Source organism: Thermobacillus xylanilyticus (assembly GCF_907165215.1).
Taxonomy (GTDB): domain Bacteria; phylum Bacillota; class Bacilli; order Paenibacillales; family Paenibacillaceae; genus Thermobacillus; species Thermobacillus xylanilyticus.
In genome coordinates this window covers 3,040-59,236 of the sequence record NZ_CAJRAY010000017.1, presented here as the reverse complement: position 1 = coordinate 59,236, position 56,197 = coordinate 3,040, and the positions used below count along the sequence as shown (strand labels likewise).

The window sequence follows — 56,197 nt, the reverse complement described above, 5'->3', positions numbered from 1 at the left end:
ATATAGGCCGCTTCCAGAAACGCAAGCGCCGGATAGACCACGATCTGTCCGTTCGTATACGGGTTGTCGAGCAGCACCTGCCATTCGCCTTCCCGATTGTCCGGAGGGATGCGGCGAAAGACGTCGCGTTTGTATGCGGCGATGGATGCGAACTCTTCCCAGATGCGGGCCCACGAAGGGCTGATCCGTCCCGGCTCGGGCAGCACGTCGCGCCCGCGCCTGATCAGCCGCTCGGCTTCTTCCTGCTGCGGCTCGTCGTATTGCCGCAAGAATGTGCGGAAATCTTCCAGAAAAACGCGCACCGCGGCAAATCCGCCTTTCCGCAGTTCATCGCCGAACACCGCTTCCTGATCCGGCGCCAGTTCCCTGAACCGGGCGAACGATCCGGCCGCCTTCGTCATCGGCATCCCACAAATCCTCCTTGTGTCACGTCCTGAATTTCAGCTTGGCCGGAAGCCGGACAATTTCAAACAAACGGCGCAGCCCCCCTGACGGAAGGTGCGCCGTAGCCTATTGTTGCTTCAGGCCTCCGGATTACAGGTACGGATTCTCGTGCTTCGCTTTCAGACGCTGCCAGCGCCGCTCGACTTCGTCCTCGAACGACTTCAGCGCTTCGGCGTATTCCGGACGCGCCAGGTGGCGCGTCTTGCCCATCCGTTTCAGCCAGTCGGACACCGGAATCCGCTTGCCCTTCTCCTCGGGGTTGTACGTGATGTTCGTCACCCCGTGCTCGACCTCGTAAAGCGGGAAGAAGCAGCTGTTGACCGCGTCGTCGATGAGCTCCTGGCCGATCTTCTCTTCCGAGAGCCAGTTCAGCGGACAGGTGATCAGAATCTTCCCGTAGACGAGGCCTTCGTTCTGCGCGTAATATTGCGCCTTCGCCGCTTTGCGGACCAGGTCCAGCGGCTGGCTTTCCGCTCCCGTAAATACATACGGAATGTTCGTGGCCGCCATGATCTGCGGCGTGTCCTTGTGGTGGAACAGCTTGCCGCCCTGATGCTTGCCGACGTTCGAGGTCGACGTCCGGTGGCCGAGCGGCGTCGAGTACGACAGCTGCGCGCCCGTATTCATGTAGCCTTCGTTGTCGTATTCAAGGATGATCATCTTATGATTGCGGAGCGCCGCGCCGATCGCCGGACCCATGCCGATGTCCATGCCGCCGTCGCCCGTGATCATGACGAACGTGAAGTCGTCCTTCAGGCCGAGATGGTCAAGCTCGCCGCGCCGCTTGCGCTCCCAGAACATCTCGACGACGCCGGACAGCGTCGCGGCACCGTTCTGGAACAGGTTGTGGATATACGTCGCCTTGTGGGACGAGTACGGATAACCGGTCGTAACGACCATCGCGCAGCCGGTCTGGAAGAGCGCGACGATGTCGCCCTCGATGCCCTTGAAGAACAGCTCGAGGCCGGAGAAGATGCCGCAGCCCGGGCAGGCGCCGTGTCCCGGCGCAAGCCGCTTCGGTTTCTTCGTCAGATTGCGGAGCGGCGGAACCTTCACTTTCAGTTTGCCCGTTTCCTCGTCCTTCTCCACCGTGATGAGGCCGGTCTTCAGGTCCTCGTACTTCATCGGCTCGAGAACCCGCTTCGGCGCCTTGGCCGGGTCGCCCGGCGTATGGCCGTAATAGTCGAACGGCTTCTCGACATAGCCCTTCTCCGCCGCGTCGATCGCAAGCTCGAAGAAATGATGGCCGTCTTCGGCGTAGAAGTCCTTGCCGCCTAGGCCGTAGACCCGGCTGATCACCTTCGTCGTCGAGTTGCCGTGCGAGAACAGCGCCGCCTTCACTTCGAGCGTCATGTTGCCGCCGTAGGCGCCGTACGAATCGGCGCGGTCGCCGACCGTAACCGCCTTGACGTTCTTCAGCGCTTCGGCGATTTCCTTCTGCGGGAACGGGCGGATGATGTTCGGCGTGATCGCGCCCGCCTTGACGCCCTTCGCCCGGAGCTGGTCCACGACGTCCTTGATGATCTCCGACGCCGAGTTCAGCAGGAAGACGGCGACCTCCGCGTCTTCCATCCGGTACAGATCGAGCTTCGGATAATCGCGGCCGGTGAGCACGGCGTACTCTTTGCGGATCTCTTCAAAGACGTCCGCCGCGCGGTACATCGCTTCCGATTGCTGATAACGGTTGTTGATGAAGTCCGGTTCGTTCATGTACGGGCCGACCGTGATCGGATTGTTCCGGTCGAGCACGTGCGGGAACCCTTCCGGCGGCTGCTCGCCGATGAACTTGAGCACGTCTTCGCGGTGCGCGAACGTCTGCACGCGCCGCTTCTGGTGCGACGTGAAGTAGCCGTCCGACGCGACGATGACGGGCAGCCGGACATCCGGATGCTCGGCCAGCTTGATCGCCATGATGTTCATGTCGTAGACGGCCTGCGGATCGCGCGCGAGCAGAATCGGCCATCCCGTATTGAGCGCGTAGTACAGGTCGGAATGGTCGCCGTGGATGTTGAGCGGTCCCGACACCGAACGGCAGACCAGGTTCATCACCATCGGGAAGCGCGTGCCGGATTGCACCGGCAGCTGCTCCAGCATGTACAGGAAGCCGTTCGCGCTGGTCACGTTGAACACGCGCCCGCCGGCGACGGAAGCGCCGTAGCAGATGCCGGCCGAGCCGTGCTCGCCGTCCGCCGGAATCAGCTTGATGTCATGCTGGCCGTTCGCCTTCATGAGGTCGAGGAATTGCGCAACCTCGGTGGACGGCGAAATCGGGAAATACCCCATGACATGGTAGTTGATCTGATGCGCGGCGTAAGCCGCCATCTCGTTGCCGGATTCATAGACCATCCGCTGCTCGACCGTGCCGGCCGGGCGTTCCTTGCTGATCTCGATCGCCATGCTCTTTCACCTCGCAGATGAATTGTCGGCGGAGCCTTACCCGTTCGCGAGCGCGAAGCGGTGCGGCACGCGGTGTTCCTCGCCGTAGCCGTCCGTCTCCCGCTCGGCCGTAAGCGCTTCGGTCGGGCAGGCGACGACGCATTTCAGGCAGCCCTTGCAGTACTGATAGTCAATGCCCTGCAGGAACATCTGCGGACGGCCTTTCTTGTCGGGCTTCTCTTCCCAGACGAAGCAGAAGTCGGGGCAGGCCGTGTCGCAGGCCGCGCAGTGGATGCATTTGTCCTCATGGAAATGCGGCATCATGCCCGCGCGGGAAATGCTGAGATCCTTCAGGATGCTGTTGCCCGGATTCGTGACCGTTCCGCCGATCGGCTGCGTTTCATACCCGAGGATCGGAATGTCCCAGCGGGTCGGCTTCGGCATTTCGACGCCTTCGGCCAGACTGAACGTCTGGAATTTCACTTCGTTGTAGCCGCGCTCGAACGTCCGGATCGCCGGTTCAACGGCTTGCGGATACTTTTTCTCGAGCGACTTGCGAATGACGCCTTTCATGAATTCGGGATCGAGGAAATCGCACAGTCTGAACAGTCCGCCCAGCATCGCCATGTTGACGCGGTTCTTCTCTTCGAGCGCGATGCCCGTCGCGTCGACGACCGCGATCGTGCCGCCGAGCAGCTTCAGTTTGTCTTTGAGCTGTTCGGGCGACTTGGCCGAGTTGACCAGCACGATGCTGTCTTCGTAGATGCCGCTGATGACGTTGACCGTCTTGTACAGGTTCTCATGGAAAATGCCGACGATATGCGGCCGCTCGATCGGAGTCGTGTCCCGGATATGGACATCGGGCGCGCAGAAACGGATATGCGCCTTGACCGGCGAACCTTTCTTCTCCGAGCCGTAGGATGAGAAACTGACACCGTTGAATCCGCTTCCAACGACGCCTGCTTCGGCCAGCATCTTGCCGGCGAGATTGGCGCCGAGTCCGCCGATGGATTCCAGGCGAATCTCAAAGAAACCAAGCCCGTTCGTCTTCGGCAATACAGCCATGTCCCCACTTCCTTCTCGATTCGATTGGTCTTCCGTGTGCTCCTTCTCCTGTCGATGCGGCGACTATCGCAGCGATTTGCTTCTAGTATAACAGCATATGCCGAACTCTGAAAGAGGAGGCAGAAAATTGTGTGTTTTCACATAAATCAGGGCTCGTAGATCATTTTCTTCGTCATGCCGCCGTCGACGGTCAGGTTGATGCCGGTGACGAAGTCGTTCGCCGGATCGGTCAGATAGAAGCACGCCCGGACGATGTCGTCGGGCCTGCCGACGCGCCCCGCCGGATGCTGCGCGTGGTCGATGCCGCGCAGGGCGCCGTAATCGCCCGTCTCGATCCAGCCCGGGCTGATGCAGTTGACGCGGATGCCGTCCGGACCGAGCGACGCCGCCAGCGCGTGGGTCAGCGCGACGATCCCGCCCTTCGACGCGGCATAGGCTTCCGTATGCGGCTCCGACATGAACGCGCGCGTCGAGGCGATGTTGACGATCGAGCCGCCCTTGCCGGCGCGCCGCATCCGCATGGCGGCTTCCCTGGCGCACAGGAAAGCGGCCCGGAGGTTGACGCTCAGCACGCTGTCCCATTCTTCCCAGGTCAGCTCGTACGGGCTTTTGGTGATGCCGAACCCGGCGTTGTTGATGACAATGTCCGCGTGCAGCGACTGTTCATCCATGGATTGAAACAGCTCTTCAATCTGTTTTGGTACAGCCAGATCGGCAGGGATAAAAACGACATCCGCCTCCCCCGTGACGCCGCGAATCCGGCTTGCGATCTCCTCTCCCCTGCTGGTGTTCACATCGGTCATGACGACGGGATGCCCCGCCTTCGCGTATGCTTCGGCCAGCCGGCTGCCGATTCCGCCGGCCGCGCCGGTGATCAGCACGCGGCCTTTCGCCGCCTCATTCATCTTCCATTCACTCTCCCGCTTCGAGTTTGGCAAGTCTGCCGGCCATCATGTCCCGCCAGTCCGCCGACAGCCCGTCCGCTTCGAGCACGCGCCGGATGGCGTCCCTGTCGCGCTTGCGGTAGGCCGCGGTATGCGCCGCTTCTGCAACGGTCGGGCTGTCCGTCCGTTTTTCGATCCGCGTAATCCGGTCGCCTGCCGCAACCGCCCCTTCTTCGAGGACGCGGAAATACCACCCGGTGAAGCCCGACTTCAGCACTTCGTCCGGCAGCAGAGGCCTGCCGTGGCGCATCCCCAGCTTGAAACAGGGCATGCGCGGCTGCGTCACCTGGAACAGGGCGGTGCCGATGCGGAAGATGTCGCCGATATGGACGTCGGTCTCGCGGTATCCGCTGATGGAGAAATTTTCGCCGAACGCGCCGAAGCCGCACGGCTTCCCCCACAGATTTTCCCAATAGGAGCGGTGATCGTAGGTGTATACACATGCGGCCCGGTCAGGACCGCCGTGATTCACTTTGTCGGCCTGCCCGTCGCCCGGCAGTCCATTCCGCAGCGCCCGCACGGGACCTTCCGCCGGAACTTTCAGGATGCCGCTCTCGACCGTTTTCGAACCATGCCTGAGTTCGGCCGGCATGCCGACGTTGACCGACAGCAGCGCGCCTTCGCCGGAATTCGTCTCTTTCACGCCCTCACCCTTCATTCATTCTATTTTTTGTCATTATACCGGCATTGCGGCGGCGCGGACAATGAAATTCATCACTGCGCATCCGGCGCATGGATATAAAAAATCGACAGCGGCGATGCGGATGCCGCTGTCGAAATGCGAATCTTCATGCATCTTCCTGCGCTTGCCCGGGAAATGCGTTCAATCATTGACGTTCATGACCCCGAGCGGGCTGTCCTCGCGCACGATGTCCGACAGATCGAAGACCGATATCGGGAAATACGGGAAGCCGAACACGTAAGGCGTAATCTCGTATTGCTGGAAGTACAGCACGAGCGCGCGGTCGGCAATGTAGAAGTCCGTGTCCGGGGTGACGGTCACCTGCGTGTTCTCGTACACGGGGATGTCCCGCCGCCGGACCTGCTCCCGGACCATCTCCGTCAGCCGCTCGAGATACGGGCTGCCGGGCTTGAACAGATCGCCGAGCTTGTGGACGCGCCCCGTATCGGTATCATACGTTCGCGACGTCTGCAGCGTCCGGCCGTGCGCGCCGCCGGTGTAGGCGTAATTGTACAGCGATATGCTGAACACGCCCCGCTCGTTCGTCTTCACTTCGAACCAGCCGAGCATCTCGGCGCGCGGATCGTCGAGCGGTCCCTGCTGCGCTTCCAGCGAACGCTCCGCCTCCTGCAGCGACTGGCGGATGCGGCTCTGCGCCTCCAGATTCGGAAGGCCGCTGATGAACGGCGACCAGATTTCGGTCTTCGGCCGCGTCAGACGGACGGCCTGCACGATGAGGGGCAAACGGAATGCCATGCGCCAATGCACCTGCCTTGAATGGAATGGTACATTCTATGCAGGCGCCCGCCGCGTCATATCCGACCCGTCATCCCCGTTTCCGGCATGTGCCCTGTTACAGCATCGACCGTTCGCGGCCGGTCAGCCGCCGGCCGGCGACATCGAAGACGACGCGCCCTTCGCTCAAGCCGACGATGCGGTCGGCGAATTTCTCCGCCCATTCGAGATTGGACAGCACCGCGACTATGGCAATGCCGCGTTCGCACATCGCCTTCAGATCCGTCAGAATCCGCTCCGCGGAATGCGGATCGAGGCCGGTGACCGGCTCGTCGAGCAGAAGTGCGCGCGCGCCGTGCACGAGCGCCCGGGTGATGGCGACGCGCTGGCGTTCGCCGCCGCTGAGCGCGGACGCTTTCATGTGCGCCTTGTCGAGCAGGCCGACCTGTTCGAGCACATCCATGACACCCATATAGTCATCGTTGCGGACCGAGCCGATCATTCTGCGCCAGAGCGGCGTCTGATACCGCGTGCCGACGAGCGCGTTCTTCAGCGCGGTGCGGTTCGGATTGAGATCGGGCTTTTCTTCCAGATAGGCGATCTCCCGTTTCACGCGCATTTTCGCCTTCCATCCGCCCTTGAACACGTCTTCGCCGTCCAGCAGCAGCCGGCCGCTCGTCCAATTCTCGCGCAGCGCGAGACACTTCAGCAGCATCGACTTGCCGCTGCCGCTCGCCCCGGCCACCGCGGTGAACTGCCCGCGCTCCGCCGTAAAATCGACGTCCGCAAGCACCGTTTTGCCGTCGACAAGCCGTTTGGTCAATTTTCTCGCTTCGATCATGTCGCCCCTCCAACGTCCCAGCTTGCTCAAAAAATAGTCTAAGGGAATCGAGAAATACTTTCCACGCGAACAAATGTTTGCTATAATGGGAACAAGAACAAATGTTCTCCTTATGTATTCCAGGTGATCCGGAGGTGTCGATCATGAGAAGCTGCGAGCATTACCGGTTTATCGAACGCCATCGCCCCTGGCGGGACCTGACGTTCAAGTTCTATTCGGACGGCGCCCTGACCATCATTGACAACACCTCGGATACCGTCCTCTCGCCCAAGGATCTGAAGGGAGACAGCCTGGATTTCTACGTCAGGAAGCGCATCGCCTTCATCAAGAACGACCTCGCCCGGAAGCGTGCCTTGTATGCGTAACCGGATCCTTGCCGGGACCCGCCGATTTGACTGGCGGGTTCCGATCCGTTAGATTGAGGGAGACCGCAGCTTGCAGGATAAGGCATGGAAAACTGTCAGCAGCCGGAGGCCATATGAGACAGACGATCCTGTTCGACCTTGACGATACGCTTGTTCATTGCAATCGCTATTTCTTCATGGTCATCGACCAGTTCGCGGACTGGATGGCCGACCGGTTCAGGCGGGAAGGTCTCGACCCCGCCGAAGTGCGCCGCGTGCAGGCCGAGATCGACATTGCCGGCGTCCAGATCGTCGGCTTCGACAGCGAGCATTTTCCCCGCTCGTTCGTCGAGACGTACCGGCATTTCGCCGCGCAGTTCGGCGTGAAACCGTCGCGCGACGACGAGGAGACGGTGCGGCGGCTCGGCCGGAGCGTCTACGAGCTGGAGACGGAACCGTATCCGCACATGGAGGAAACGCTGGACCGGCTGAAGGAAGAAGGCCATGAGCTTCATCTGTATACCGGCGGCGATCCGGAGATTCAGCGCCGGAAGATCGACAAGTTCAATCTGCAGCGCTATTTCGGTTCGCGCATCCATATCCGCCGGCACAAGAACGCCGACGCGCTGGAGCAGATTGCCGCATCGTGCGGTTTCGACCGCGGCCGCACCTGGATGATCGGCAATTCGCTGCGCACCGATGTCATCCCCGCGCTGAAGGCCGGCATTCACGCCATCCATGTGCAGGCGGAGACGGAGTGGCAGTACAATATCGCCCGTGTCGACGTCGAGCCGAAAGGCGCGTTCATCCGCCTGAAACAGCTCAAAGATGTACCCGAGGCCATCGCCGGTTACGTCCGCTCGCGGATGGTCCGCTGACAAGGAAGGGCTTGGCGCTGCCGTATGGCGCGTCAAGCCCTTGTTGTGGTTTATTCGGGTTCCGGTGCGATTTCGCCGGTCGCCGGGTCGACCAGTCGCAGCCGGCCTTTCGCCTTCGTGCCGTCCGGGAGCGTCAGCACAAGCGGCCTCGTCCTGCCGGATGTCGCCAGCGACGCCGCCATCGCGGCGCTGATCCGCTTGCCGGCGGACTGCTTCCAGATGACGAACCGGCAGCCCTCGCGGTAGCGGGAGCAGCCGTATCCCCGCTTGCCCTCGATGAGCGTGCCGCCGCAGCCCGGGCGCGGACAGGGGGCGATGGCAGCAGGCTGACGCGCCTTGCCGCGGGCGGCAGCGGAACCCGCGGGTTGGGCCGCCGCTTGTGTCCGCCTCGCTCTTCCCTTCTTGCCGGACCGGCCGCCGCGTTCCGGTTCGGCGAATGTGCCCGGCGGCACCGGGCGCTGCATGCGGACGAGCTCGACGATCTTCACCGCGAACCGCCGCACATTGTCCATGAACGGCTCGTCGGACGCTTCGCCGCGCGAAATCTGATGCAGCCGCTGCTCCCAGCGTCCCGTCATCTCCGGCGACGTGAGCAGCTCGACACCCGCCCCGCGGATCAGCTCGACCGCGGCGACGCCCTTCGGCGTAATCTCGATTGCCCGGCCTCTCAGCGCGGCATACCCGACCTGCTTCAGCCGTTCGATCGTCGCGGCGCGGGTCGCGGGTGTGCCGAGCCCGGTTTCCTTCATTGCCTCGCGCAGGTCTTCGTCCTCGATCATCCGGCCCGCCGACTCCATCGCCTTCAGCAGCGTGCCTTCGGTGTACGGCTTGGGCGGCTTGGTCGTTTTCTCCGCGATGTCGACGGCTTCGCACCGGACCGGCGCATCGGGATTCAGCGTGAAGCCGCCGGTGACAAGCTGCGTTCCGTCTTCGTCGTCTTCTCCTTCCCGGCTGCCGTGTCTTCCCTTCTTGCCGTTCCCGCCGTCATCCGTCTCGAGCACCGCTTTCCAGCCGGCGTCAAGCTGTTCCTTGACCGTCGTCTTGAACGTCTCGTCCGCCGCTTCCGTCACGATCTCATGCACCCGGTAAACGGCCGGCGGGTAATAATGGGACAGGAACCGGCGCACGATCATATCGTAAAGCTTGCGCTCGTCGGGCGTCAGGCTGCCCGGCTTTTTCGGCGTCGGAAGTATCGCGTGGTGATCTTCCACCTTCGCCGGATTGCAGACCGCCTTGTTGCCGCGGTGGACAAGCCGCATGTCGGCTCCGGCGGCAACCCGGGTGTACGGTTCGAGCTCCCGCAGCATGGCAAGCGCCTTGTGCATGTACGGAATGTTTTCCTCCGTGACATAGCGGGAACTGGTGCGCGGGTAAGTGATGACCTGGTGCCGTTCGTACAGCGATTGGGCGAGGTCGAGCGTTTTCTTGGCGGAAAAACCGTACTTCGCGTTCGCCTCCCGCTGCAGCAGCGTCAGGTCATAAAGCCGGTATGGATATTCCTTCTGCTCGCTTACGTCATATTCGGCGATCCGGCCGGTCCGGCCCGCGGCCTTCGCGGCGATCGCCTCCGCCGCCTCGCGGCTCGTCAGCCGCTCGCCCGTCCGGATGCCGCGATAGGCCGTATTTCCGGAGAGAAACCGCCCGTGAACGGTGTAGTAGACTTCCGGCCGGAACGCTTCGATCTCCTTGTGCCGCTCATAGAGCAGGGCGAGCACGGGCGTCTGAACGCGTCCGGCGGACAGCAGCGTGCGGTGACGGATTGTAAACGCCCGCGAGGCGTTCATCCCGATCAGCCAGTCCGCCTGGCTGCGCGCCCGCGCCGCCCGCGTCAGCGCGTCGAACTCGCGGTCGCTTCGCAGCTCGGCGAAGCCGCGGCGGATCGTCTCCGGCGTCAGGTCGGATATCCAGAGCCGGTCGACGGGATGATGCAGCTTCAAATATTCCCGGATCAAATGGAAAATGAGCTGCCCTTCCCGGCCCGCGTCGCAGGCGTTCACGATGCGGTCGCACCGTTTCGCCAGCTCCGCGATGACCTTGAGCTGATCTTTCGTCTTCGGGTTCGGTTGCAGCTTGAATGCCGCGGGCAGAATCGGCAAATCTTCGTCCCGCCACTTCTTGTATTTGGCGTCGTAGCTTTCGGGTTCGGCGAGGCTGACCAGATGGCCGATCGCCCAGGTAATGATGTAGCGTTCGCCTTCCAGATAGCCTTGCCGCCGGGCGGCGCCCGGTTCGATGACGCGGGCGATCGTCCGGCCCATGTCCGGTTTCTCCGCGATGACGAGTGTCTTCACCCGCTTGTAACCGCTCCTTCCCCGCCGCCTGATATGTATCGTTCCATGGTGCTGAACAGGGCGTTCACGCCGCGATGCCAGAGCGGATCTTCGGCGTATTCCCGGTTGATCCATTCGACCGGATCGACGCCCGCCGGCCGCTCCCGGCTGAGCCGGATGATTGTGCGGGCGGCGACTTCCGCCGAATGGGCGGTCGTCGTATTGAATTCCTGCCAGCTGTGATACACGTTGAACGGATTGTTGGCGATCAGTTCGGCTTGCGGGTGATCCTCGGGCACGAATCCCTGTTCCTGGCCGGTAATCGCGAACAGGAGCAGCGGATGGATGTCGAATTCATACGCCGTATCCATGATCGTCGAAAAATAAGGTTCATGCCGCAGCAGCGAATGGCGCGTGGCGAGGTACTCCCGCAGCTTGTCCGCATCGATCTCCTTGTAGCGAAACCGTACCGGCAGCTCGTTGCCCTCGACCCGGCTTGGGCTCGGCGTCAGCGTATAGTCGTAGGACACGGATTCGGGCATCGGCGGAGGAAATGCCGACATTCCGTTCTTTTTCGAAGCGGCCGTAATACCGTATGCCGACATGCCGACGGCGAGCAGCGCCGCGAGCGCCGCATAATGCCAGCGCATGGGTCGCGCCGGCTGGTCCGGCTGTCCGGAGGCGTGGTCCGGCTGCTTCGGGAACGGCACGACGACGGCCCCGGACGAATGTTCCGCAGCCGCCGCGGAAGCCGGAGACCAGCGGCCGGCATCGGAGGCCCGGCAGGCCGCGTCTTCCGTGTGCTCCGCTGCCGCCGTCCGCAGGGCGTCCCAGGCCTGCAAGCCGTTGTCGGCGCCGGCGAGGGCCGATTCGAGCGTCTCTGCCGTGATTGCCGGGCCGAGCCGTTCGGCCGCCCAGGCTTGCAGCGCGCGCAAATGATCCGGTTCGCGCCAATCAAGCCGCATGATCTGCTCGAGCACGTCCGCGGCCGCGACCGGCCGCCGGCCGGCAAGCACGACATGGCGGATGAGCGCGTCCGTCACCCGGCGCCGCAGCGGGCCCTCGAAAGCCGGCAACTGCCGTTCGATGGCGCGCCGCACGGCGTCCGCGACGATCTCCGCATGCCGCTCGCCGGGCAGCGAAGCATATTTCGTTCGCACATAACTCCGGATTCTGCCGACGTCCCCCGGCGTCAGGATCAGCACGTCTCCGCCCAACACAAGCTACCGCTCCCTTGCGCTGCTGTTGGTACATGTTGCGAGTGTTATTGCTGCTCCTGATTCTACCATATTTCAAGGCGGCAGCGTAAGAGATTGAGAGAATGCCGGGTGCAGGATGCCGCTGCTGCGCGGCATGGCGTCCGGAGCGCCATGGTGTCGGGTCCGCCGCAGCTCATGCCCCCAAGCAAAACGGGACCGCCCGAAAGTCATCCGCAACGGTGACTCACGGGTCGGTCCCTCCGTCATGCGCCGCGCATCACGGCAGCTGCGTCGACCCCATCAGATAGCGGTCCACTTCGCGCGCCGCCTCGCGGCCTTCGTTGATCGCCCACACGACCAGGCTCTGGCCGCGGCGCATGTCGCCGGCGGCGAACACCTTCTCGATGTTCGTGCGGTACTTGCCGTATTCCGCCTTTACGTTCGAGCGGCGGTCCGTCTCCAGCCCGAGCTGCTCGATCAGCGTCCGCTCCGGCCCTTCGAAGCCGACCGCGATCAACACGAGATCGGCCTTCCACACCCGCTCGGTGCCGGGAATTTCCTTGTAGATCTTGCGCCCCGTCTCGTCGACGATCCGCTCGATCCCGACCGTGTGCAGCTCCTTCACATGGCCGTTCTCATCGCCGACGAACTTCTTCGTCAGCACCGAGAACGCCCGCGGATCTTCGCCGAACAGCGCCTTCGCTTCCTCGTGCGCGTAATCGAGCGTATAGACGTTCGGAAATTGCGGCCACGGATTCGCAACCGGGTCCCGCGACAGCGGCGCCCGGGCATGGGTGCCGAACTGCGTAACCGAGCGGCAGCCGTGGCGCAGCGCCGTTGCGACGCAGTCCGTGCCGGTATCGCCGCCGCCGATGACGATGACGTCCTTATCCTTCGCGTCGATATAATTGCCGTCCTTCAGACCGCTGTCCAGGAAGCTTTTGATCGTCGCGTTCAGGAAATCCATCGCCATGTGGATGCCCTTCAGTTGCCGCCCTTCGATGTCGATGTCGCGCGCCTTCGTCGCGCCGCCGCACAGGACGACGGCGTCGTATTCCTCGACCAGTTTCTGCGCCGGAATATCGCGGCCGATCTCCGTGTTCGTGATGAACTCAATGCCTTCCGCTTTGAGCAGATTGACGCGGCGTTCGACGATCGACTTGTCGAGCTTCATCGTCGGAATGCCGTAGGTGAGCAGCCCGCCGATCCGGTCGGCCCGCTCGTACACCGTCACATCGTGTCCGGCCTTGTTCAGCTGCGCAGCCGCGGCGAGTCCGGCCGGACCCGACCCGACGACCGCCACGCGCTTGCCGGTCCGCTTCTGCGGCGGCTGCGGCACAATCCAGCCTTCCTCGAAGCCCCGGTCGACGATCGCCTGCTCGATCGTCTTGATCGCAACCGGCTCGCCGATCAACCCGACCGTGCAAGAGCCTTCGCACGGCGCCGGGCAGACCCGGCCCGTGAACTCGGGAAAATTGTTCGTCTTGTGCAGCCGGTCAAGCGCCTCGCGCCACAGTCCGCGGTACACGAGGTTGTTCCATTCCGGAATGAGGTTGTGCAGCGGACAGCCGGATACGCCGCCGGCCAGTTCGATGCCGGTATGGCAGTAGGGCGTGCCGCAATCCATGCAGCGCGCGCCCTGCGTGCGCAGCTGCTCCTCGTCCATGTGAAGGTGAAATTCATACCAGTCGCGGACCCGCTCGAGCGGATCGCGGTCTCTCGGAATTTCGCGTTTGTATTCCATGAATCCGGTCGGCGTGGACATCGGTATTCCCCTTTCCAGCGGCCCCGCCATCGGTCTTGTCCGACCGAACGCGGTCTGGCCGCGCTTCGCGGCAGTTCTCGATAATCCTAATCGTACCATCCCGCGGCGCCGATCATAATGGATTATCCGCACAACTATTTGCACTTCATGACGAAGGCCGGGAAAAGGGGATGGGTTATTCGCCAACCGGTTTGCGCACGTAAGTGTTGAATCGGAACGAATAGACGTGGCGCTCGTCCGCCGGGTGGTGTTCACTTTCCACAAGCACCCATTCGGCCGGATTCCATTCCGGGAACCGGGCGTCGCCCTCCACTTCCGCATCGACTTCCGTCAGCAGCATCCGGTCGGCATGGGGCAGAAACCAGCGGTACACTTCCGCCCCGCCCGCCACCATCAGTTCCCCGTCTCCGTAACGCGACAGCGCCTCTTCCACCGAATGGACGACTTCGCAGCCGTCCGGCCGGTAATCCGCCTGACGCGTCAGCACGACGTTCAGACGGTTTTTCAAAGGTCCGCCCGGCAGCGACTCGAACGTCCGTCTTCCCATCAAGACGGTGCGGCCGAGCGTCGACCGCATGAAAAATTTCAAGTCATCCGGCAGCCTCCACGGCAGCCCGTTGTCCCGTCCGATGACGCGGTTGCGCGCCATGGCGGCGATCAGCGTAATCGTCATGTCAACCTCCGGCAGCAATCTGCATAAACCAACCGTTTCTCACACGGCGACGGGCGCCTTGATCGCGGGATGCGGGTCGTAACCTTCGACGGCGATGTCGTCCATCTCGTAGTCGAAGACCGACTTCACATCCGGATTCAGACGGAGCGTCGGCAGCGGCCGCGGATCGCGGGACAGCTGCGTCCGCACCTGTTCGATATGGTTGAGATAGATGTGCGCGTCGCCGATCGTATGGACGAATTCGCCGGCCGTAAGGCCGCATTCCCGGGCGATCATGTGCGTCAGCAGCGCGTAGCTCGCGATGTTGAACGGCACGCCCAGAAACAAGTCGCCGCTCCGCTGGTAGAGCTGGCACGACAGCCGCCCGTTTGCGACCCAGAACTGGAACAGGACGTGGCACGGCGGCAGCGCCGCCCGTTCCGGCACCGCGTCTTCCGGCGACCAGGCCGTCACGATCAGCCGGCGCGAATCGGGATTGCGCTTGATCTCGTCAATGACATTGCGCAGCTGATCGATCGTCTCGCCGCGCGACGTCTCCCAGCGGCGCCACTGCTTCCCGTAGACATTGCCCAGCTCGCCGTATTTCGCGGCGAACTCGTCGTCTTCGAGGATGCGGCGCTTGAAAATCGCTTCCTGCTCCTCGTACAGCTTCGCGAACGCCGGGTCTTGCTGCGCGCGCAGCCCGAAATTCGTCATGTCGGGACCGTCGTATTCCGGGCTTTCCACCCAGCGCTTGAACGCCCACTCGTTCCAGATGTTGTTGTTGTGCTGCAGCAGATAGCGGATATTCGTGTCGCCGCGGATGAACCAGAGCAGCTCATTGGCCACCAGCCGGAATGCCACCCTCTTGGTCGTCAGCAGCGGAAATCCTTCCCCGAGATCAAAACGCATCTGGCAGCCGAACACCGACAGCGTTCCCGTCCCCGTCCGGTCTTCCTTGCGCACGCCGTTCTTCATTACGTGATCCAACAGATCAAGATATGCTCTCTCGTTCTTGCTCATTGCTCGCCCTCCGCCATGACTATTGATATCCCTATTGTACCATGTTTCGGACGGGGCCGGTTGAAATGTTGCGGAACGCCGGCTATTTTCCGCTCCTTCTCCGCCTGCGCTCCTGCCGCTGCGCATGCCGCTCTTCCGCGGACTCGTGCAGCCGGCGTTCCTCCTCCGTCTCGGGGTAGACCTCCGGGACGGGCGCCGGCCTGCCGTCTTCCCCGAGCGCCACGCCGGTGAGGAACGCCGTGACGGTCGTCTGCCGCTCGCCGGTATACGGCTGTTCGGAGTCGACCTTCACATAGATTTCCATCGACGACCGGAACGTCCGGGTGACGAACGCCTCGAGCTGGATCACTTCGCCGAGCCGGATCGGCTTCAGGAAGTCCATGCTGTCGCTCGACGCGGTGACGACCGGCTTGCGCGCATGCCGCATTCCGGCAATCGCCGCCGTCTTGTCGATGTATTCCATCAGCTTGCCGCCGAACATCGTGCCGTGATGATTCGTGTCCTGCGGGAAGACGAGCTGTGTCATGATCGTTCGGGACGCGCCGCATGGCTTGCGGTCTTGCGCACTTTCCATCGGGCTCTCTCCTTTCTCTGCCAAAAAACAAAAGGAGGAACCGCCGACTGCGGCAGTCCTCCCCCATGTTCTCGATTATGGCTCTCCGTCAACGGACGATCGCGTGGATCGGATGGCCGAGCGCCACTTCGGCCGCTTCCATGACCATCTCGCCGAGCGTCGGATGCGCGTGGATCGTCAAGGCCACATCTTCCAGCGTGGCGCCCATCTCGATCGCCAGGCCCATCTCGGCGATCAGGTTGGACGCTTCATGGCCGGCAACCTGCGCGCCGAGCAGCAGGCCCGTTTCCGCGTCCGCGACAAGCTTCACGAAGCCTTCGGCGGCGCCGAGCGACACGGCGCGGCCGTTCGCGCCGTACGAGAAGCGGCCGACCTTCGTCTTGTAGCCTTGCGCCTTCGCTTCGGCGTCGGTCAGGCCGACGCTCGCGCATTCCGGATCGGAGAAGCAGACCGCCGGAATGCAGCGGTAGTCCACTTTGCTCGGCAGGCCGGCGATCGCTTCGGCCGCGACCTTCGCCTCGTACGTCGCCTTGTGCGCAAGCGCCGGACCCGGCACGATATCGCCGATCGCGTAGATGTGCGGAATGTTGGTGCGGCATTGATCGTCGACTTCGACGAGGCCGCGGTCCGTCAGCTTGATGCCGATCAGATCGAGACCGAGCTCGCCGTCGGTGTTCGGACGGCGTCCGACCGTAACCAGCAGGTAGTCGGCCGTCACTTTCTTCTCTTCGCCGCCGACCGTGAACGTCACCGTCACATCCTTGTCGGTCTGTTCGGCCGACTGCGCCTGCGCGCCGGTGTAGACGTCGACGTTCGACGACGCCAGTTTCTTCGCCACAAGCCGCGACATTTCCGGATCGAAGCCGGGCAGGATCGTGTCCGCGCCTTCGATGACCGTTACCTTCGTACCGAACTTCGCATACATTTGGCCGAGTTCGATGCCGATGTAGCCGCCGCCGATGACGACCAGGCTTTGCGGCCGCTCCGGCAGCGACAGCGCCTCGGTCGACGACAGGATGCGGCCGCCGAACGGGAATGCCTTCAGCTCGATCGGCCGGGAGCCGGTCGCGATGATGCAATGTTTGAACCGGTAGCGCGGCGATTCCTGCTCATTGAACACGCGTGCTTCGTGCTCGTTGATGAACATGACTTCGCCGCTGAAGAACTGCACTTTGTTCCCCTTGAGCAGCGCGTTGACGCCGCCGGTCATTTTGGACACGACACTATTCTTGTGCTCCTGCACCTTCGCCCAGTTGACGGACGGTTCGCCGGCCTCAATGCCGAACTGAGCCGCGTGCTTGACCGCTTCATACTGATGCGCGGCCGAAATGAGCGCCTTCGACGGAATGCAGCCGACGTTCAGACATACGCCGCCAACATACTGCTTGTCGACGCACAGGACGGAGAACCCGAGCTGCGCGGCGCGGATGGCGGCTGCATAGCCGCCAGGGCCGGCGCCGATGACGAGCACGTCGATATCGAGGGATGCGTCGCCCACGACCATCGGTTACACCTCCATGACCAGCAGTTCCGGATCGCCGAGGAGCTGCTTGATGTAGTTCAGGAAATTTTGCGCCGTGGCGCCGTCGATCAGCCGGTGGTCGAAGCTGAGCGAGAGTGCGAGCACCGGCGCGGCGACAATCTCCCCGCCGCGGACGATCGGTTTCTCCGCGATGCGGCCCGTGCCGAGAATCGCCACTTCCGGATAGTTGATGACCGGCGTGAAGAACATGCCGCCCGCCGAGCCGATGTTCGTGATCGTCATCGTGCTGCCGCGCAGCTCATGCGGCGCGAGCTTGCCTTCGCGGCCGCGCGCCGCCAGGTCGCGGATCTCGTCCGCGATCATCCAGATGCTCTTCCGGTCGGCGTCCGCGACGACCGGCACGATCAGGCCGGCATCCGTATCCGTCGCGATGCCGATGTTGTAGTACTTCTTGTAGACGATCTCCTGCGTCTCTTCGTCGAGCGACGCATTCATGATCGGATACTCGCGCAGCGCGGCGACGAGCGCCTTCACGATGAATGGCAGATACGTCAGCTTGACGCCCTTCTTCTCCGCGAGCGGCTTCGCCTTCGCGCGCAGTTCGACGAGCTTCGTCACGTCGACTTCGTCCATCAGCGTCACGTGCGGCGCGGTATAGACCGACTTCACCATCGCGTTCGCGATCGCCTTGCGGATGCCTTTCAGCGGCACGCGCTCCTCGACGCGCGATCCCGCCGGTACTGCCGCCGCTGCTGTCGGTGCGGCCTGAGCCGCCTCCGCAGCCGGAGCTGCCGGCGCCGCACCGCCCGCCGCCGCGCGGTCTACGTCTTCGCGCGTAATGCGGCCGTTCTTGCCCGTGCCGGTTACCTGCGTCAGATCGACGCCTTTCTCGCGCGCGTATTTGCGTACGCCCGGCGTCGCGAGCACCAGGCCGCCCGCCTTGGGCGCTTCGGCCGCAGCGGGTGCCGCGGGTGCCGGTGCCGTCGGCGCGCTTGCCCCCGGCGTTGCCGCCGAAGCTTCCGGGGCCGGCGCCTGCGAACCTTGCGCTTCGCCTCCGGCGGACGGCGCTTGTTCCGGCACGTCGCCTTCGGCTTCAATGACGGCGACGACTTCGCCGACATGGCAGACCTGCCCGTCCTTGACGAGCACTTCCAGCACGGTGCCGTTCACCGGGCACGGCACTTCGACGATCGCCTTGTCGTTCTGCACTTCCATGATGATGTCGTCATCGGTGACTTTGTCGCCGGGCTTGATGTTGATTTTGATAATCTCGCCTTCGTGCAGTCCTTCGCCCAGCTCCGGGAACCGGTATTCGAATCTTGCCACTGGCCTTATCCTCCTCGATTAGAACTCCAGCACTTTGCGGACCGCTTTCGCGATGCGCGCCGGCGTCGGAAGCCAGATGTCCTCGATCTGCGCGAACGGATAGACCGTATCCGGTCCCGCCACGCGGAGCACGGGCGCTTCCAGGTGAAGAATCGCCAGCTCGTTGATCCGTGCGATAATTTCGGCAGCGGCGCCGGCCGATTTCTGCGCTTCCTGGACGACGATCGCCCGATTCGTCTTCTTGATCGATTCCACGATCGTGTCCGTATCCAGCGGAACAAGCGTCCGCAGGTCGATGACTTCGGCCGAAACGCCTTCCTTCGCCAGTTCGTCAGCCGCCTTCAGCGCCGTGTGCACCATCAGGCCGTAGGCGATGATCGTCACGTCCTTGCCCTCGCGGACGACGTTCGCCTTGCCGAGCTCGATCGTATATTCGCCTTCCGGCACTTCCTGGCGGAACGCATGGTACAGATTGAGGTGTTCCATGAAGAAGACCGGATCGTTGTCGCGGATCGCCGAGATCAGAAGGCCTTTCGCGTCATACGGGTTGGACGGCACAACGACCTTGATGCCCGGCGTCTGCAGCGCCAGACCTTCCAGCGCGTCGGTGTGCAGCTCCGCCGCCTTGACCCCGCCGCCCCACGGCGTGCGGAAGACGATCGGCGCGTTGTACCGGCCGCCGGAACGGTAGCGCATGCGCGCCGCCTGCACGAACATCTGGTCCATCGCTTCAAAAATGAATCCGATAAACTGAATCTCCGCGATCGGCCGGAAACCTTGCACGCCGAGGCCTACCGCCATGCCGGCGATGGCCGACTCGGCGAGCGGCGTGTCGAACACCCGGTCTTCTCCGAACTCGGCCTGCAGCCCTTCGGTCGCCCGGAATACGCCGCCGACCTTGCCGACGTCTTCCCCGAACACCAGCACGTTCGGATCACGTTTCAGCTCCGTGCGGATGGCGTCGCGGATCGCTTCTTTCATATTCATTTGCGCCATGGTCGCTGGTTCCTCCCCGTTTACTCGAAATCGGCTTTCTGTTCCTCAAGATGCTTCGGCGTCGTCTCGAACATCGAATCGATCAGGCCGGCGACCGTCATTTTCTCGACCGACTCCGCCTTCTTGATCTGTTCGTTCACGACCTGCTTCGCCTCTTCCTTGACGCGCGCGGTTTCCTCTTCGGACCAGAGGCCCTTCTTCTCGAGATACCGGCCGAACCGGATGAGCGGGTCTTTCTCCGCCCACTCGCCTTCTTCGTCTTTCGTGCGGTATTTCGTCGCGTCGTCGGCCATCGAGTGCGGACGGTAGCGGTACGTCAACAGCTCGAGCAGCGTCGCGCCTTCCCCGTTGCGAGCCCGTTCCGCCGCTTCGCGGACGGCGTGGATCACGGCGAACACGTCCATGCCGTCAACCTGAACGCCGCGGATGCCGGCCGCGACCGCCTTGTGCGCGATCGACAGCGCCGCCGTCTGCTTCTCGAAAGGCGTCGTGATCGCATACCGGTTGTTCTGCACGATGAACAGGGCCGGCAGGTTGAACGCGCCCGCGAAGTTCAGCGCTTCGTAGAAATCGCCTTCCGACGATCCGCCGTCGCCCGTGTACGCGACGGCGACGCGCTTCTCGCCGCGCTTCTTGAACGCCATCGCGACGCCGACGGCATGCAGCACCTGCGCGCCGATGATGATCTGCGGCATGAGCACATGCACGTCTTCCGGAATCTGACCCCCGTGCTGATGGCCGCGGGAGTACAGGAACGCCTGGTACAGCGGCAGTCCGTGCCAGACGAGCTGCGGCATGTCGCGGTAACCCGGACAGATGAAATCGTCGCGGTTCAGCGCATACTCACTGCCGACCATGGACGCTTCCTGGCCGGATACCGGCGCGTAGAATCCGAGCCTTCCCTGACGGCCCAGGTTGACCGCCCGCTCGTCCCAGGTGCGCGTGAACACCATGCGGTACATGATCTCGCGAAGCTGATCATCCGTCAGTTCCGGCACAAGATCCGGCTGGAGGATTTCACCTTCGGGCGACAGGATGGAGAGCGGCGTGACCGGCTCCGTCTGCACTTCGTACGGCAGCTTGCTCATCGTATCGTTCACCTCATCGATGAATTGAAATCCGCAAGGACTCTGTTATAGAATCATTATAATACTGTTTCTATGCGAAGGTCAAAAACAAAAACGAGCTAAACCTTTATTTATCGACATTTATTTTATTTTTCATACGGTTTTGTTTATAAAACAGCATCCAAATTTCATTAGTACAGAATAATACAATCCGATCCGGCGGCAAGGATGCCGACCGCTGCCTGCTTCTTTTGTTTGCCCACCGCCCATCCAATCCATTCAGCCGCCCGCTGAAAGCAAAGGAGCCTGATCAGCCATGAGCGAACCGCACGTGAAACGAATCGTAAAAAAGGAATCCGTGCCCAGCCGTCTGCTTCCGGCCGGATCGCGGGATGTGCGCATCAGTCTGCCGCCCGGCTTCAACGAGCTGACGGAATATCCGGTCGTCTACTGCCAGGACGGCGAAGATTTCTTCAACTTCGGACGGATCGCGACGATCGCTTCCTCCCTGATCGCCGAAGGCGAGATCGAGCCGGTTCTCGTCGTCGGCGTCGACGTCGACAAATCGGTGCGCACGCGGGAGTATGCGGCGGATGGCGATCTGCACGAAGGGTACACCGCGTTTTTCGCCGAAGAGCTCGTTCCGTTCATCGCCGCCCGATACCCTGTCAGAACCGAGCCGGATTACGTGCTGCTCGCGGGCTGTTCGCTGGGCGGCGCCGTCTCGCTTCAGCTGGCGCTTGCGTTTCCGCGGAGATTCGTGAACGTCATGTCGCTGTCCGGCGCGTTCTATCCGTCGTCGCAGGCGGCCATTGCCGCAGCCGGCGACCTGTCGCATCTCAACATTTTCATGACGGTCGGCCTGCAGGAAACGGCGTTCAAGACGGACCGGGGCGTATTCGATTTCGTCGCCATGAACCGAACAGCGAGGAAGCTGCTGGAAGAGCGCGGCGCACGCGTCGAATATGCCGAACGGGACGGCGAACATCTGTGGGGATACTGGCAGAAAGATGTGCCCGACGGTCTCAAGTGGTTCGCGGGATTGTGAGAAAACAAGCAAGCTCCGGGCGCCTCGCGGCGCTGCCGGAGCTTCTTGCCTTTCATTCCATTTCCTTGCGGATGCGGCGCAGCAGTTCTTCGCATCCTTCTTCCACAAGCGCGTACACTTCTTCGAAGTTCCCCGTGTAATAGGGATCGGGAACGTCCGGAGAGCGCGCGTCCCGTACCAGTTCCATGAACGTCAAGATGCGTGCGCTGCCTCTTCCGAACCGCTCCACGTCCCGCCTGTTGCTCGTATCCATGCAGACGATGTAATCGAACGCGTCCAGATCGCGCTTCGTGAATTGCCGCGCCCGGATGCCTTCCCAGGATATTCCCCGTCGGTCCAGCGCTTCCCGGGTTCCGGCGTGCGGCGGTTTGCCGATGTGCCAGTCGCCCGTGCCGGCCGAATCGACGGTGATGCGGCCCGACAGCCCTTCCCGCTCGATCAGATGCCGCATGACCGCTTCGGCCATCGGCGAGCGGCAAATGTTGCCGAGACAGACGAACAAGATGCGGATCATGATGGATCGGCTCCTTCCGATTCGGTTTGCTTCCGGTTCCCTTCTCCGCCCGGAACCGGCCGTACGGCGTGGACGGATTCCGCGAAAGCGTGGCGCAGCGAGCGGCGCGGCAGCCGCCATTTGTAGTGCGCGGACAGCATGCGGCACGCGACGACCGCGGTGAACAGCATCAAATACTCGCCTGTGCTGTCCGCCCATCCAAGGCCGATGACGAGGCCGGCGGCCATCGCCCATACGGCATAGATCTCTTCCCGCAGGACGAGCGGCTTGCGGCCCGCGAGCAGATCACGGATCATGCCGCCGCCGATGCCGGTCAGCATGGCCGCTACGACGACGGCCGGCAGCGCGTGGCTCTGCTGCGTTGCGTAGAGCGCGCCTTGGACGGCGAACGCTGACAGCCCGATGGCGTCGAAAAACGTTTCGCTTCGCCGCCAATGCCGGATCCAGGCGACCGGCAGCACGAAAACGACCGCGATCGCGATGATCGCCGCCGTAAGCAGCGGTTTCTGGCTCCACAGCGTCGTCACCGGCACGCCGATCAGCAGGTTGCGGACAATCCCTCCGCCGAAGGCCGTCACGAGGCCGAGCACGAACACGCCGAGCACGTCGTACTCTTCCTCCATCGCCACGACCGCGCCGCTCACCGCGAACGCGACGGTTCCGACCATGCTCAAAATATCGAAGACATGCCATTCCATCGTATATGGATTCCTCCGGCCGCGCCTCACGGCGCTGCTTTGTCGATCAACCCTCACCCTATTATAGGCGGCGTGCGGTCGAACGCAATAGTATCTTGCATGATGTTGTCCTTTTTTTAGGGTAAGATTCGGCAAAGGTTCTGGGGACGGGTATGGCCTGCGGCGCTGCGCACGGTTATACTTGGCAGGGAGACGTTGCATTTACGGAGGGATATGGCGCAATGGCTGACGCGAAGCGCATCGTCATTTTCGCCGGAGGCAATCTCGGGAAAGATTCGATTCGGCTCATCCGCCCCGGCGATCTGCTGATCGGCGCGGACAGCGGAGCGGCCAGGTTGATCGAGCTCGGATTTGTACCGGATCTGGCCATCGGCGACTTCGATTCGGTCTCGCCGGATGAGCTTGCGACGATCCGCCGGATAAGCCGCCGGACGGAAATCGTCGATCCGGTGGACAAAGACTACACCGATACCGAGCTTGCTTTCAACCGCGCGCTCGAACTTGAACCCGGGGAAATCGTCATTGCCGGCGCGCTCGGCACGCGCTTCGATCATTCGCTCGCGAACGTCCATCTGCTCGCGGCCGCTCATCGGCGCGGCGTCCGGGCCGTCGTCACGGACGATCGCAATGAAATCCGTCTTGCCGCCGGAGGCGAGCGGCTGACGTTTCGCCGCACGGATCATCCGGCCGTGTCGCTCTTGCCGCTGACGCCGGTCGTAACGGGCATCACGCTCGAAGGATTCCGCTACCCGCTGAACGGCGCGCGGCTCGAGATCGGCCAGTCGCTCGGCATCAGCAACGTGCTGGAAGCCGATGAAGGCGCCGTGACGGTCGGCGAAGGCTTGCTGCTCGTCATCTTGAGCCGGGATTGAAATAACGTGCATCGTGAGAGGTGAGCAATCGTTGCATTATCCCCTGCCCGATGAAAAAATCGACGATGCCGCCCTCCGCGTCTGGCGGACGACCGGCTGGATCTCCGCCGCGGTGTACGCGGTCATCGTCGGTATCGTGCTGTGGCTGACGCTCCGCTTCGACTGGCCGGCATGGATTGTCAGCCTGCTCGCCGTCCTCGCCGCGGCCGCCGCGGCGGTTGAAATCGCCGTCGTGCCGAAAGTCCGGATGGCACGGATCCGCTATGCGATCCGGGAAGACGAAATCGATCTGCTCCACGGTATCATCGTCCGCAAGCGGACGCTCATCCCGATGGTCAAAATTCAGCATGTCGACACGAAGCAAGGCCCGATTCTGCGCCGGTACGGCCTGTTGACCGTCACGTTCTCGACCGCCGCCGGCAAGCACGAAATTCCGGCGCTCGGCGCGGCGCGGGCCGAAGAAGTCCAGTCCAGAATCGCGAAGCTCGCGAGGATCACCGATGAAGAACTCTAGCATGCCCAGGCGGCAGCACCCGATCTCCGTCCTGTTCTTCATCATGAAGATCGTCAAGGATATGATCTATCCGCTCGCCGCATTCATCCTGTCCACGACGCTCAGGGAAGACGTGCATCCGCTGTGGCTCTGGGGCGGCATCGCGCTGTTCTCCGCCGTTGCCATCGCGCTGGGCGCGCTGTCCTGGCTCCGCTACGTCTACCGGTTGGAGCCGAACGCGATGCACGTCGAGTACGGCTTGATCATCCGGAAAAAATTGTCCATCCCGCGCGACCGCGTCCAGTCGGTGGACATGTCGGCCGGCATTGTGCAGCGGCTCTTCGGCGTGCAGAAGCTGGTGATTGAAACCGCGGGCAGCCGCAAGCCGGAAGTCGTGCTGAGCGCGGTGTCGAAAGCCGAAGCCGACCGGATCCGCACCGCCATGGTGAAAGATGCGTCGGACGCCGCAGTAACGGGCGCCGGCAGCGGCGCGCACGACGACGGGCAGGGCCCGAGCGGCGCTTCAGCCGGCTCGGCGGACGGATCTGCCGCAGCCCGGCCGCTCTATCGGGTGCCGACGGGCCGCATTCTGCTGTACAGCGCGACATCCGGACGGATCTTCCTGTCGCTGGCCATCATCGCGGCGCTGTACTCGCAGTTCGATGACTGGGTCCGGAATCTCGGCCTGTTCGATCCGGACGCATGGGAAGCCGTGATGCCGTCCGACGCCAGAGGCTGGGCGTGGTTTGCGGCGGCGGCATGCGCCGTTATCTGGCTGCTCGGTACGGCGGTCATCACGGTGAAGGAATACGGCTTCACGATCGAACGCCAGGGCGGAAAGCTGCTCATCCGCCGCGGGCTGCTCGAACGCAAACAGTTCTCCGTCGCGCTCGAGCGGATCCAGGCGGTGCAGGTGACGCAGAACACGCTGCGCCGCATGTTCGGCTGCGCCAGCGTCAACCTGGTCACCTTTGCGTCCATCAAGAACGACGGGCAGATCCATTCCCTGCTCTGCCCGCTTGTTCCGGTGCGCGATATTCCCGAACTGCTGGCCGCATTCGTTCCGGAGGCCGTCTGGCCGGAAGACTTCGAACGGCCCGGCCGGGAAGCGCTGACCGGCTACATCGCCTTCCCCCTGGCGGTTGCCGCCGCAGCCGCCGTCCCGGGACTGATCTGGATCCCGGGCGGGTACGGCTGGACGGCCCTGGCGCTGCCCGCCGCCGCCCTCCTGCACGGCGTGCTGCGCTTCCGGCATGCGGGCTGGCGTCTGAGCAATGACGGCATCGTCGTCCGGAGCGGCGGTTTCGGCGTTCAAGTGGCGTTCATCCCGCGCCGGCGCATCCAATGGCTCCGGACGAAGGTGTCGCCCTTGCAGGCGCGGCGCAAGCTTGCGACGCTGCAGGTCGTCACCGCTTCGAGCAGTTATGCCGCCGCCTGGCTGATCCGCCACATTCCGCAAGCGAAGGCGGCGGAACTGATCGAACGGCTGCGCGGACGTCAGCCGTCGCCGAGTCTGATCCTGAGCCCCGTCTCCGCGAACCGGACCGATTCCGGCAGTTCGTAACGGCGCGTCAGGTCGATGTCGTGCGACAGATGCGTGAACACCGCCGCGCGGGGCTTGAGCTCGCGCAGCAGCTCCAGCGCTTCGACCACGTCGTGGACGGACCGTCTTTCGTACGGGATCGTCTCGTGCCAGAAGCTCGTCCCCAGCACGAGCAGATCAAGCCCCGCCAGCGGGGCTTTTTCCGCCTCGCTGAGTCCGATCGCGTCCGGGCAATACGCCCAGGACCATCCGGTCTCCGCATGATCGAACCGGTAGGCGTGCGCATACCCGTTGTGGCCGTGGTTGACGCGCCAGGCGCGCACGTTCCATCCGCCGAGGCGGAAGCCGCCGTCCGCGGGACGGAACTCGATTGTCCGGCTCAACCACGGAAACCGCGCCGTCACTTCGGCGATCGTCACCTCCGGCGCATACGCGACTCCCCGCCGCTCCTGCCAACGGCACGCATCCGCCCACTCCGGCAGCCCGCCGATATGGTCGTAATGTCCGTGCGTCAGCAGCATCCGCTCCGCGAAGCGCAAGCCGGCCGTCTCCATCATCCGTCCCCAATCGGGCCCGCAGTCGATCATGATGTGCCCGGCTTCCGGATCGTCGATCAGCACCGCGGAGCGGAATCTCCGGTTCACGCCGGTCGCGCGCGCTTCCGTGCAGACGGCGCAGTCGCAGTAAACGCGCGGCACCCCCATCGCATCGCCCGTCCCGAGGAAGCGCAGCGTTGCCGTCATACGTCTCCCATCCTTTCCCGTCCGATCGATCGTCAGAGCGGCAGCAGATCAACCGCTGCGCGCTTCCAGAGGCCGTCCATCATCGCGTACCAGCTGTCGGGACGGTTCGGCAATGCGGCATAGTAGCGCTCGAGATATGCCGCGACGAGCGACGCGGGCAGGAATGTCGTCCGTTCGTCGGCCGGCATGAAGCAGAGATCGAGACCGGTGACGGCGTTCCCCTCATGGTCCCAGGACGGATGCACATAATCGAGATCGAGTTTGCGGTAACCGAGATGGGACAGCACTTCGCGCCGCACGTACGGGTGCATCGGCGTCAGTTCGGAACCCGCAGTGTCCGCTTTCCGCGGATCGTAAATTTCGGCGAACATCCCGAGCGGCGACGTGCGGGATTCGGCCGCCAGCCGCTCCAGATGCTTCCGCCGGTTCTCGGCGAGGAAGCGGCCGATGCCGAGCCCCTCCCGGCCGATTGCCGTGAAATCGGTCACGGCCACGCGCATGTCCGCATAATAGCGGTACTCCGTCGCCCCGACGACTTCACCGTCGTGGACGGCGGCGTAGACGTAAATGCCTTCGTCACGAAGCGGCTCTTCCCACAATTCGAACGCCAGCACTTCCTCCTTCGGAAAAATGCGGCCCAGAAGCTCGTGCATCGACTTGAACAGCGGGTCCCGGATCGACGTCAGTCGCACATATTCCATTTGCATTCTCTCCTTAGACGTTTCAGTATGTACAAGCTCCGCTCCCGGTTCACCGGAACGGGTTGCGCCACTCCATCAGCGCCGCGCAGTTGCACGATTCTTCGTCCTCCAGGTAGCCGGCCGCCACGCCGACCGGCACCCGGCCGCAGCGGAGCAGAAAGCCGACGACCGGATCATGCAGCTCTCCGGCCACGACTTTGGCCAAATACTCCTCGGCCGTCATCCGGTCCTTCACCTTGTGATAGCCGGGCATCCGTCCGCCCCCGAGCAGCCGTCGCTTGCCGAGATGGACGACCGTCTCGTACATCGTCGACATGAGCCACTTGCCGATGCCGGCTTTCCGGTATGCGGGGATGACGCAGATGTCGACGACGTACAGCGTCTCCCCTGACGGATCGTGATTGCGGATATAGCCGCCGTCCGTCGCCGCTTCCCACGTATGCGCGCCTTCCAGCTGCTCGTCGCGGACAAGCAGTCCCGTCATCGAACCGACGAGCCGGCCTTCCGCTTCCGCGCACAGCGCCCCTTCGGGAAACCGCGTGACATGCTCGCGCAATTGTTCCTTGTTCCACCACAGTTCCTCCGGGAACGGCGGCGGAAAGCTTTCGCGCTGAATATCGATGAGCGCGTCGAAGTCCTTCTCTCCGTATCGCCGGATCGTCACCCGGACGGGTTTTCCGTCCAAATAGACATACAATTCCTTGCGCACCCGATTTCCTCCTCTCCAATATGAGAATTTTTTAATCGATTTTTCATGATTTTGCTGCAACCTTTGCGGGAACGGCACTTCCGTTCACCGAGGAATCATTTAGGAAATGGCGGATCTGGTAATGTAATAGCTGCACAGGTTGCATTGGGCGGCCGAACGCCCGAAAACGAAAGGAGCTGCAGCATGATGAAACAACTGCGCAACACGATGAAACGGCTCTTGGGTCTGGCACTCGCCACCGCAATCGGATTTACCGCGCTCGGATTCGCCGGAGCCGGCCAGGCCGACGCGCTGTCGAAATCGACGGCGGACAAGCTGGTAAGCTATGCGGACAATTACCTCGGGACGCCGTACAAGTTCGGCGCAAGCACGAGCACGACCAAATATTTCGACTGTTCGTCCTTCACGAAACACGTATTCAAGAAATTCGGATACAATCTGCCCCGCACGGCCAAGGAACAGGCGAAGGTGGGCAAGTACGTCTCCAAATCGAATCTGAAGAAAGGCGATCTCGTCTTCTTCAAGGTGCCGAGCCGCGGCAATATCATCGGGCACGTCGGCATCTACGTCGGCAACGGCAAAATGATTCATACCTACGGTGCGGGCGGCGTCAAGTTCTCGAGCATCAACACGACTTACTGGAAGAAAAATTACGCGACCGCACGCCGACTCGGCGCATGACGCCATTCCCGCAACCCGCATTTCTGCTTCTTTGAAACGGACCGGAGCCTCTCCGGTCTGTTCGTCTTGCAAAACGGCGAGACTGCCCGCAGAGGCGGCGCCAGCCGTTTTTTATTTCTTCGGGAACTGCAGCGCGATCGTCGTGCCGACGCCGACTTTGCTGAACACGTCGATCGTTCCTTCGTGCAGGTCGACGATCCGCTTGGCGATGGACAGGCCGAGGCCGAAACCGCCCGTCTCGCGCTGGCGCGCGCCGTCCACCCGGTAGAACCGGTCGAACAGGTTCGGAATCTCTTCCTCCGGAATGCCGATGCCCTTGTCCGAGACGAGTACCCGGATCATGTTGCGCGACTGGCTCACGGTAATGTCGATGGCGTCCTTGCTGTATTTGATCGCGTTGTCAATGAGGATGACCATCAGCTGGCTGATTTTGTCCCGGTCGCCCTTCATCGGAATGCCGGACTCATCGTACGCGTGCACCCGGATGATCCGGTTGAACGTCTTGTGCAGCATGGACGCGATCTCATCGATGAGCTGCACGAGATCGAATTCGTCTTCTCTCGCCCACACTTCCTGTTCCGCTTCGGTGAGCGTAAGCATCGACTTGATGAGATTCTGCATCCGTTCCGATTCCTTCGCGATCGCCTCGATCGCCTCGTCGCGGATCGCCGAGTCTTCCCTTCCCCAGCGCTTCAGCATGCCCGCGTAGCTGCTGATGACCGTCAGCGGCGTCTTCAGTTCGTGCGAAGCGTCTGCGACGAACTGGCGCTGCCCGTCCATCCGCCGATCCAGCCGCTCGATCATCTGGTTGAACGCCCGGATGAGCTGCTGCAGCTCGGCGGACTCTTCCTTGTCCTTCAGCTCGATCGGCCGCAGCTTGCCGCTCCGCTCGATCTCGCGCATCGTCTGCACCATCGTCTGGATCGGCGCCGTCAGCCGGAGCGTGAACCAGTACGTGCCGAAAATGGCGAACAGCACCGCGCCGAGGCTGGTCACGGTGAGCGCGCCGACGAGCACCTGAAGGTAACGGTCGAGCGACGTCAGCTTGCGCAGCACTTCCACCGTCCCGATAATTTCGTATTCGCGCAGCAGCGGAACTTTCATGTACATGACGCGCATGCCGCGGATCGACGTCAAGCCTGACTGGTGAGTGGCGGAGAACGTCGTCTCCCGCTCGAGCAAATCTTCGTCGGTGCCGATCTGGTTGACGAGATTGCCGCCGCGGTCGATGATCCGGATCACTTCGTTGACGTTGTAGAAATCGGCCAGAAGCGCCGGATCCTTGAGCGGACGTTCCGGTTCGGAACGGATATGTTCGATGATCAGGTTCACCTTGTTCGCGATGAGCTGCTCTTCGCTGCCGGTCGAAATCCGGATGACGAAGAAGTAGACGAAAATGTTGAACAGAATGAGGATGAAGATGAACCAGAAGATGGTGAAAAGCGTAAATCGCTTGCGCAGCGTCATGCTTCCGGTTCCTTCAGCATGTAGCCGACCCCGCGGATCGTATGGATCAGCTTCGTCCGGAATCCGCGGTCGATCTTCTGCCGCAAATATCGGATGTAAACGTCGACAAGGTTCGTCTCGCCGACGAAATCATAGCCCCACACATCGGACAAAATTTGCTCCCGCGTCTTCTCCTGGTTCTTGTGCTCGGCCAGATAGACGAGCAGATCGAACTCGCGCGGCGTAAGCTCCACCGCAATCTCCTTGCGGTACACCTTGCGGGTGCGCAGCTCGATCGTCAGATCGGCGGCTTTCAGCACGTCGCCTTTCTCGCCTTCCGCCTGGTTCTGCTGGAAAATGCGCAGCAGATTGCGGACGCGCGCGAGCAGTTCTTCCATCGCGAACGGTTTCGTAATATAGTCGTTGGCCCCGGTCTCGAACCCGCTCACCTTGTCGGGCACGGTGTCGCGGGCCGTCAGCAGCACGACCGGAATCTGGCTGCCGCTGCTGCGGATGCGCCGCAGCACTTCGATGCCGTTCAGACCGGGCAGCATGACATCGAGGAGCACGAGATCCCATTCCCCGGAAAGCGCCATTTCAAGTCCTTTGCGTCCGTCCTCGGCGCGTCCGACGGTATATCCTTCATGTTCCAGCTCCAATTGCAAAATACGCGCGATCGATGTCTCGTCTTCAATGACCAGCAGACGTTCGTTCACACAGATCCTCCTTCCGGCTGATTCCGCATCCGTTGCTTCATGTATCGTCATATCGCGTGCCGGTTCGGCATTTCCTGCAAGATCGGTCAAGCTCGGGTCGTCAAAAAAACCCGTTTTCTATTGTATCATACGGCTTCTTGCGCTGCCTATCCGTTCAGGAGGAGATCCACGACCGGCCGCAGACTCCGCTCGGCTTCGGCCAGCTTCCCGCTGCCCGCAAGCGGCTTGCCCGACCAGACGGCGGACGGCCACTCGCCCGGGGCCAGCTGCGGCACGCACGCGGCCGGATGCTGCGGCATCAGCTTGAGCCAGGCGGAGCGCTGCGGAAAGCGGGCGTCCTGATTCGCGATCCAGACCGACGCGCGTCCCGCGGCTTCCCGCTGCCGGGCCAGTTCGCGCCAGGCGGACTGCCGCTGCGGCGTCCATCGCCAGACCGCCGGGTCGGCGACCATCAGCAGCACGTCGCAGGCGGCGGCGAGCTTGCGGGCGCCGCCCGCCGTCCATCCGGACGACAGGTCGGCGATGACGAGCGGCGGTTCGGCGGCGGACGCCGCCGGGAACGAGAACCGCTCCGGCGCGAACATCGCCGTTACTGCATCGGCCGCCCCTTCCGGGGCGCCGTACGGGTCCGGTTCAATGGCCGGAATCACAGTGTCGGGGTGCAGCGCATGCACCTGCAGCCGCGGTCCGTCCAGCCAGCAGACGTGGCGGCGGCTGACCGGCGGCGGCGCGGGCCGCCCGGACCGCCGGCCGGCCGCATCCGCGCCGGCCAGCAGCGCGAGCAGCTCCGGCTCTCCGCCCGGGGCTTCGACAAGCGCCGTCGGCCGCGAGCGCGCGAGCTGTGCGGCCAGGATGGCGGCAATCAACGTCGCCCCGGCGCCGCGGGAGAACGACGCGGCGCCGATCAGGCGCGGGCGGGGCAGCGCTCCGCCGGCCGGCGAATGCGCGCCATCGGCCCCCGCTGCCAGGCCCGGGAGCGCCGCTGCGCCGCCGGTCGCCTGCCGCAGCAGGGCTGCGGCCTGCCGGGCGGACGGACGGCAGGCCGGATCGCGGCTGAGCAGCCGCGCCATCACGTCCAGCAGCGGCTCGGGAACGCCGGCCTCAAGGCCCCGGAATTGATGCTCTCCGGGCTTCGGCGCATGCCCGCCGCTGAGCAGGAAGTAGAGGAGCGCGCCGACCGCGTATACGTCCGCCGCCGGCCCGCACGGACCGCCGGCGGCCTGTTCCGGCGCCGCGAACCCCGGCGTGCCGAGGCGCAAGGCGGCGCCCCGCCCCTTGCCGAGCAGCTTGGCGATGCCGAAGTCGATCAGCCGGACGCCGAGCGCCGGGTCGAGCATGACGTTCGACGGCTTCACGTCGAAATGGACGACCGGCGGCCGCAGTTCGTGCAGATAAGCGAGCGCCTCGCAAATGCCGATTGCGATGGCCGCCGCCTGCCGCGCTTCCATCTTCCCGCCCGCGCGCGCGAAGGCGGCAGTCAGCGGCTCGCCGTGCACAAAATCGGTCACCAGCATGAGCGGCCTTCCGCCCGCCGGCGGGATGACGTCGATCACCTGCGGCAGCCGCGGATGATCGATCCGCTGGAGCACGCGGAGTTCGCCGATGCCGCCTTCGTCCGCGTACGGCGTCCCCGGCTTCATCGCCTTCAGCGCCCGCCGCTTGCCGCCGAGTTTCAGATCGGCCGCTTCATAGACGACGCTCATGCCGCCCCGCCCGGCTTCGCGGATGATCGCATACCGTTCGGCGACGATTTCGCCGGGCGCGGGCAGCGGGCTGCGGCCTGCATCGGATGGACCACGCCAATTCATGTCCGTCTTTCTCCTCCTTCACATAAAACAAAAGCATCCCGTCCTGCCGCGGCCATGAGGCGGCTGAACGGGATGCTTTCCCGATCCGACGGAGCGTCACGCTCCCCGATAAATCAAGTATAGCGTAATTTCGTCCCGATTGTGAAACAATTGCTTCGCCCGCCGGATGTCGAACGCCTGGGCGAGCTGTTCCGTCACGTTTCGTATGGTCTGCATCGGCTTGCGGTGCAGCAGTTTCACCGTGACGACGGCCTCCGCGCCGGACTTCAGGGAAGGCGAAAGGCGGAGCACCAGCTTCGCCATCGTCGCGGGGTCCCAGCTCATGTCGCAGACGAGCAGATCGAACGTGCCGGGAGGGAAACTGACCTCGCCGGCGTTCCGCTTGAGCCACGTCACACGGGGATGGCCGACCAGCGACGGATGCAGATCGGCCGGATCGATGGCGGTAACGTCCAGCCCTCGCTCGAGCAGCAGCGACGTCCAGCCGCCGGGTGCGGCGCCGATGTCCAGCGCCCGCTCGTGCGCATCCAGGCGCAGGCCGAACGTTCGCTCCGCTTCGAGCAGCTTGAACTTCGCCCGCGAAATCTGGCCGTCTTCCCGGCGGAAACGAATGGCGCCGCCCGGCCAGTCGGACAGCATCTCGTCCGCGGTCCCCCAGCCGATCAGCAGTTCGCTGTCCGTCGCGAAGACCGACAGGATGAGATCCGGGGACTGCTGGGCGGGCTCGGCGCCGGCTTCCCTCAGCGCGGCGTCGGCTGCCGCTTTAGCCTCCGCAGCCGGATACGCAAACGGACTTCCCTCCTTGCGCCGGATATGCACCGCTGTCCGCTTCCCCGCGAACCGGTCGGGCGTCCCTCGCACGATATCGGCCAGCGCCGCCAGGTCGCCCGGTCCTCCCGCAATCGGCCTGGCGAAGTCGACGGGCTGGATGTGGCGGAGAAAGATCGGTTCTGCCTGCCGGATTTGCGCCAAAATCTCGTCCCGGCCGTTCTCCGCGGACAGTTCGAACACTTCGCCCGGCACGACCATCCGGAAAGACGCCTGCCCAAGCAGCCGCCTGAGCTCTTCCATGGCGTACGGCGCAAAGCCGTGGTTGGCCGTGCAGATGAAGCGCGTCATGTCCGGACCCCGGCCCCTTGCGTCCGGATCCACGGCCGGTCGTACACCCAGTCGACTTCGATCGGCAGTTCGTAGGCCCGGCTGAGCGTCTCGCCGGTCAGCACCTCGCGCTTCGGTCCGGCGGCGGCGATCCGTCCGTCGTGGACGATGGCCGCGTGGGTGAACAGCGGGATCGCTTCCTCGATATGGTGCGTCACGTAGAGCACCGTTTTCGCAAGGTTGCCGAGCCGGTTCAGGTCGGCCAGCAGTTTCTCCCGCTCGTACAGATCGAGCCCGGCGCAAGCTTCGTCCATGATGAGCAGCTCGGGCTCCGCCATCAGCGCCCGCGCGAGCAGCGCCTTCTTCCGCTCGCCCTGCGACAGCGTGCCGAACGGCTGGTTCGCCAGATGGGCGATGCCGAGGCGTTCGAGCATGTCATGCGCCTTGCGGACGACATCGGGATCGATCGTCTGGTAGAAGCGCAGGTACGCGTATTCGCCCGTTGCGACGACTTCCCACACGGGGTCGGAAAGGCTCATTTTCTCGACGAGCGACTGGCTGATGTATCCGATCTTCTTCCGCACTTCGCGCACGTCGACCCGGCCGTAGCGATGGCCGAGCACCTCGACCGTGCCCGAAGTCGGGAACAGGTATCCGGTGATCATTTCGAGTATGGTCGTCTTGCCGCAGCCGTTCCGGCCGAGGATGACCCAATGTTCGCCCGGGCGGACGTGCAGATCCACGCCTTTGAGAATGTCGCGGTTCTCGCGCCGCCAGGTGACTTGTTGAAGCCTGATCATATTGGGCAGTCTCCTTCCATGCTATACCCGCTTTCCGGCCGCCTCGGCCGCCACGCTGTCCGGCATCGGACAGTGCGAAAGGTGTACGCCCGGCGGCAATGCCGACCGGAGCACCTGGTACATCCGCTCCCGGCCCGAAGGGCTGGACGAATGCATGTAGATGCGGCGCGGGTAGCGGCCGTTGTCCGCGATGTACCGCACCACGTCAAGCCCGGTCGGATTTCCCCAGCCGAGGTCGTAATCGAGGGACAGAATGTCCACCTCTTCCGCTTCCAGCAGCAGGATGCACTCTTCCGCCGACTTCGCGGCGACGAATCCCGGCGGGCAGGGACGGTAATCGTCCAGAAAAACGTGAATCATTGCTTCTTCTCTCCCATCCATTCCCTGAGCAGCCGCATTTGCCGGTCCAGCGGCAGTTCGTCCGTCTCCGGCGTCTCGAGTATGACGGGCAGGCTGCTCAGCTCCGGCGCGGCCAGCAGCCGGCGGAAGCCGTCCGCTCCGATCCGGCCCGCGCCGAGCGGCGCGTGGCGGTCGATCCGCCGCCCGCTCTCGTGGAGCGAATCGTTCGCATGCACGGCGGCCAGATGATCGAAGTACCCCAGCTCCCGCGCCCGGCGGCACCATTCCGCTTCATTCCGGCCGTTCCACTGGCCGCTGGCGAACAGGTGGCAGGTGTCGAGGCAGAAACCGACGCGTTCCGGATAGGCGCACAGCCGCCGAATCTGGACAAGCTCTTCGAGCGTCGTCCCCATCGGCGCGTGGTCGCCGGCCTGGTTCTCGAGGAGCAGCTTCGCGGCGCCCTCCCACCGTCCGAGCACCGCATTCAGCGCCTCGATGATGAGCCGGTAGCCGGCAAGCGGGTCCGCGCCTTTGTAAATGCCGAAATGGACGACAACACCGATCGAGCCGTTGGCTTCGGCGATTTCCAGGTCATTCAGGAGCGATGCCGCCATGCGCGCGCGCTGCTCCGGCCGCTCCACCGCCAGATTGACCGGATACGGCGCGTGCGCGATCGAAACGATGCCGCGCTCGCGGCAATATTCGGCGCAGCGGCGGGCGTCGGCGCGGTCGAACGCCTTTAGCCCCAAGGCGCGCGGATTTTTCGGAAAATATTGGAATGCCGTGCATCCGAGCCTGGCCGCGCGGACGGCCGCTTCCGCGTAGCCGCCGCGGATGCTCACATGGCAGCCGATCCGCATGGGATCAAGGTTCCGGTTGGCAAACCGGGCAGAAGAATGTCTTCCGGCCGGACACTTCGGTCTTCACGATGGCGCCGCCGCACTTCGGGCACGGTTCCCCTTCCCGGTCGTACACCTGCAGCAGTTGGGCGGCCTTGCCTGTCTGCGTGTCCCCCGCGTACAGCGGCATCTCCATGTAGCCGCCGTGCGCCGCGGCTTCCTCCAGCACCGTCCGCATCGCGCCATGCAGCCGCTGCCAGCCGGCCGCATCGACCTGCGGCACCGGCACGTCCGGGCGGATGCCCGCCTTGTGCAGCATTTCGTCGGCGTAGCAGTTGCCGATGCCGGCGACGTTGGACTGATCGGTGAGCGCGGGTTTCAGCATGCCGCGCTTGCCCGCGAACCGCGCCGCGAAAGCCGCGGCGTCCAGCCGGCGGTCCATCGGGTCGGGGCCCAGCTCCGCGAGGCGGCCGGCTGCATCCTTCACCGAAAGCAGGTGCAGGTAGCCGAGCCGCAGCCCGATGAAATAAAGATTGCCGTTCGGAAATTGGAGCGTAATCTGCGCCGTGCGGTCCGGCCGCTCCTCTTCGCTGCCGAAGAACAGCGAGCCGCCGACCATCAGGTGCAGCAGCAGCCGTTTGCCGTTGTCGAGATGGAAGATGAGATATTTGCCCCGGCGCTCCACGTACCAGACGGCCGATCCGATCGTCTCGCGCGCGAACTCGCCGGGGTCGACATTGATCGATTGCGGACGCACGATCTCAACGCCGACAATCCGCTGTCCGCCGATCCGTTCCATGAGCAGTTTGCGATAATGTTCCATTTCCGGCCATTCCGGCATGGTCATTCCTCTTTCGTTCCGTAAGTTCTATCCATCCGCAGCTCTGCGGACGTAAGGGGTCGTCAGGCCTCGATCCGCCCCGCCTTCTTCGTCAGCCGCTCGATCCGCCTGCGGATCGCGTCCTGCTCCGCGCGCTTCTTCGCGTCGAAGCGGCCGAGGGACGCCCGCCGCGCGGCGAGCTCCAGCGCGGCCGAGGCGTAGCGGAGCGCCTGCTTATAATCTTTGGCCCGATGTTCGTAGTACATCGACAGCTCGATGTGCGCTTCGCCCGAAGCCCACCCCTGACGCTCGGCGGCAAGCGCCGCCTTCTGCCACAATAGCACAGCGCGGCGCCAATTTCCACATTTCTTGTCGCGCGCTGCCAGCGGCAGACACCAGGGGCCGGCCGTCTCCCGGCCGGCCAGCCGCTCGAACAGCGCTTCCGCTTCCTCCGCGCATCCCATCCGATCGAGCCAAAGCCCGGTGCGCAGCAGTTCCTCGTCTTCCTCCGGCAGCGGCACATGCCGGCCGAGGCCGCCGGACAGCAGGCGGCCGAAGCGGATCGCGAGACACGCAAGCGACAGCATGTCCAGCTCGTTGTGCCGGAACACGCCGCCCAGCGGCTCGGGATCTTCGTCCTGCAGAAACCGGAAATAGATCGCCGGCGCCATCGAACCCGGCACGTCGCCCGAGCGGACGATGCCGAGCCGCTCTTCCTCGACATGGCTGAGGCGGAGCGAAGCGAGCGTGTTGCGCCAGATGCTGCGCGAAGGATGGAGAAAATCGAGATGCCACGGTTCGGCCGCCGCGCTGCGGCCGAATCCGTTCATGATGAACCGGCCTTTCAGGAGCGGCCAGTCGAATGTCCGGCCGTTGTAGGTGGCCAGATAAGGACGCTCCGCCAGCTTCACGCGCAGTTCTTCCAGCATCGCGCGTTCTTCCGCCGGATGGCGGATCAGCGTCTGTTCGATGACGAACCGGTCCCCTTCGACGTATCCGATGCCGGTCATGAACGGCACGTTGCCCGCGCCGACGCCCAGCCCGGTCGTCTCCAGGTCGAGGAACAGGATGCGCTCGGCCTCCGGCGCGGGCGCGGGGCCGTTGCCGCCGCTGCACAGCGCGGCCAGCGCATGGGCGCATTCATCCAGTTCATCGAGCCGGTGAAAGCCGTGCCGGTGATCGAGCGGATAGTCGACCCGGCGGACAAGGCATTCGCCGGCTTCATTGACGAGGCGCGTCACGCCGAGCGCCGTCCACGCCGGGTCGAGTGCGGGGCTGACGCTGTCCGCGTGCCGAAGATCGCCGGCCTCCGGCGCCGGTACGGCCCCGGCTGCATCCGGCTGCCGGCATTCCGGCTGCCCCCCGCCCGTTCCGTTCGGGCTCGCTCCCCCGCCGCCCGGCTGCGCGCCGGCCGAACCGCGCAGCCGGTTCATCCGCTCGCGCAGACTGCTCACGGCGCCCCCACCGCCGTTTCCTCGAGCAGCTGCAGCGCCTGGCTCTTGCCGAGCAGGCCGACCTCCTCGATCGGCCCGACACAGGCCGGGCAGCCGCTCAGGCAGGTGCAGCCGCGGATGAGCTGCCTCGCCCGTTCAAGCAGTTCGTCGTGCAATTCGAACAGCCGCTCGGAGAGGCCGATGCCGCCGGGATAGCGGTCGTAGAAATAGATCGTCGGCCGCTTCATGTGCACCGACTTCACCTGCGGATAGACGCGGATGTCGAACGGATCGCACATCAGGTAGAGCGGCGCGATGTGGATGAGCACGTTCGCAATGCCGAGCAGCGCGCTCTGCATCGCATTCGTTCCGAGGCGCGCCGCCGCCTCCTCGCTGAACGAGAACCAATAGCCGCTCGTATGCAGTTCTTCCTCGGGCAGATGAATCGGTCCGGAACCGATGTTCTCGTGGGTGCGGAGGCGGATTTTTTTGAAAATCGTCGGCCGCGCGTTCACCATCACTTCGCCGTACTGCCGCACGATGCCGCCGCTCTCCTTTTCCCGGTCGACATGGAGCACCTTCAGTTCCACGGCCATGTTCGCATCGGTGAAATAATCGACGCTCACTTCGCGGACGTAAGCTTTTTTCTCCGGATAGTCGAGCTTCTCCACCTGGTACTGCACGCCTTCGTGGATGTAGATCGCTTCCTCGTGGATGAGCGTCGGCGCGCTGAACCGGTCGACTTCGCCGATGACGCGGCTGCCGTTCGTGATGTCGATGATGACGAAATTCTCCTGCGCCGCCGAGCGGAGCGAAATGTTGTTCGCCGGGAACGACTGCGCCATCCAGTACCAGCGGTCCTTCACCCGGTGGAGCACCTGCTCCTCGACGAGAAACTCCAGCATGTCCTCGAGCTTCTCGCCGCCGAACGTTTCGCCCTTCTCGAACGGCAGCTCGTAGGCCGCGCATTTCACGTGGTCGATCAGGATGAGCAGGTTGTCGGGATGGATGAGCGCGCGCTCCGGCGGCCGGTTGAGGAAGAATTCCGGGTTCTGGATCACATACTGGTCCAGCGGGTTGCTGCTCGCGACGAGGAACGTCACGGCTGTCCCGTGCCGGCGGCCGGCCCGGCCCGACTGCTGCCAGGTGCTCGCGATCGTGCCCGGATAGCCGTTGATGACGCACGCCTGCAGCTGGCCGATGTCGATGCCGAGCTCCAGCGCGTTCGTGCTGACGACGCCGAGGATCTCGCCATTGCGCAGGCCGCGCTCGATCTCGCGCCGCTGTTTCGGCAGATAGCCGCCGCGGTAGCCGCGGATCTGCTTGCCGCCGGGCAGCTGCTTTACCGCGTCCTGCAGGTAGGTCAGCAGAATTTCAACCCGGACGCGGCTGCGGGCGAAGACAATCGTCTGCACCCCCTGGCGGAGAAGCATCGCGGCGAGCCGCTGCGTCTCGAGCACGCTGCTGCGCCGGATGCCGAGCTGCTGGTTGACGACCGGCGGGTTGTAGAAGATGAAATGCTTCTCGCCGGACGGCGCGCCGTTGTTGTCGATGACCTGCACCTTGTCGCCGATGAGCCGCTCCGCGTGCTCGCCGGGATTGTCGATCGTCGCCGAGGCGCAGAGGAAGATCGGGTTCGAGCCGTAGAACCGGCAGATCCGTCTGAGGCGCCGGATGACGTTCGCGACGTGGCTGCCGAAGACGCCGCGGTAGGCGTGCAGCTCGTCCAGCACGATATATTTCACGTTCTCGAACAGTTTGACCCATTTCGTATGGTGCGGCAGAATCGCGGCGTGGAGCATGTCCGGGTTCGTCACGACGATGTGCCCCGCGTTCCGGATCGCCTGCCGGACCGTCGGGGGCGTGTCGCCGTCGTAGGTATGCGTCTTGATGTCCGCCTCCATCAGATCGGCCAGCTGCTGCAGCTCGGCGACCTGATCCTGCGCGAGCGCCTTCGTCGGGAACAGGTAGAGCGCCCGCACGCTGTTGTCCTCCAGCAGCGCCTGCAGGACGGGCAGGTTGTAGCAGAGCGTCTTGCCGGAAGCGGTCGGCGTGACCGTCACGATGTTACGGCCGGCAAGCACGGCCTCGAAGGCCGACGCCTGGTGGGAATAAAGCCGGTCGATCCCCTTCGCGCGGAGCGCCGCCTCCAGCTTGGGGTGCAATCCGCGCGGCAGCGGCGCGTACACCGCCTCGCGCGCCGGAATCGTCTCCCAGTGCGTGACGTTGTTCATGATCTCGGGGCGGCTGCGAAGATCGTTCAGCCATTCGTCCAGATTGTCGAATTTGCCGGTCAAGCGGTTCATGGCATCTGCTCCCATGCGATAAACACATTTACTCCATTGTACAGAATATATGTTCGCCCTGCAATGCTTCGCTTCGCCGGCATGTCCGCAGGAGGAGCCTTCTTGTTTGTGACAACGATTGGCCCGCTTTCCCGGCGATTCCGAAGCGCTTCAGGTCATAAGCGCCTCGCGTGCGATCCATCCTATTCGCGTAAAACCGCGTTCTCGGGCTTGCCCTGCCGGGAAGCGGTCAAATTCTTGACGAGGTGATGAAGCCGTGGCCAAACCGGACAATCGCGAAGACAATGTACCCCGCCTGCAGCGGGCGATCACGAACACGATCCGCAACATGCGGGAAGCGGAAGACTATCTCGACGAGCATGCGAGCGAAATCGGCGATGAAGAGCGGGGACGGATTGAAGCGAAGAACGAACGGCGGCGGGAAAGCCTCGAAAATCTTCGCGCCGAAATCCGTGACGAAGCGAACCATCAGCGTCAGTGCGATTGCTGACGCCGCTGATTGCGTCAAGTTCTCCGCTTGTGCGGCAGCTGAACGGTGAGGAAATCGCGGGCCGCGGCGGATGACGGAAAGACTTCCCTGGCTTCCGCTTCCAGCCGCGGCAGATCTTCGTCCCGGTAGCGGCCGCTGAAATGCGTGAGCAGGAGCCGCGCGGCCCGCGCATCGCGCGCGGTGCGCGCCGCTTCCGCCGTCGTGCTGTGCCCGTATTCGGCCGCCTTGTCGGCGAGCGCCGCTTCGAACGTCGCTTCGTGCACGACGAGATCGGCGCCTTCGGCCAGCCTGACCGCCGCATCGCACGGCGTCGTATCGCCGAGGATGGCGATGATCCGCCCCGGAATCGGCGGTCCGACGACGTCGGCGGCGCGGATGACGCGGCCGTCCGGCAGCGTCGCATCCTCTCCCCGCTTGAGCTGCGCATACAGGGGCCCCTGCGGCACGCCAAGTTCGGCCAGCTTCGCGGCGTCCAGCTTTCCCGGCCTCGGCCGCTCCTCGATCCGGTAGCCGTAGCAGGCGATCCGATGGTTCAGCGGCGCGGCCGTGACCGTAAATTGGTCATCTTCATGGACGACTCCGCCGTCGCCGTCGATTTCCCGGATTTCCAGTTCGTAATGCACATGGGCCCCCGTGACGGTGAACGTCGTCTCGAGCCAGTGCCGGATGCCCCGCGGGCCGTGAAGCGTGAGCGGCGTTTCGCAGCCCATCGAGGAACGGCTGCCGAGCAGCCCCGGAAGCCCGAAGACATGGTCGCCGTGCAGGTGCGTCACGAAGATGCGCTCCAGCTTGCAGAGCTTCAATCCGGCGCGGAGCAGCTGATGCTGCGTCCCTTCGCCGCAGTCGAACAGCCAGAACGTGCCGCGCTGCGGCGGCATCGCAAGCGCCGACGCCGTCACGTTCCGTCCTTCCGCGGGCCGTCCGGCCGCCGTTCCGAGCATGGTCAGTTCCATCCGACACACCTCCGTATCCAGTGTAGCCGATCGCCGTCGAGCCTACTCGGCCGCGGGTCCGGTGATCGAGAAATCCCCCGCACGCTGCCGTGCGGGGGATTGGTCCGTCATTTGTCCACGTTGAAATATTGGGCTTCCGGATGCGCGAACACCATCGCGCTGACCGACGCTTCCGGCTCCATCATATACCCTTCCGTCAGTTCCACGCCGATATCCTCCGGATGCATGAGCTTGAACAGCTTCTCCTGGTCTTCCAGGTTCGGGCAGGCCGGGTAGCCGAACGACACCCGGATGCCCTGATAGCGGGCCGCGAACCGCTGTTTCATCGTCATTTCCGGCGGGTCCGGGAATCCCCAGACGTCGCGCATCATCTGGTGGACGCGCTCCGCGAGCCCTTCCGACGTCTCGAGGGCGAGCGCCTGCAGCGCGTGCGAGCGGAAGTAGTCGCCCCGCTCTTTCGCCTCTTCCGCCAGCCCGCGCACGCCTCGTCCGGCCGTGACGACGAGGAAGCCGACAACATCCATGACGCCGCTTTCGACCGGTTTCAGGAAATCGGCCAGGCACAGGAACGGTTCGGTCCGCTGGCGCGGGAACGAGAACCGCTCAATGATTTCCCCGCTGCCCGCCGGGTCGTAGATCAGAATGTCGTTGCCGTCCGACTGCGCCGGGAAGAAGCGATACATCGCATCGAGCCTGAGAGTCTTCTTCTCAGCGGCTTCGCGGATCAGCCCGTCCACCGCTTCCTTCAGCTGCACCGCCTTCTCGTCTCCGGCAGCGAGCAGGTCGCTGACGGTGCCGCGCAGACCGAGATGGTGGCCGAGCAGCATCTGCATGTTGATGTACGGCACGATCTGGCTGATCGGAATATCGCGCAGCACGCGCCGCTCGAAATCCGGCGGCATGAATACGGGGACGTTCTGCGAAACGTTCGAGCGTACGTTCGCCGGTGCCGCCTCCTCCCGTTCCCGTTCCCGCGATTCAACCAAAGACGCCTTCAACTCCCGATGTTCTTCCTCCAATTCGCGCCGGGCATCGGGGTCCATCAGCTTGTTCGCCAGTTCGAGGCCGTTCATCGCGTCCTTCGCGTACAGCACCAGCCCGTCGTACTCCGGCGCGATGCGCGTCTTCGTGAACTTGCGCGTAAGCGCCGCGCCGCCGACGAGAATCGGCGTGTCGATGCCGGCCGCCTTCAGATCCTGCGCCGTCGTCACCATCTGCTGCGCCGACTTGACGAGCAGGCCGGACAGGCCGATGATGTCGGCGTTCTCCCGCCGCTGCGCCTCGATGATCGCTTCCGGCGGCACTTTGATGCCGAGGTTCACGATTTCGTAACCGTTGTTGGACAGAATGATCTCGACGAGGTTTTTGCCGATGTCATGCACGTCGCCCTTGACGGTCGCGAGCATGATTTTGCCCTTGACGCTCGTCTCGGTTTTCTCCATGTGCGGCTCGAGGTACGAGACGGACGCCTTCATCACTTCGGCGCTCTGCAGCACTTCGGCGACGATCAGCTCGTTGTTGTTGAACAGCCGGCCGACTTCCTCCATGCCGCGCATAAGCGGGCCGTTGATGATGTCGAGCGGCGCATATTTCTTGAGCGCCTCTTCGAGATCGGCGAACAGGCCGTCCTTCGAACCTTCGACCACGTAATTCGCGAGCCGCTCTTCCAGCGGGAGATCCGCCGTGTTCTTCGCCTTCTTCTCGACGGTCTTGTCGCGGAAAGCGGCGACGAACGCGGCGAGCGTCTCGTCGTTCGTATCGTAAATGAGCGCTTCGGCGAGCTTGCGCTCATGCTCCGGAATCGAGGCGTAGCGTTCCAGCCGCTCCGTGTTGACGATGGCGTAGTCAAGCCCCGCCTTCGTGCATTCGTAGAGGAACACGGAGTTGAGCACTTCGCGTCCTGCCGGCGGCAGGCCGAACGAGACGTTGCTGATGCCGAGGATCGTCTGGCAGCGCGGCATCTCCTGCTTGATGAGCCGAATGCCTTCAATCGTCTCCTTCGCCGAGCCGATGTACTGCTCATCGCCGGTGCCGACCGGGAAGACGAGCGGGTCGAAAATGATGTCCTCCGGCTGCAGCCCGTATTTGTTGACGAGCAGGTCATACGACCGCCGCGCCACCTCCAGCTTCGCATCGCGCGCGATCGCCTGGCCCCGTTCGTCGATGGTGCCGACGACGACCGCCGCGCCGTATTTTTGGACGAGCGGCACGACCCGCTGGAACTTCTCTTCACCGTCTTCAAGGTTGATCGAGTTGATGATCGCCTTGCCCTGCGAGAACTTGAGCGACGCTTCGATGACCCGCGGATCGGTCGTGTCGATGACGAGCGGCACCTTCACTTTCTTTACGACTTGCTCGAGGAAACGGGTCATGTCGGCCAGCTCGTCGCGGTCCGGGTCCTGCAGGCAGACGTCGATGACGTGCGCCCCGTTCTTCACCTGGGCGCGGGCGATCTCGGCCGCTTCCTCGTACTTGCCTTCCGCAATCAGCCTTTTGAACATGCGCGAGCCGAGCACGTTGGTCCGCTCCCCGACGAGGTACGGCCGGTTTTCCGGCTCGATGTACACGGTCTCGATGCCGGAGACGGCCGGCGGATGGCTGCCGGTTTCGGTCCGCGGCTTGTAAGGCGCCAGCGCTTCGGCGAGCGCCCGGATGTGCGCCGGCGTCGTCCCGCAGCAGCCGCCCGCGATGTTGAGCCACCCTTCGCGCGCGAATTGCTCCATCTTCCGCGCGAGCGATTCGGGCGATTCGTGATAATGGCCGTTCTCGTCGGGCAGCCCGGCGTTCGGATAGCAGCTGACGGCCGTCTTGGCGATGGACGCGAGGCTGCGGATGTGATCGCGCATGAATTCCGGACCGGTCGCGCAATTGAGGCCGATCGAGATCGGTTCCAGATGTTCCAGCGAAATATAGAATGATTCAATGTTCTGTCCCGCCAGCGTCGTGCCCATCGGTTCAATCGTGCCGGAGATCATGACGGGCAGCTTCCGTCCGGCTTCCTCGAACGCGCGATGTACGCCGATGCCCGCCGCCTTGACGTTTAACGCATCCTGGCACGTCTCGATGAGCAGCGCGTCGACGCCGCCCTCGATCAAGGCCAGCGCCTGGACATAATAGCTTTCGGCGAGCTCGTCGAACGTGACGCCGCCCGTCACGGACAGCGTCTTCGTCGTCGGCCCCATCGAGCCGGCCACGTAGCGCGGCTTCTCCGGCGTCGAGAACTTCTCCGCCGCTTCGGCCGCAAGCCGGGCCGCGGCGATGTTGATCTCGCGCGCCTTGTCCGCGATGCCGTACTCGGCCAGCACGACGCTCGTCGCGCCGAACGTGTTCGTTTCAATGATATCCGCGCCGGCGTCCAGATACGCCTCGTGGATGCCGCGGATCACATCCGGTCGCGTCAGGACGAGCATCTCGTTGCAGCCTTCCAGCTCTTCGCCGCCGAAATCGGCGGCGGTCAGGTTCGCCTGCTGGATCATCGTCCCCATTGCGCCGTCCAATATGAGAATGCGATGTTTCATCGCTTCCTGCAGGGTCGGTTTCGACATGGGCACACCTTCCGCCAAAAAAGTTAAGCCTTATTCTAGCAGAATGAAAAACGCCTGAAAAGCCCGGACCCATCGACAAACGCGCTGAAATCGTGTATAATTTAGGTTAATGATTGATAAATCCTATTGGAAATGAGGGATTAAGATGGCCGAGATTCGCATCCGCAACACCAACGAGAGAATCACCGGCGAGGAGAATGTGCGCGAATTTCTGAATGGACAAGGTGTCCTCTACGAGCACTGGGATACGTCCAAACTGCCGGAGCATCTGCGGGAAAAATTCGTGCTGAGCGATGAGGAGAAGAACGAAATCCTCCAAGCGTATGACGCGGAGATCCGCGATCTCGCCGGTCGGCGCGGCTATCAGACGTGGGACGTCATTTCCCTGTCCGACGCGACGCCGAACCTGGATGAGCTGCTGAAGAAATTCGAACAGGTGCATACGCACACCGAGGACGAAGTCCGCGCCATCGTGGCAGGCAAAGGTATCTTCATCATCAAGGGCAAGCCGGAAGTCGGCTACTTCGACGTCGAGCTGGAAGCAGGCGATGTCATCTCCGTTCCGGAAGGCAATCCGCACTACTTCACGCTGATGGAAAACCGTCAGATCGTCGCCGTGCGTCTGTTCATCGAGCCGGCGGGCTGGGTCGCCCATCCGTACGAAGATCCGGAATTCCAAAAAGCATAAATTCGGCCTTACATGTTCGGAAGCCATCCGCCCAAGCCCCTTTCGGCAAGGAGCGGATGGCTTCTTCGCTGCTTACAGCCGCTCAAGCAGCGCCGGCAGTTCGCGCAGCGAACGGATTTCGCAGGCCGGTTCAATCTCGCCGGACCGCTTGAGACCGTGCCGGTTGATCCATACCGAATCCATGCCGACGGTGTTCGCGCCGAGAATGTCGGTCGTCAGCTTGTCGCCGACCATGACGCCGGCATCCGGCCCGATGCCGAGCAGTGACAGCGCATGACGGAAGATTGATGCCGCGGGCTTGCCTTCCCCGAATTCGCCCGAGATGACGATATGGTCGAAGTACGGCGCGAGCTCCGGTACGCCGGCCAGCTTCTCGCGCTGCAGATCGGGCGATCCGTTCGTCAAGAGCAGCAGCTTGTAGCGGCCGCGCAGCCGATCCAGCACTTCGAACGTCTCGTCGTAAACGAGCGGCCGCGCCCGGCGCTCCGCCGGGAACCGTTCGGCCAATTCTTCGCCGAGCCGCTCATCCTCGATGCCGATGCCGCGCAGGCCGCGGATCCACGATTCACGGCGATAGGCCGGCGCAAGCGCCTCGAGCTTGCGGAACTCCTCCTGCTCTCCCTCGCGAAAACGCGCCCACAGCCCTTCGAACGGATTGATGCCGATCCGTTGGGTGAACGGATAGGTTTCGTAGGATTCGTACAGCGCTCGCGCTTCCCGGCGAACCGACGCTTCCAGCTTCTCCGGATCCGCGCCGGTCCGCTCTTGCGCATACCGGCAGACCGCCTCGAACGCCTCCTTCACGCTGCGTTCGTCCCACAGCAGCGTATCATCCAGGTCGAACAGTACCGCTTGTTTTGCCATCCGGTTTCTCTCCCGTCATTACTTTTTCTTGTCTTTCTGCTGCTCGGTGTAGGGAATGCGGTTATCCTCCGCAAACCGCTGCAGCCGGTCGGCCATCTCGTCGATCGGATACCGGTTCAGCATGCGCGAGAATACCCAGTTGCCGCCCTTCTTCGGCTCGATGATGATGTATCCCGGACGGATGACGGTAATCGCCTTGATCGCGCTTGCCGTCAGCGTCTTGTCGCCGGTAAATTTGCGCGTGCCGACGAAATCCCTTCCCACGAGCAGATAGGGCCGTCGGAACCAGAACAGCGCCGCCAACGCCAGATAACACGCGACCGTCAGCCAGAAGATCGGCGTCTCGAACGGATTCGTCGTGTTCGGATCGTCCGCGGGAATCGTCATCATATAAATGTAGAAGCCGATGAACAGGATCAACAAAGCCGGCAAGACGTAATTGCGTCCCCTGTAGCGGTCCGTCACCGCTCCCGGCGAAGCGACGGCTTTGAGACCGGCTTTCTTGCGCCGTTTGTTCAGCTGTTCCGTGTTCTTGCGGACTTTCCGTTTCCAAGAGCGGGACATGCCAACTCCCCCTTCTATACGCTAATGCTTCAACGTGCCGCCTGTTTCATCCGTCCAGCGGATCGCGTCGAGCTGCTGTTTCAGATTGCTTCGGAAACGCGCCAGATATTGCCTGCGCAGCTTGTCCCGCTCCGCCGTCTCTTCCGGCGTGAGACCGATCGTCTTGTGCTTGCGGGCAAGCTCGTTGATGCGCGCCGTCAATTCGTCCATGCGTCATGTGCCTCCCATACCCCTGACATACCACACCTTACTTTGACATCCCGGCCGGATCGTTGTCAAGCCGACAACAAAACAAAAACAACCCGAAAACGGCTTGAACCGTTCCCGGGCCAATCCATCGGCAATCGACAGGGACGCTCCCGTCTTCCGCTTCCGCACCGGATCAGCGGCCGGACCAATCCGGGATGACGAGCTGCTGTCCCGCTTGAATCACACTGCCGTCCAGACCGTTGCGCTTCCGGATTTCATAGACGGCGCGGCGCGTGTCCATCCCTTCCGCCTTCGCCGCTGCGGCGATCTCCCACAGCGTCTCGCCGGCATCCACGACAATGACCGATTCCGCGGGAGCCGGTTCGGCCGGCACCCGTTCCGACGCGCCGGTTCCCATGATCATGAAACCCGCGCTGACCAGCACGATGAACAGCATGGCTGCGGCATAACGCATGAAAGTGATCCGTTCCCCGCTCGCCGCGCGTTGCCTGCGAACCGCGGAAGTCTGTCCAACTGCGCCAGGACGGCTTTCTTGGATGGAACGATAGGACCGGCATTCACTTACATACATCATGGCCAACACCCCAAACAAACGTTCTCGTTTTGTGATCCCATCATAACACGAACATCTGTTTGCCGTCAATCATTTTTAGAACATTTGTTCCGGGAATGCATGTTCCCGCTTTGAGCCGTCCGCCGGATTTCCTGCAAAAATGCGAACCTGTGTTTTCGAGAACGAATGTTTGTGCGAACTCGGGTTCTGTGCTATAATTTGGTGTAACCAATAATTGATGGAGTGAATGCCGTGTCCAGAATATCCAACCGCCAGCAAGCCATACTGGAATTCATCAAACGGGAAGTCCGGGAGAAAGGCTATCCCCCTTCCGTTCGGGAGATCGGTGAAGCCGTCGGCCTTGCTTCCAGCTCGACCGTCCACGGCCACCTGGATCGGCTGGAGAAGAAGGGACTCATCCGCCGCGATCCGACCAAACCGCGCGCGATCGAAATATTGGATGACGACAACGAAGATCAGCTGCCGTTCCCGCTCGCCGTCACCCGCGTCCCGGTCGTCGGCAAGGTAACGGCCGGCGCGCCGATCACGGCGACGGAGAACATCGAGGAATATTTCCCCCTCCCCGCCCATTTCACCGGTGATGACGATGTGTTCATGCTTACGGTCAAGGGCGACAGCATGATCGAAGCCGGCATCCACGACGGCGACTATGTCATCGTGCGCCAGCAGCAGACGGCGCAGAACGGCGACATCGTCGTCGCGATGACGGAAGACGACGAAGCAACCGTCAAGACGTTCTACAAGGAGCGCGACCATATCCGGCTGCAGCCCGAGAACCCGGCGATGGAGCCGATCCGGCTGAAACATGTCACGATTCTCGGCAAAGTCATCGGATTGTTCCGCAGCATCCGTTGAATACGGCGCCCGAATATTGAAGCCCCGCTTGTCCGGCAGCGATGCCGAACTTGCGGGGCTTTTCCTTTGCTCTTATTCATCAATACAGCGTCAAATATTGATCGCGTTCCCACTGGTGAACCTGCATGCGGTACATGTCCCATTCGATTTCCTTCAGTTCGTAGAAATGGGACAGGGCGTGATCCCCCAGCGCCTCGCAGATCACTTCGTCGCGGATCAGCTCGTCCAGCGCTTCGCGCAGGCTCGAGGGCAGCATCTGGATGCCTTCTTCGATCCGTTCCTCCTCGGTCATGACATAGATGTTCCGGTTCGTCGGCGCCGGCAGTCTCATCCGGTTCTTGATGCCGTCAAGTCCGGCCTTGAGCATGACCGCGAGGCAAAGGTACGGATTGGCCGCCGGATCGGGGTTGCGCACCTCGATCCGCGTGCTCAGCCCCCGCGACGCCGGAATGCGCACCATCGGGCTCCGGTTGCTCGCCGACCAGGCGACATAGTTCGGCGCTTCATAGCCGGGCACAAGCCGCTTGTACGAATTGACGGTCGGATTCGTAACGGCCGCGAACCCGCGGGCGTGATGCAGCACCCCGGCCATGAACCAGCGCGCGGTATCGCTCAGACCGAGCGGATCGTCCGGATCGTAGAACGCGTTCTCGCCGTCCCGGAACAGCGAAAGATGGCAATGCATGCCCGATCCGTTCACGCCGAACAGCGGCTTCGGCATGAACGTCGCATGCAGGCCGTGCTGCCGCGCAACCGTCTTGACGACGAGCTTGAACGTCTGAATCCGGTCCGCCGCCGTTACCGCATCGGAATACTTGAAGTCGATCTCGTGCTGGCCGGGCGCGACTTCATGGTGCGAAGCCTCGATCTCGAAGCCCATCTCTTCGAGGGTGAGCACGATTTCCCGGCGGCAGTTCTCGCCGAGGTCGGTCGGCGCGAGGTCGAAATAGCCGCCCTGGTCGTTCACTTCGTGCGTCGGATTGCCGCGCTCGTCGGTTTTGAACAGGAAGAACTCCGGTTCCGGACCGACGTTCATCGTGGAGAAGCCGAGCTCCTCCGCTTCCTTCAGCACCCGTTTCAGAATGCCGCGCGGGTCTCCCGCGAACGGCGTCCCGTCCGGCATGTACACGTCGCAAATCAGACGGGCGACCCGGTCTTCCGTCACCCACGGGAAGACGACCCATGTATCGAGATCGGGATACAGATACATGTCGGACTCCTCGATCCGGACGTAACCCTCGATCGAGGAACCGTCGAACATCATCTTGTTGTCCAGCGCCTTCTCGAGCTGGCTCAGCGGAATTTCAACGTTCTTGATCGTCCCGAGCAGATCCGTGAACTGCAGACGGATGAACCGGACGTTCTGCTCCCGCGCGATGCGCAGGATGTCCTCCTTGGTGTAGCCCATCTTATCCTCTCCTTGCCGCGATTAAGGTTTATTGTTGTAGAACCTGGACAGCTGACCCTGGATGAGCGATGTCCTGCCGGGACGGCGTTCGAGCAGCTGCTGCTTGAGCAGCCGGTGGAGCTGCAGATCCGTCAGTTCGCGGCGTTTGCTTTCCGTCTGCGGCGTAATGACCGTCGCTTCTTCCGATTCCTTTGAAACCGGATTCATCACTTGCTTGATTCCGGCGATGTTGACGCCTTTCTCGATCAGGGACTTGATCTCCAGCAGCCGCTCGACATCGTTGAACGAAAACAGGCGCTGGTTGCCCGAAGTCCGCGCCGGCATGACCAGACCGTGCTGCTCGTAGTAGCGGATTTGGCGGGCGGTCAAATCCGTCAGCTTCATCACGATGCCGATCGGGAAGAGCGCCATGTTTCTGCGGATCTCGTCACCCATGCCGCATCAACCTTCCAATTTTTTGTAGTATGGGTACTCGTATCGACACGAATAAAACGTGTCAAGAAATGTTAGGTTTAATTACAATGTTAGACCGTTCGGCAAGCCGTGTCAAGGCGGAAAGCACCCCAAGTTTTGCGTGTGCGTACGTCAGCCCGCCCTGCATATACGCGATATACGGCTCCCGGATCGGCGCGTCGGCCGAAAGTTCCAGGCTTCCGCCCTGCACGAACGCGCCGGCCGCCATGATGACGGGATGCGCATATCCCGGCATGTCGCCCGGTTCCGGCACGGCGTGCGCGTCGACGGCCGCCGCCTGCTGGATGCCCTGCACGAAGGCGATGAGCGAGTCGGCCGAATCGAACCGGACGGCCTGAATCAGATCGGTTCTCGGCTCGTTCCAGCGCGGTTTCGACTCGAAGCCCAGCTCCTCGAACATGGCCGCGGCAAAAATGCTCCCTTTCACCGCCTGCCCTACCACGTGCGGCGCAAGGAAAAATCCATGGAACATCCAGCGCTGCATGCCGGCCGTCGCGCCGACTTCGCCGCCGATGCCGGGCGCGGTCAGCCGGCCGGCCGCCTTCTCCACGAGATCGGCCCGGCCGCAGATGTAGCCGCCGGACAGCGCCAGCCCGCCGCCGGGATTTTTGATCAGCGAGCCGGCCATCAGATCGACGCCGACCTCCGTCGGCTCCGTCTCCTCGGTAAATTCGCCGTAGCAATTGTCGACGAAGACGATGGCGTCGGGCTTGACCGCCTTCACCCGGCGCACCATCTCGCCGATCTCGTCCACGGTGAACGACGCGCGCCAGTCGTAGCCGCGCGACCGCTGAATGGCGACGACGCGGGTCCGCTCGCCGATCGCGTCCAGCACGGCGTCCCAGTTGACGCTGCCGCCTTCGGCCAGCGGCACCTCCCGGTAGCCGATGCCGAAATCGCGCAGCGATCCCTTGCCGTCTCCCGGCTCGCCGATCACTTTGTGCAGCGTGTCATACGGCCGCCCGGTCATGTAGAGCAGTTCGTCCCCCGGCCGGAGCACGCCGAACAGCGCGCAGCTGATCGTATGCGTGCCGGATGCGAAATGCGGCCGCACGAGCGCCGCCTCCGCGCCGAACACGTCGGCATACACCCGGTCGAGCGCCTCGCGCCCGCTGTCATTGTATCCGTATCCGGTTGAACCGTTCAGATGAAAATCGCTCACCTTGTGGCGCTGAAACGCGCGGATCACTTTCCACTGGTTCCGTTCCGCGATCCGGTCGGCCTCGCGGAGCCGCGGGGCGATCCGCTCTTCCACCGCCTCGGCGAGACGGAGCAGTTCGCTGTCAATGCCGTGAATCATCCAGTCTCCATCCCATCGCTGCAAATTTGCGGGAAGCTGCCGAATGTCCTGACGAAACGCAGACGCGGCGCCTCTCATCCATCGACGGCTTCCGCCAGCCCCATTAAAGCACATTTCCGTTTCGTTGTTCAAATCCCGGGCTGTCAAACAGAAAAACCGGGTCCGGAACGAACCGGGACCCGGCCTACAGCGCATAAGGCTGCAGCTTGTATCCGTTCAACTCATATTCCCGCTTGTTCAGCCGCACCGCAATCCGCATCGTCTCTCCGTCGTCGAGCACCGACTGGTCGACAACCTCGCCCAGCCGGTGCGCAAGGGCGATCAGATCGCCTCTTGCGGCGGGAATCGCGAACGAACGGATTTCGCCGGTCAGCTTGTCCTGCACGGCGCGGCCGATCGCCTCAAGGTCGCTTGCGGAGAACGCGCTGACGAGCAGCGCGTCCCCGTCCCGCCGGAGCAGCTGCAGTTCCTCATCCGTGCACAGGTCGATCTTGTTGTACAGCACGATCCGCGGCCTGTCTCCGGCTCCGAGCTCGGTCAGAATCCGATCGACGACCGCCATCTGCTCCTCCCGGTACGGCGACGAGCTGTCCACGACATGGAGGATGAGATCGGCTTCCGCCGCTTCCTCGAGCGTCGACCGGAATGCGGCCACCAGCTCATGGGGCAGGTTCTGGATAAAGCCGACCGTATCCGTCAGGACGACCTCGGTCCCGTCCGGAAGCGTCCAGGCGCGCGAAGTCGGATCGAGCGTCGCGAACAGCTGGTTCTCGACGTACACATCCGCATTCGTCAGCTCGCGGAGCAGCGTCGACTTGCCGGCGTTCGTATAGCCGACGAGCGCGACCTGCGTGACGCCCGTCTTGCGCCGGCGCTCGCGCTGCACGTTCCGGTGGCGGACCACTTCCTTGAGCTGCCGCTTCAGGTCCGCGATTCGCTCGCGGATATGGCGGCGGTCCGTTTCCAGCTTCGTCTCGCCCGGCCCCCTCGTGCCGATGCCGCCGCCGAGCCGCGACAGGTTTCTGCCGTGGCCCGCCAGGCGCGGCAGCAGATAGCTGAGCTGGGCCAGCTCGACCTGGATGATGCCTTCCCGCGTCTTCGCGCGGCCGGCGAAAATGTCGAGAATGAGCTGCGTCCGGTCGATGATTTTCAGGTCGAGCCCCTCTTCCAGATTGCGCACCTGCGCGCCGGACAACTCCTGGTCGAAAATGGCCGTCGTTGCGCCAAGCTCATGCGCAACCGCGCGCAGTTCCTCCACCTTCCCCTTGCCGATGAACCATCTGGGGTCGGGCGCCTCGCGGCTTTGCGTGACCGCGGCAAGCACTTCGACGCCGGCCGTTTCGGCCAGCGCGACAAGCTCGCGCAGCGAGTAATCCGCATCGACGCCGACGCGCTTCATCTCGTCCGTCACCAGGCTGACCAGAATCGCCCGTTCCCGAATGTCAGCCGCAGTCTCGTGCAGCGTCGTCATGCCGCCACCGCTCCTTCATTGCCTGGAATGTATGGTTCTCCGGCTTTCACGCTTCATCCGAATCCCAGCGAAAATCTTCCGGCCGGATCGTCATCAGCTCCTGCCTGCCGGGCTGGCCGCTGCCGTACAGATTGAGCAGCCGCACCGCCTGGTGGCGGATCGCCTTTTCGATTGCGTTGCGCACATAGCGCGCATTGCTGAAAGCGAACATCGAATCGCGCTTCAGCTCGGTGAGATGCTGGCGCAGCTTGGCAACCGCCTGCGGCTGCATCTCGTAATCCCGTTCCTTCACCATCAGCTCGGCGATTTTGACGAGCTGGTCCACCGTATAATCCGGAAAGTCGATCCGGATCGGGAAACGGGAAGGCAGGCCGGGGTTGGACAGCAGAAACATGTCGATCTCCTCGGGGTAGCCGGCAAGGATGAGCACGAACTGATTTTTATAGTCTTCCATCGCTTTCACAAGCGTATCGATCGCTTCCTTGCCAAAATCTTTCTCGCCGCCGCGTGCGAGACTGTACGCTTCGTCCACGAACAATACGCCGCCGAGCGCCTTGCGCACGAGATCCCGGGTCTTCTGCGCCGTATGTCCGATATATTCGCCGACAAGATCCGCACGCTCCACCTCGATGAGGTGTCCCTTCTGCAGCACGCCCATCTTCTGGAACAGCTTCGCCACGATCCGCGCGATCGTCGTCTTGCCCGTGCCCGGATTGCCGCGGAAAATCATATGATACACCTGGGGGCCGACCGACAGCCCCGCCGCCGCCCGCAGACCGGACACATGAAGGAGCGCATAGATTTCGTAGATGAGCGCCTTCACTTTCTCCATGCCGACCATCGCGTCCAGCTCGCGCTGGATTTCGGCGAAAGGCGAGCCCGGTTCAACGCCCTTCACCATTTCGCTCACCGGCTGTTCCGCGGGTGATGCGGCCGGCTCGACGGGCCGCAGGACGATGCTGATCTGCCGCGAAGGTCTGGGCGCTCCCGTGCCGCCCGCCGCTGCTGCGCGTCCGTTCATCAAGAACATCCCATCCTTCTCAGATAGATCGGACGATGTCGACGGTCCGCCTGATGCCTTATCCATCTTATTCGCGAGCGGTCCGAGATATTAGCAGAATCGGATGCGGACGCGCAAGGTTCACAAGCCGGGCCGGTCGGGAATTTGCAGGCCGATGCGCAGCAGCACGCTGTCGAGCTTCCACTTCGTGAAAGCCGCGATTTCCCGGACATGTCTCTGCGACGCGGGAAGCACGGACGATTCCGCCGCCGCGAACCCCGGCTGTTCGTAGCCGAGCCAGCGCGCGACATCCCGCGCCCGCGCCGCATGGAAATCATGCGTCACGATAAGCGCCGTGCGAAGCCCTTCCCGCTCCATGATATCCCGGCTGAACGCCAGATTCTCATAGGTGCTCCGCGCCGCGGGCTCGAGCAGAAGCCGGTCTTCCGGCACGCCGAGCGCGGCCAGATAGCGCTTCATCCCTTCGGCTTCCGTAAGCCGGGAACCCGCATGGTCGTAGCCGCCGGTCAGGATAAACACGCGGAACCGGCCTTCGCGGTACAGTTCGAACGCCTTGTCCAGCCGTTCCTTCAGCCCCGGACTCGGCTCGCCGTTCCAGAGGGCCGCGCCGAGCACGATGCCGGCGTCATATTCCGGCAGTTCCATCCGCGGTTCGAACGATTCGATCTTCCAGTAAATCCAGGCGATCCAGCCCGCGCAGGCGACGGCCGCAAACAGGACCGTCTTCAGCAGTCGCGCCGGCAGTCCGGATCGGCGCTTCCGCCGGCGGACGGCCTGCGCTTCCGCCGCGTTCATGACGGATCTTTCCCGACAATCCGTTCCGCAAGCTGTTTGCGGTGCCGCAGGCTGAGCGTGAAGTAACGGAACCGGCCGTTCCGGATCATCGACAGCAGCCGTTCGGCGGTTCTGCGCGCCATCTCCGCGTCGCGCTTCGTCACCTCGCCGTTCTTCACCGCTTCTTCCAGTTCGTCCTCGTCGAGGAGATAAACTTCCCCCGTCGGCAGCACGACGATGTCCAGATACAGATCATCGAACCACGGCACCTTCTGGTCGGTCATGCCCTGATTTTTGCAAATGTCGATGTACCACTGCACCACTTTGCCCTTGTCATCGAACATCGTCGTGACAACGAAATGTTCGCCCTTCGGAAAATGCTGCATCCACAGATAGCCCCGGTTCGCCAGACAGAGCCTGCGTCCGTTGTATTCTTTCCAGAGCGGCTCGCGGAGCTCATGAATCCTATAGAACGTGACCAGGCCGCGGTAGTCGTCGCCGTCAAGCGCCAGACAGCTGTAGCTTCTGCGCAGGATGCGCCGCCAGTTGGCCCGATCCGAGAATTTTCGTTTCATGGCAAGATACCTTTCCGCATGTGATGAGACTCTTTATGAAAAAAGATTACCACATCTGTCCGCTCATCACCAGTTGGCAGCGAAATAATCCGCCTTCGCCATGCGTCAGGGAGCCGGCGCGCCGTCCGCCGAAGCCGGTTCTTCCGCCTCGTCTACATCC

The 56,197-nt window shown here is 63.1% G+C and carries 55 protein-coding genes (1 of these 55 cut by a window edge); 10 read left to right on the top strand and 45 right to left on the bottom strand.

Features of this window, described 5'->3' with window-relative positions; genetic code table 11:
- From KJQ12_RS03020 to KJQ12_RS02990, 7 genes are all read right to left on the bottom strand, one after another.
- Positions 1–407 carry the 5' portion of a hypothetical protein gene (locus KJQ12_RS03020; protein ID WP_015254584.1) on the bottom strand. 124 nt of this gene lie to the left of the window's left edge, so only the first 407 of its 531 coding nucleotides appear in the window; the start codon lies at positions 405–407; the stop codon falls past the left edge of the window.
- Between the two features lie 127 nt (positions 408–534).
- Positions 535–2,841: a thiamine pyrophosphate-dependent enzyme gene (locus KJQ12_RS03015; RefSeq protein ID WP_015254585.1), complete on the bottom strand. Its 2,307-nt coding sequence runs from the start codon at positions 2,839–2,841 to the stop codon at positions 535–537.
- Positions 2,842–2,877: 36 nt separating this feature from the next.
- A complete protein-coding gene (locus tag KJQ12_RS03010; protein ID WP_213483427.1) occupies positions 2,878–3,885 on the bottom strand; it encodes a 2-oxoacid:acceptor oxidoreductase family protein in 1,008 nt (335 codons plus the stop codon).
- 146 nt (positions 3,886–4,031) lie between these two features.
- On the bottom strand, positions 4,032–4,790 hold the full coding sequence (locus tag KJQ12_RS03005; RefSeq protein ID WP_213483426.1) for an SDR family NAD(P)-dependent oxidoreductase: 759 nt from the start codon (positions 4,788–4,790) through the stop codon (positions 4,032–4,034).
- Positions 4,791–4,797: 7 nt separating this feature from the next.
- Positions 4,798–5,472: an MOSC domain-containing protein gene (locus tag KJQ12_RS03000; protein WP_015254588.1), complete on the bottom strand. Its 675-nt coding sequence runs from the start codon at positions 5,470–5,472 to the stop codon at positions 4,798–4,800.
- Between the two features lie 180 nt (positions 5,473–5,652).
- Positions 5,653–6,267, bottom strand: a complete 615-nt coding sequence (locus tag KJQ12_RS02995; protein WP_015254589.1) for a DUF3298 and DUF4163 domain-containing protein — start codon at positions 6,265–6,267, stop codon at positions 5,653–5,655.
- Positions 6,268–6,364: 97 nt separating this feature from the next.
- Positions 6,365–7,087, bottom strand: coding sequence for a phosphonate ABC transporter ATP-binding protein (locus KJQ12_RS02990; protein WP_015254590.1), 723 nt, complete (start codon positions 7,085–7,087; stop codon positions 6,365–6,367).
- Positions 7,088–7,230: 143 nt separating this feature from the next.
- Here KJQ12_RS02990 and KJQ12_RS02985 point away from each other — a divergent pair, with 143 nt between their 5' ends.
- Entirely contained in the window at positions 7,231–7,452 is a 222-nt protein-coding gene (locus KJQ12_RS02985) for a hypothetical protein (protein WP_213483425.1), read from the top strand.
- Positions 7,453–7,565: 113 nt separating this feature from the next.
- Positions 7,566–8,309 (top strand): HAD family hydrolase, encoded by a 744-nt coding sequence (locus KJQ12_RS02980; protein WP_213483424.1) that lies wholly within the window; start codon positions 7,566–7,568, stop codon positions 8,307–8,309.
- A 50-nt stretch (positions 8,310–8,359) separates the two neighbouring features.
- Here the strand turns inward: KJQ12_RS02980 and KJQ12_RS02975 are convergent, their stop codons facing one another.
- From KJQ12_RS02975 to pdhA, 10 genes are all read right to left on the bottom strand, one after another.
- Complete coding sequence (locus KJQ12_RS02975) at positions 8,360–10,600, bottom strand: type IA DNA topoisomerase (RefSeq protein ID WP_213483423.1); 2,241 nt, start codon at positions 10,598–10,600, stop codon at positions 8,360–8,362.
- Positions 10,597–11,799: a hypothetical protein gene (locus KJQ12_RS02970; protein ID WP_213483422.1), complete on the bottom strand. Its 1,203-nt coding sequence runs from the start codon at positions 11,797–11,799 to the stop codon at positions 10,597–10,599. The genes KJQ12_RS02975 and KJQ12_RS02970 overlap by 4 nt, the downstream gene beginning before the upstream one ends.
- 256 nt (positions 11,800–12,055) lie before the next feature.
- Positions 12,056–13,543, bottom strand: coding sequence for a glutamate synthase subunit beta (locus KJQ12_RS02965; RefSeq protein WP_213483421.1), 1,488 nt, complete (start codon positions 13,541–13,543; stop codon positions 12,056–12,058).
- A 175-nt stretch (positions 13,544–13,718) separates the two neighbouring features.
- Positions 13,719–14,216, bottom strand: a complete 498-nt coding sequence (locus tag KJQ12_RS02960; RefSeq protein WP_213483420.1) for a dihydrofolate reductase — start codon at positions 14,214–14,216, stop codon at positions 13,719–13,721.
- A gap of 39 nt (positions 14,217–14,255) precedes the next feature.
- The gene (locus tag KJQ12_RS02955) at positions 14,256–15,218 is read right to left on the bottom strand and encodes a thymidylate synthase (RefSeq protein WP_213483419.1); all 963 of its coding nucleotides are present in this window, start codon (positions 15,216–15,218) and stop codon (positions 14,256–14,258) included.
- A gap of 82 nt (positions 15,219–15,300) precedes the next feature.
- A complete protein-coding gene (locus tag KJQ12_RS02950) occupies positions 15,301–15,792 on the bottom strand; it encodes an acyl-CoA thioesterase (protein WP_015254598.1) in 492 nt (163 codons plus the stop codon).
- Positions 15,793–15,880: 88 nt separating this feature from the next.
- Positions 15,881–17,296, bottom strand: coding sequence for a dihydrolipoyl dehydrogenase (lpdA, locus tag KJQ12_RS02945; protein ID WP_213483418.1), 1,416 nt, complete (start codon positions 17,294–17,296; stop codon positions 15,881–15,883).
- A gap of 3 nt (positions 17,297–17,299) precedes the next feature.
- Positions 17,300–18,601, bottom strand: coding sequence for a dihydrolipoamide acetyltransferase family protein (locus KJQ12_RS02940; RefSeq protein WP_213483417.1), 1,302 nt, complete (start codon positions 18,599–18,601; stop codon positions 17,300–17,302).
- Positions 18,602–18,619: 18 nt separating this feature from the next.
- A complete protein-coding gene (locus tag KJQ12_RS02935) occupies positions 18,620–19,597 on the bottom strand; it encodes an alpha-ketoacid dehydrogenase subunit beta (RefSeq protein WP_213483416.1) in 978 nt (325 codons plus the stop codon).
- A 20-nt stretch (positions 19,598–19,617) separates the two neighbouring features.
- Positions 19,618–20,685, bottom strand: coding sequence for a pyruvate dehydrogenase (acetyl-transferring) E1 component subunit alpha (gene pdhA, locus KJQ12_RS02930; RefSeq protein WP_213483415.1), 1,068 nt, complete (start codon positions 20,683–20,685; stop codon positions 19,618–19,620).
- Between the two features lie 295 nt (positions 20,686–20,980).
- Here pdhA and KJQ12_RS02925 point away from each other — a divergent pair, with 295 nt between their 5' ends.
- Positions 20,981–21,712 carry an alpha/beta hydrolase gene (locus tag KJQ12_RS02925; protein WP_213483414.1) on the top strand — a complete coding sequence of 244 codons (732 nt, stop codon included), beginning with the start codon at positions 20,981–20,983 and terminating at the stop codon, positions 21,710–21,712.
- A gap of 52 nt (positions 21,713–21,764) precedes the next feature.
- Here the strand turns inward: KJQ12_RS02925 and KJQ12_RS02920 are convergent, their stop codons facing one another.
- Together KJQ12_RS02920 and KJQ12_RS02915 are read right to left on the bottom strand one after the other, a co-directional pair.
- A complete protein-coding gene (locus KJQ12_RS02920) occupies positions 21,765–22,226 on the bottom strand; it encodes a low molecular weight protein-tyrosine-phosphatase (RefSeq protein WP_213483413.1) in 462 nt (153 codons plus the stop codon).
- Positions 22,223–22,924 (bottom strand): trimeric intracellular cation channel family protein, encoded by a 702-nt coding sequence (locus tag KJQ12_RS02915; RefSeq protein WP_213483412.1) that lies wholly within the window; start codon positions 22,922–22,924, stop codon positions 22,223–22,225. Before KJQ12_RS02915 ends, KJQ12_RS02920 begins: the two co-directional genes overlap by 4 nt.
- A 221-nt stretch (positions 22,925–23,145) precedes the next feature.
- Between KJQ12_RS02915 and KJQ12_RS02910 the strand changes: the two genes are divergently transcribed.
- From KJQ12_RS02910 to KJQ12_RS02900, 3 genes are read left to right on the top strand one after another with little or no spacing between them, the layout of a single operon-like run.
- Positions 23,146–23,796, top strand: coding sequence for a thiamine diphosphokinase (locus tag KJQ12_RS02910; protein WP_213483411.1), 651 nt, complete (start codon positions 23,146–23,148; stop codon positions 23,794–23,796).
- 31 nt (positions 23,797–23,827) lie between these two features.
- Positions 23,828–24,310, top strand: coding sequence for a PH domain-containing protein (locus KJQ12_RS02905; RefSeq protein ID WP_213483410.1), 483 nt, complete (start codon positions 23,828–23,830; stop codon positions 24,308–24,310).
- The gene (locus KJQ12_RS02900) at positions 24,297–25,853 is read left to right on the top strand and encodes a PH domain-containing protein (protein ID WP_213483409.1); all 1,557 of its coding nucleotides are present in this window, start codon (positions 24,297–24,299) and stop codon (positions 25,851–25,853) included. Before KJQ12_RS02905 ends, KJQ12_RS02900 begins: the two co-directional genes overlap by 14 nt.
- On the opposite strand, the gene KJQ12_RS02895 is transcribed toward KJQ12_RS02900, so the two are convergent.
- From KJQ12_RS02895 to KJQ12_RS02885, 3 genes are read right to left on the bottom strand one after another with little or no spacing between them, the layout of a single operon-like run.
- The gene (locus KJQ12_RS02895; protein WP_015254609.1) at positions 25,787–26,575 is read right to left on the bottom strand and encodes an MBL fold metallo-hydrolase; all 789 of its coding nucleotides are present in this window, start codon (positions 26,573–26,575) and stop codon (positions 25,787–25,789) included. The two genes, KJQ12_RS02900 and KJQ12_RS02895, sit on opposite strands and share 67 nt — an antisense overlap.
- Positions 26,576–26,607: 32 nt before the next feature.
- The gene (locus tag KJQ12_RS02890; RefSeq protein ID WP_213483408.1) at positions 26,608–27,276 is read right to left on the bottom strand and encodes a GNAT family N-acetyltransferase; all 669 of its coding nucleotides are present in this window, start codon (positions 27,274–27,276) and stop codon (positions 26,608–26,610) included.
- Positions 27,277–27,325: 49 nt separating this feature from the next.
- The gene (locus KJQ12_RS02885; protein ID WP_213483407.1) at positions 27,326–27,985 is read right to left on the bottom strand and encodes a GNAT family N-acetyltransferase; all 660 of its coding nucleotides are present in this window, start codon (positions 27,983–27,985) and stop codon (positions 27,326–27,328) included.
- 186 nt (positions 27,986–28,171) lie between these two features.
- Here KJQ12_RS02885 and KJQ12_RS02880 point away from each other — a divergent pair, with 186 nt between their 5' ends.
- Positions 28,172–28,666: a C40 family peptidase gene (locus tag KJQ12_RS02880; protein ID WP_213483474.1), complete on the top strand. Its 495-nt coding sequence runs from the start codon at positions 28,172–28,174 to the stop codon at positions 28,664–28,666.
- Positions 28,667–28,777: 111 nt separating this feature from the next.
- Here the strand turns inward: KJQ12_RS02880 and KJQ12_RS02875 are convergent, their stop codons facing one another.
- From KJQ12_RS02875 to KJQ12_RS02830, 10 genes are all read right to left on the bottom strand, one after another.
- Positions 28,778–30,133 carry a sensor histidine kinase gene (locus KJQ12_RS02875; RefSeq protein ID WP_213483406.1) on the bottom strand — a complete coding sequence of 452 codons (1,356 nt, stop codon included), beginning with the start codon at positions 30,131–30,133 and terminating at the stop codon, positions 28,778–28,780.
- On the bottom strand, positions 30,130–30,828 hold the full coding sequence (locus KJQ12_RS02870; protein ID WP_213483405.1) for a response regulator transcription factor: 699 nt from the start codon (positions 30,826–30,828) through the stop codon (positions 30,130–30,132). The genes KJQ12_RS02875 and KJQ12_RS02870 overlap by 4 nt, the downstream gene beginning before the upstream one ends.
- Before the next feature lie 146 nt (positions 30,829–30,974).
- On the bottom strand, positions 30,975–32,636 hold the full coding sequence (locus KJQ12_RS02865; protein ID WP_213483404.1) for a serine/threonine-protein kinase: 1,662 nt from the start codon (positions 32,634–32,636) through the stop codon (positions 30,975–30,977).
- A gap of 96 nt (positions 32,637–32,732) precedes the next feature.
- Positions 32,733–33,755, bottom strand: coding sequence for a 23S rRNA (cytidine(2498)-2'-O)-methyltransferase RlmM (locus KJQ12_RS02860; protein ID WP_213483403.1), 1,023 nt, complete (start codon positions 33,753–33,755; stop codon positions 32,733–32,735).
- Positions 33,752–34,534 (bottom strand): ABC transporter ATP-binding protein, encoded by a 783-nt coding sequence (locus KJQ12_RS02855; protein WP_213483402.1) that lies wholly within the window; start codon positions 34,532–34,534, stop codon positions 33,752–33,754. The genes KJQ12_RS02860 and KJQ12_RS02855 overlap by 4 nt, the downstream gene beginning before the upstream one ends.
- 21 nt (positions 34,535–34,555) lie before the next feature.
- On the bottom strand, positions 34,556–34,894 hold the full coding sequence (locus KJQ12_RS02850) for a cyclic-phosphate processing receiver domain-containing protein (protein WP_015254618.1): 339 nt from the start codon (positions 34,892–34,894) through the stop codon (positions 34,556–34,558).
- On the bottom strand, positions 34,891–35,733 hold the full coding sequence (locus KJQ12_RS02845) for a deoxyribonuclease IV (RefSeq protein WP_213483401.1): 843 nt from the start codon (positions 35,731–35,733) through the stop codon (positions 34,891–34,893). The genes KJQ12_RS02850 and KJQ12_RS02845 overlap by 4 nt, the downstream gene beginning before the upstream one ends.
- A gap of 4 nt (positions 35,734–35,737) precedes the next feature.
- Positions 35,738–36,553, bottom strand: coding sequence for an Fpg/Nei family DNA glycosylase (locus KJQ12_RS02840; protein WP_213483400.1), 816 nt, complete (start codon positions 36,551–36,553; stop codon positions 35,738–35,740).
- A gap of 62 nt (positions 36,554–36,615) precedes the next feature.
- Positions 36,616–37,986 (bottom strand): ribonuclease H-like domain-containing protein, encoded by a 1,371-nt coding sequence (locus KJQ12_RS02835; RefSeq protein WP_213483399.1) that lies wholly within the window; start codon positions 37,984–37,986, stop codon positions 36,616–36,618.
- Positions 37,983–40,271: a DEAD/DEAH box helicase gene (locus KJQ12_RS02830; protein ID WP_280529245.1), complete on the bottom strand. Its 2,289-nt coding sequence runs from the start codon at positions 40,269–40,271 to the stop codon at positions 37,983–37,985. Before KJQ12_RS02830 ends, KJQ12_RS02835 begins: the two co-directional genes overlap by 4 nt.
- Before the next feature lie 256 nt (positions 40,272–40,527).
- Here KJQ12_RS02830 and tlp point away from each other — a divergent pair, with 256 nt between their 5' ends.
- Positions 40,528–40,761, top strand: coding sequence for a small acid-soluble spore protein Tlp (gene tlp / locus KJQ12_RS02825; RefSeq protein WP_213483398.1), 234 nt, complete (start codon positions 40,528–40,530; stop codon positions 40,759–40,761).
- 14 nt (positions 40,762–40,775) lie between these two features.
- Here tlp and rnz read toward each other — a convergent pair whose 3' ends face one another.
- Positions 40,776–41,714: a ribonuclease Z gene (rnz, locus tag KJQ12_RS02820; RefSeq protein ID WP_213483397.1), complete on the bottom strand. Its 939-nt coding sequence runs from the start codon at positions 41,712–41,714 to the stop codon at positions 40,776–40,778.
- A gap of 107 nt (positions 41,715–41,821) precedes the next feature.
- Positions 41,822–45,259 (bottom strand): methionine synthase, encoded by a 3,438-nt coding sequence (gene metH, locus KJQ12_RS02815; RefSeq protein ID WP_213483396.1) that lies wholly within the window; start codon positions 45,257–45,259, stop codon positions 41,822–41,824.
- A 145-nt stretch (positions 45,260–45,404) separates the two neighbouring features.
- On the opposite strand from metH, the gene KJQ12_RS02810 reads away from it, so the two are divergent.
- On the top strand, positions 45,405–45,947 hold the full coding sequence (locus KJQ12_RS02810) for a 1,2-dihydroxy-3-keto-5-methylthiopentene dioxygenase (protein WP_015254626.1): 543 nt from the start codon (positions 45,405–45,407) through the stop codon (positions 45,945–45,947).
- Positions 45,948–46,019: 72 nt separating this feature from the next.
- On the opposite strand, the gene KJQ12_RS02805 is transcribed toward KJQ12_RS02810, so the two are convergent.
- From KJQ12_RS02805 to KJQ12_RS02790, 4 genes are all read right to left on the bottom strand, one after another.
- Entirely contained in the window at positions 46,020–46,811 is a 792-nt protein-coding gene (locus KJQ12_RS02805; protein ID WP_213483395.1) for an HAD family hydrolase, read from the bottom strand.
- An 18-nt stretch (positions 46,812–46,829) separates the two neighbouring features.
- The gene (locus KJQ12_RS02800) at positions 46,830–47,375 is read right to left on the bottom strand and encodes a hypothetical protein (protein WP_213483394.1); all 546 of its coding nucleotides are present in this window, start codon (positions 47,373–47,375) and stop codon (positions 46,830–46,832) included.
- A 21-nt stretch (positions 47,376–47,396) separates the two neighbouring features.
- Positions 47,397–47,585 carry a DUF896 domain-containing protein gene (locus KJQ12_RS02795; RefSeq protein ID WP_213483393.1) on the bottom strand — a complete coding sequence of 63 codons (189 nt, stop codon included), beginning with the start codon at positions 47,583–47,585 and terminating at the stop codon, positions 47,397–47,399.
- Between the two features lie 172 nt (positions 47,586–47,757).
- Positions 47,758–48,039, bottom strand: a complete 282-nt coding sequence (locus tag KJQ12_RS02790; protein ID WP_213483392.1) for a LysM peptidoglycan-binding domain-containing protein — start codon at positions 48,037–48,039, stop codon at positions 47,758–47,760.
- Positions 48,040–48,390: 351 nt separating this feature from the next.
- Between KJQ12_RS02790 and lexA the strand changes: the two genes are divergently transcribed.
- Positions 48,391–49,014 (top strand): transcriptional repressor LexA, encoded by a 624-nt coding sequence (gene lexA, locus KJQ12_RS02785; RefSeq protein WP_015254631.1) that lies wholly within the window; start codon positions 48,391–48,393, stop codon positions 49,012–49,014.
- Between the two features lie 79 nt (positions 49,015–49,093).
- Here the strand turns inward: lexA and glnA are convergent, their stop codons facing one another.
- From glnA to KJQ12_RS02750, 7 genes are all read right to left on the bottom strand, one after another.
- Positions 49,094–50,422, bottom strand: coding sequence for a type I glutamate--ammonia ligase (glnA, locus tag KJQ12_RS02780; protein ID WP_015254632.1), 1,329 nt, complete (start codon positions 50,420–50,422; stop codon positions 49,094–49,096).
- 21 nt (positions 50,423–50,443) lie between these two features.
- Positions 50,444–50,857 (bottom strand): MerR family transcriptional regulator, encoded by a 414-nt coding sequence (locus KJQ12_RS02775; RefSeq protein ID WP_015254633.1) that lies wholly within the window; start codon positions 50,855–50,857, stop codon positions 50,444–50,446.
- Positions 50,858–50,918: 61 nt separating this feature from the next.
- The gene (locus KJQ12_RS02770; protein ID WP_213483391.1) at positions 50,919–52,196 is read right to left on the bottom strand and encodes a methionine gamma-lyase family protein; all 1,278 of its coding nucleotides are present in this window, start codon (positions 52,194–52,196) and stop codon (positions 50,919–50,921) included.
- Between the two features lie 184 nt (positions 52,197–52,380).
- Positions 52,381–53,667, bottom strand: coding sequence for a GTPase HflX (gene hflX / locus KJQ12_RS02765; RefSeq protein WP_213483390.1), 1,287 nt, complete (start codon positions 53,665–53,667; stop codon positions 52,381–52,383).
- Between the two features lie 46 nt (positions 53,668–53,713).
- On the bottom strand, positions 53,714–54,688 hold the full coding sequence (locus KJQ12_RS02760; RefSeq protein ID WP_213483389.1) for an AAA family ATPase: 975 nt from the start codon (positions 54,686–54,688) through the stop codon (positions 53,714–53,716).
- A gap of 120 nt (positions 54,689–54,808) precedes the next feature.
- Entirely contained in the window at positions 54,809–55,483 is a 675-nt protein-coding gene (locus KJQ12_RS02755) for a SanA/YdcF family protein (RefSeq protein ID WP_213483388.1), read from the bottom strand.
- Positions 55,480–56,037: a ribonuclease FAU-1 family protein gene (locus KJQ12_RS02750; RefSeq protein ID WP_015254638.1), complete on the bottom strand. Its 558-nt coding sequence runs from the start codon at positions 56,035–56,037 to the stop codon at positions 55,480–55,482. The genes KJQ12_RS02755 and KJQ12_RS02750 overlap by 4 nt, the downstream gene beginning before the upstream one ends.
- Positions 56,038–56,197: the final 160 nt, after the last annotated feature.

Coding starts and splice junctions, on each gene's coding strand:
- KJQ12_RS02880 (WP_213483474.1), top strand. CDS start 28,172: ATGAAACAACTGCGCAACACGATGAAACGGCTCTTGGGTCTGGCACTC.
- KJQ12_RS02965 (WP_213483421.1), bottom strand. CDS start 13,543: ATGTCCACGCCGACCGGATTCATGGAATACAAACGCGAAATTCCGAGA.
- lpdA (WP_213483418.1), bottom strand. CDS start 17,296: ATGGTCGTGGGCGACGCATCCCTCGATATCGACGTGCTCGTCATCGGC.
- KJQ12_RS02770 (WP_213483391.1), bottom strand. CDS start 52,196: ATGATTCACGGCATTGACAGCGAACTGCTCCGTCTCGCCGAGGCGGTG.
- KJQ12_RS02810 (WP_015254626.1), top strand. CDS start 45,405: ATGGCCGAGATTCGCATCCGCAACACCAACGAGAGAATCACCGGCGAG.
- KJQ12_RS02850 (WP_015254618.1), bottom strand. CDS start 34,894: ATGATTCACGTTTTTCTGGACGATTACCGTCCCTGCCCGCCGGGATTC.
- KJQ12_RS02935 (WP_213483416.1), bottom strand. CDS start 19,597: ATGGCGCAAATGAATATGAAAGAAGCGATCCGCGACGCCATCCGCACG.
- KJQ12_RS02960 (WP_213483420.1), bottom strand. CDS start 14,216: ATGACGATTACGCTGATCGCCGCCATGGCGCGCAACCGCGTCATCGGA.
- KJQ12_RS02925 (WP_213483414.1), top strand. CDS start 20,981: ATGAGCGAACCGCACGTGAAACGAATCGTAAAAAAGGAATCCGTGCCC.
- rnz (WP_213483397.1), bottom strand. CDS start 41,714: ATGGAACTGACCATGCTCGGAACGGCGGCCGGACGGCCCGCGGAAGGA.
- KJQ12_RS02750 (WP_015254638.1), bottom strand. CDS start 56,037: ATGAAACGAAAATTCTCGGATCGGGCCAACTGGCGGCGCATCCTGCGC.
- KJQ12_RS02915 (WP_213483412.1), bottom strand. CDS start 22,924: ATGGAATGGCATGTCTTCGATATTTTGAGCATGGTCGGAACCGTCGCG.
- KJQ12_RS02900 (WP_213483409.1), top strand. CDS start 24,297: ATGAAGAACTCTAGCATGCCCAGGCGGCAGCACCCGATCTCCGTCCTG.
- KJQ12_RS02920 (WP_213483413.1), bottom strand. CDS start 22,226: ATGATCCGCATCTTGTTCGTCTGTCTCGGCAACATTTGCCGCTCGCCG.
- KJQ12_RS02980 (WP_213483424.1), top strand. CDS start 7,566: ATGAGACAGACGATCCTGTTCGACCTTGACGATACGCTTGTTCATTGC.
- KJQ12_RS02830 (WP_280529245.1), bottom strand. CDS start 40,271: ATGAACCGCTTGACCGGCAAATTCGACAATCTGGACGAATGGCTGAAC.
- KJQ12_RS02755 (WP_213483388.1), bottom strand. CDS start 55,483: ATGAACGCGGCGGAAGCGCAGGCCGTCCGCCGGCGGAAGCGCCGATCC.
- KJQ12_RS02845 (WP_213483401.1), bottom strand. CDS start 35,733: ATGCGGATCGGCTGCCATGTGAGCATCCGCGGCGGCTACGCGGAAGCG.
- KJQ12_RS02800 (WP_213483394.1), bottom strand. CDS start 47,375: ATGTCCCGCTCTTGGAAACGGAAAGTCCGCAAGAACACGGAACAGCTG.
- KJQ12_RS02990 (WP_015254590.1), bottom strand. CDS start 7,087: ATGATCGAAGCGAGAAAATTGACCAAACGGCTTGTCGACGGCAAAACG.
- KJQ12_RS03005 (WP_213483426.1), bottom strand. CDS start 4,790: ATGAATGAGGCGGCGAAAGGCCGCGTGCTGATCACCGGCGCGGCCGGC.
- KJQ12_RS02910 (WP_213483411.1), top strand. CDS start 23,146: ATGGCTGACGCGAAGCGCATCGTCATTTTCGCCGGAGGCAATCTCGGG.
- KJQ12_RS03015 (WP_015254585.1), bottom strand. CDS start 2,841: ATGGCGATCGAGATCAGCAAGGAACGCCCGGCCGGCACGGTCGAGCAG.
- glnA (WP_015254632.1), bottom strand. CDS start 50,422: ATGGGCTACACCAAGGAGGACATCCTGCGCATCGCGCGGGAGCAGAAC.
- KJQ12_RS02775 (WP_015254633.1), bottom strand. CDS start 50,857: ATGGGTGACGAGATCCGCAGAAACATGGCGCTCTTCCCGATCGGCATC.
- KJQ12_RS03010 (WP_213483427.1), bottom strand. CDS start 3,885: ATGGCTGTATTGCCGAAGACGAACGGGCTTGGTTTCTTTGAGATTCGC.
- KJQ12_RS02760 (WP_213483389.1), bottom strand. CDS start 54,688: ATGAACGGACGCGCAGCAGCGGCGGGCGGCACGGGAGCGCCCAGACCT.
- KJQ12_RS02855 (WP_213483402.1), bottom strand. CDS start 34,534: ATGATCAGGCTTCAACAAGTCACCTGGCGGCGCGAGAACCGCGACATT.
- KJQ12_RS02795 (WP_213483393.1), bottom strand. CDS start 47,585: ATGGACGAATTGACGGCGCGCATCAACGAGCTTGCCCGCAAGCACAAG.
- KJQ12_RS02875 (WP_213483406.1), bottom strand. CDS start 30,133: ATGACGCTGCGCAAGCGATTTACGCTTTTCACCATCTTCTGGTTCATC.
- KJQ12_RS02895 (WP_015254609.1), bottom strand. CDS start 26,575: ATGACGGCAACGCTGCGCTTCCTCGGGACGGGCGATGCGATGGGGGTG.
- KJQ12_RS02890 (WP_213483408.1), bottom strand. CDS start 27,276: ATGGAATATGTGCGACTGACGTCGATCCGGGACCCGCTGTTCAAGTCG.
- KJQ12_RS02805 (WP_213483395.1), bottom strand. CDS start 46,811: ATGGCAAAACAAGCGGTACTGTTCGACCTGGATGATACGCTGCTGTGG.
- KJQ12_RS02955 (WP_213483419.1), bottom strand. CDS start 15,218: ATGAGCAAGAACGAGAGAGCATATCTTGATCTGTTGGATCACGTAATG.
- hflX (WP_213483390.1), bottom strand. CDS start 53,667: ATGACGACGCTGCACGAGACTGCGGCTGACATTCGGGAACGGGCGATT.
- KJQ12_RS02950 (WP_015254598.1), bottom strand. CDS start 15,792: ATGGAAAGTGCGCAAGACCGCAAGCCATGCGGCGCGTCCCGAACGATC.
- KJQ12_RS02840 (WP_213483400.1), bottom strand. CDS start 36,553: ATGCCGGAATGGCCGGAAATGGAACATTATCGCAAACTGCTCATGGAA.
- pdhA (WP_213483415.1), bottom strand. CDS start 20,685: ATGAGCAAGCTGCCGTACGAAGTGCAGACGGAGCCGGTCACGCCGCTC.
- KJQ12_RS02865 (WP_213483404.1), bottom strand. CDS start 32,636: ATGAATTGGCGTGGTCCATCCGATGCAGGCCGCAGCCCGCTGCCCGCG.
- KJQ12_RS02995 (WP_015254589.1), bottom strand. CDS start 6,267: ATGGCATTCCGTTTGCCCCTCATCGTGCAGGCCGTCCGTCTGACGCGG.
- KJQ12_RS02860 (WP_213483403.1), bottom strand. CDS start 33,755: ATGACGCGCTTCATCTGCACGGCCAACCACGGCTTTGCGCCGTACGCC.
- KJQ12_RS02790 (WP_213483392.1), bottom strand. CDS start 48,039: ATGCGTTATGCCGCAGCCATGCTGTTCATCGTGCTGGTCAGCGCGGGT.
- metH (WP_213483396.1), bottom strand. CDS start 45,259: ATGTCGAAACCGACCCTGCAGGAAGCGATGAAACATCGCATTCTCATA.
- KJQ12_RS02985 (WP_213483425.1), top strand. CDS start 7,231: ATGAGAAGCTGCGAGCATTACCGGTTTATCGAACGCCATCGCCCCTGG.